The organism is Rossellomorea pakistanensis (assembly GCF_016908495.1).
Taxonomy (GTDB): Bacteria; Bacillota; Bacilli; order Bacillales; family Bacillaceae_B; genus Rossellomorea; species Rossellomorea pakistanensis.
In genome coordinates, this window is sequence record NZ_JAFBDZ010000006.1 from 115,343 (window position 1) to 173,013 (window position 57,671).

The 57,671-nt window shown below is 35.9% G+C and carries 51 protein-coding genes and 2 pseudogenes (2 of these 53 running past the window's edge); 35 read left to right on the forward strand and 18 right to left on the reverse strand.

Annotated elements, in window-relative coordinates; genetic code table 11:
* Positions 1-984, forward strand: partial view of a DEAD/DEAH box helicase family protein gene (locus tag JOC86_RS21885; RefSeq protein ID WP_205175136.1) — the 3' portion only. Its footprint begins 951 nt before the window's first position; 984 of the gene's 1,935 nt are visible here — the last part of the coding sequence; its start codon lies off the left edge, out of view; its stop codon occupies positions 982-984.
* A 938-nt stretch (positions 985-1,922) separates the two neighbouring features.
* Here JOC86_RS21885 and JOC86_RS21890 read toward each other — a convergent pair.
* The 3 genes from JOC86_RS21890 to JOC86_RS21900 all read right to left on the reverse strand — a co-directional run bounded on the left by JOC86_RS21890 (position 1,923) and on the right by JOC86_RS21900 (position 4,970).
* Entirely contained in the window at positions 1,923-3,356 is a 1,434-nt protein-coding gene (locus JOC86_RS21890; protein ID WP_205175138.1) for a HEPN domain-containing protein, read from the reverse strand.
* A 260-nt stretch (positions 3,357-3,616) separates the two neighbouring features.
* The gene (locus tag JOC86_RS21895; protein ID WP_205175146.1) at positions 3,617-4,492 is read right to left on the reverse strand and encodes a zf-HC2 domain-containing protein; all 876 of its coding nucleotides are present in this window, start codon (positions 4,490-4,492) and stop codon (positions 3,617-3,619) included.
* A complete protein-coding gene (locus JOC86_RS21900; protein ID WP_205175148.1) occupies positions 4,482-4,970 on the reverse strand; it encodes an RNA polymerase sigma factor in 489 nt (162 codons plus the stop codon). Before JOC86_RS21900 ends, JOC86_RS21895 begins: the two co-directional genes overlap by 11 nt.
* 645 nt (positions 4,971-5,615) lie before the next feature.
* On the opposite strand from JOC86_RS21900, the gene JOC86_RS21905 reads away from it, so the two are divergent.
* From JOC86_RS21905 to JOC86_RS21915, 3 genes are all read left to right on the forward strand, one after another.
* Positions 5,616-6,389, forward strand: coding sequence for a hypothetical protein (locus tag JOC86_RS21905; protein WP_205175149.1), 774 nt, complete (start codon positions 5,616-5,618; stop codon positions 6,387-6,389).
* Between the two features lie 62 nt (positions 6,390-6,451).
* Positions 6,452-7,156, forward strand: a complete 705-nt coding sequence (locus tag JOC86_RS21910; protein ID WP_205175151.1) for a ribonuclease H family protein — start codon at positions 6,452-6,454, stop codon at positions 7,154-7,156.
* On the forward strand, positions 7,153-7,602 hold the full coding sequence (locus tag JOC86_RS21915; RefSeq protein WP_205175153.1) for a DnaA N-terminal domain-containing protein: 450 nt from the start codon (positions 7,153-7,155) through the stop codon (positions 7,600-7,602). Before JOC86_RS21910 ends, JOC86_RS21915 begins: the two co-directional genes overlap by 4 nt.
* 120 nt (positions 7,603-7,722) lie before the next feature.
* Here JOC86_RS21915 and JOC86_RS21920 read toward each other — a convergent pair whose 3' ends face one another.
* On the reverse strand, positions 7,723-9,021 hold the full coding sequence (locus JOC86_RS21920) for a deoxyguanosinetriphosphate triphosphohydrolase family protein (protein WP_205175161.1): 1,299 nt from the start codon (positions 9,019-9,021) through the stop codon (positions 7,723-7,725).
* A gap of 458 nt (positions 9,022-9,479) precedes the next feature.
* Between JOC86_RS21920 and JOC86_RS21925 the strand changes: the two genes are divergently transcribed.
* Positions 9,480-9,743: a hypothetical protein gene (locus JOC86_RS21925; protein WP_205175163.1), complete on the forward strand. Its 264-nt coding sequence runs from the start codon at positions 9,480-9,482 to the stop codon at positions 9,741-9,743.
* Positions 9,744-9,807: 64 nt separating this feature from the next.
* On the opposite strand, the gene JOC86_RS21930 is transcribed toward JOC86_RS21925, so the two are convergent.
* Positions 9,808-10,404: a restriction endonuclease gene (locus tag JOC86_RS21930; protein ID WP_205175165.1), complete on the reverse strand. Its 597-nt coding sequence runs from the start codon at positions 10,402-10,404 to the stop codon at positions 9,808-9,810.
* Positions 10,405-10,543: 139 nt separating this feature from the next.
* Here JOC86_RS21930 and JOC86_RS24820 point away from each other — a divergent pair, with 139 nt between their 5' ends.
* The 13 genes and pseudogenes from JOC86_RS24820 to JOC86_RS21990 all read left to right on the forward strand — a co-directional run bounded on the left by JOC86_RS24820 (position 10,544) and on the right by JOC86_RS21990 (position 21,977).
* Positions 10,544-11,587, forward strand: coding sequence for an HNH endonuclease (locus tag JOC86_RS24820; RefSeq protein ID WP_239587771.1), 1,044 nt, complete (start codon positions 10,544-10,546; stop codon positions 11,585-11,587).
* Positions 11,588-11,599: 12 nt separating this feature from the next.
* Positions 11,600-12,004: a hypothetical protein gene (locus JOC86_RS21940; RefSeq protein WP_205175167.1), complete on the forward strand. Its 405-nt coding sequence runs from the start codon at positions 11,600-11,602 to the stop codon at positions 12,002-12,004.
* A 128-nt stretch (positions 12,005-12,132) separates the two neighbouring features.
* Entirely contained in the window at positions 12,133-12,900 is a 768-nt protein-coding gene (locus tag JOC86_RS21945; RefSeq protein WP_205175169.1) for a DUF6414 family protein, read from the forward strand.
* Positions 12,901-13,102: 202 nt separating this feature from the next.
* Positions 13,103-13,798, forward strand: coding sequence for a hypothetical protein (locus JOC86_RS21950; protein ID WP_205175171.1), 696 nt, complete (start codon positions 13,103-13,105; stop codon positions 13,796-13,798).
* Positions 13,799-13,986: 188 nt separating this feature from the next.
* Positions 13,987-14,568, forward strand: coding sequence for a hypothetical protein (locus tag JOC86_RS21955; RefSeq protein WP_205175173.1), 582 nt, complete (start codon positions 13,987-13,989; stop codon positions 14,566-14,568).
* Positions 14,569-14,643: 75 nt separating this feature from the next.
* Positions 14,644-15,579: a hypothetical protein gene (locus tag JOC86_RS21960; protein ID WP_205175175.1), complete on the forward strand. Its 936-nt coding sequence runs from the start codon at positions 14,644-14,646 to the stop codon at positions 15,577-15,579.
* 123 nt (positions 15,580-15,702) lie between these two features.
* Positions 15,703-15,795 (forward strand): annotated as a pseudogene (locus tag JOC86_RS25370) (hypothetical protein); the annotation flags it as partial.
* A gap of 177 nt (positions 15,796-15,972) precedes the next feature.
* Entirely contained in the window at positions 15,973-17,133 is a 1,161-nt protein-coding gene (locus tag JOC86_RS21965) for a tyrosine-type recombinase/integrase (protein WP_205175177.1), read from the forward strand.
* 44 nt (positions 17,134-17,177) lie between these two features.
* Positions 17,178-17,396: pseudogene (locus JOC86_RS21970) on the forward strand (tunnelling fold family protein); the annotation flags it as partial.
* 149 nt (positions 17,397-17,545) lie between these two features.
* Entirely contained in the window at positions 17,546-18,448 is a 903-nt protein-coding gene (locus tag JOC86_RS21975; RefSeq protein WP_205175179.1) for an EamA family transporter, read from the forward strand.
* Positions 18,449-18,730: 282 nt separating this feature from the next.
* Positions 18,731-19,579 (forward strand): YitT family protein, encoded by an 849-nt coding sequence (locus JOC86_RS21980; RefSeq protein WP_205175181.1) that lies wholly within the window; start codon positions 18,731-18,733, stop codon positions 19,577-19,579.
* Between the two features lie 295 nt (positions 19,580-19,874).
* Complete coding sequence (locus JOC86_RS21985; RefSeq protein ID WP_205175342.1) at positions 19,875-20,420, forward strand: NfeD family membrane protein; 546 nt, start codon at positions 19,875-19,877, stop codon at positions 20,418-20,420.
* Positions 20,421-21,977, forward strand: coding sequence for a flotillin family protein (locus JOC86_RS21990; RefSeq protein WP_205175183.1), 1,557 nt, complete (start codon positions 20,421-20,423; stop codon positions 21,975-21,977). It abuts the gene before it with no gap.
* 243 nt (positions 21,978-22,220) lie between these two features.
* On the opposite strand, the gene JOC86_RS21995 is transcribed toward JOC86_RS21990, so the two are convergent.
* Entirely contained in the window at positions 22,221-23,012 is a 792-nt protein-coding gene (locus JOC86_RS21995; protein ID WP_205175184.1) for a TIGR00266 family protein, read from the reverse strand.
* A 469-nt stretch (positions 23,013-23,481) separates the two neighbouring features.
* Here JOC86_RS21995 and JOC86_RS22000 point away from each other — a divergent pair, with 469 nt between their 5' ends.
* The 6 genes from JOC86_RS22000 (at position 23,482) to JOC86_RS22020 (ending at position 37,511) form a co-directional block, all read left to right on the forward strand.
* The gene (locus JOC86_RS22000; RefSeq protein ID WP_205175186.1) at positions 23,482-27,537 is read left to right on the forward strand and encodes a S8 family serine peptidase; all 4,056 of its coding nucleotides are present in this window, start codon (positions 23,482-23,484) and stop codon (positions 27,535-27,537) included.
* A gap of 320 nt (positions 27,538-27,857) precedes the next feature.
* The gene (locus tag JOC86_RS25095; protein WP_205175188.1) at positions 27,858-31,958 is read left to right on the forward strand and encodes a S8 family serine peptidase; all 4,101 of its coding nucleotides are present in this window, start codon (positions 27,858-27,860) and stop codon (positions 31,956-31,958) included.
* 238 nt (positions 31,959-32,196) lie between these two features.
* The gene (locus JOC86_RS22010; RefSeq protein ID WP_205175190.1) at positions 32,197-33,435 is read left to right on the forward strand and encodes a helix-turn-helix domain-containing protein; all 1,239 of its coding nucleotides are present in this window, start codon (positions 32,197-32,199) and stop codon (positions 33,433-33,435) included.
* 246 nt (positions 33,436-33,681) lie between these two features.
* Positions 33,682-33,801 carry an RAxF-45 family protein gene (locus tag JOC86_RS25230; protein WP_338021802.1) on the forward strand — a complete coding sequence of 40 codons (120 nt, stop codon included), beginning with the start codon at positions 33,682-33,684 and terminating at the stop codon, positions 33,799-33,801.
* 238 nt (positions 33,802-34,039) lie between these two features.
* Positions 34,040-35,914 carry a ribosomal protection-like ABC-F family protein gene (gene abc-f / locus JOC86_RS22015; RefSeq protein WP_205175192.1) on the forward strand — a complete coding sequence of 625 codons (1,875 nt, stop codon included), beginning with the start codon at positions 34,040-34,042 and terminating at the stop codon, positions 35,912-35,914.
* 517 nt (positions 35,915-36,431) lie between these two features.
* Positions 36,432-37,511, forward strand: coding sequence for a nitric oxide synthase oxygenase (locus tag JOC86_RS22020; RefSeq protein WP_205175194.1), 1,080 nt, complete (start codon positions 36,432-36,434; stop codon positions 37,509-37,511).
* Positions 37,512-37,577: 66 nt separating this feature from the next.
* Here JOC86_RS22020 and JOC86_RS22025 read toward each other — a convergent pair whose 3' ends face one another.
* The gene (locus JOC86_RS22025; RefSeq protein WP_205175196.1) at positions 37,578-37,796 is read right to left on the reverse strand and encodes a hypothetical protein; all 219 of its coding nucleotides are present in this window, start codon (positions 37,794-37,796) and stop codon (positions 37,578-37,580) included.
* Positions 37,797-38,058: 262 nt separating this feature from the next.
* Here JOC86_RS22025 and JOC86_RS22030 point away from each other — a divergent pair, with 262 nt between their 5' ends.
* From JOC86_RS22030 to JOC86_RS22045, 4 genes are all read left to right on the forward strand, one after another.
* The gene (locus tag JOC86_RS22030; protein ID WP_205175205.1) at positions 38,059-39,024 is read left to right on the forward strand and encodes a helix-turn-helix transcriptional regulator; all 966 of its coding nucleotides are present in this window, start codon (positions 38,059-38,061) and stop codon (positions 39,022-39,024) included.
* A 72-nt stretch (positions 39,025-39,096) separates the two neighbouring features.
* Entirely contained in the window at positions 39,097-39,555 is a 459-nt protein-coding gene (locus JOC86_RS22035) for an SRPBCC family protein (protein WP_205175213.1), read from the forward strand.
* Between the two features lie 34 nt (positions 39,556-39,589).
* A complete protein-coding gene (locus JOC86_RS22040; protein WP_205175215.1) occupies positions 39,590-39,811 on the forward strand; it encodes a hypothetical protein in 222 nt (73 codons plus the stop codon).
* Positions 39,812-39,868: 57 nt separating this feature from the next.
* Complete coding sequence (locus tag JOC86_RS22045; RefSeq protein ID WP_205175224.1) at positions 39,869-40,396, forward strand: cupin domain-containing protein; 528 nt, start codon at positions 39,869-39,871, stop codon at positions 40,394-40,396.
* Positions 40,397-41,388: 992 nt separating this feature from the next.
* Here JOC86_RS22045 and mreBH read toward each other — a convergent pair.
* From mreBH to JOC86_RS22075, 6 genes are all read right to left on the reverse strand, one after another.
* Positions 41,389-42,396 carry a rod-share determining protein MreBH gene (gene mreBH / locus JOC86_RS22050; RefSeq protein WP_205175226.1) on the reverse strand — a complete coding sequence of 336 codons (1,008 nt, stop codon included), beginning with the start codon at positions 42,394-42,396 and terminating at the stop codon, positions 41,389-41,391.
* A gap of 304 nt (positions 42,397-42,700) precedes the next feature.
* A complete protein-coding gene (locus JOC86_RS22055; protein WP_205175228.1) occupies positions 42,701-43,726 on the reverse strand; it encodes an ABC transporter permease in 1,026 nt (341 codons plus the stop codon).
* A gap of 46 nt (positions 43,727-43,772) precedes the next feature.
* Positions 43,773-44,597, reverse strand: a complete 825-nt coding sequence (locus tag JOC86_RS22060) for an ABC transporter permease subunit (RefSeq protein ID WP_205175230.1) — start codon at positions 44,595-44,597, stop codon at positions 43,773-43,775.
* Between the two features lie 180 nt (positions 44,598-44,777).
* The gene (locus JOC86_RS22065) at positions 44,778-45,281 is read right to left on the reverse strand and encodes an acyl-CoA thioesterase (protein ID WP_205175232.1); all 504 of its coding nucleotides are present in this window, start codon (positions 45,279-45,281) and stop codon (positions 44,778-44,780) included.
* A 157-nt stretch (positions 45,282-45,438) separates the two neighbouring features.
* Positions 45,439-45,567: a DUF2639 domain-containing protein gene (locus JOC86_RS22070; RefSeq protein ID WP_205175234.1), complete on the reverse strand. Its 129-nt coding sequence runs from the start codon at positions 45,565-45,567 to the stop codon at positions 45,439-45,441.
* Between the two features lie 237 nt (positions 45,568-45,804).
* Entirely contained in the window at positions 45,805-47,043 is a 1,239-nt protein-coding gene (locus JOC86_RS22075; protein ID WP_205175236.1) for an aminopeptidase, read from the reverse strand.
* Positions 47,044-47,242: 199 nt separating this feature from the next.
* Here JOC86_RS22075 and JOC86_RS22080 point away from each other — a divergent pair, with 199 nt between their 5' ends.
* The 3 genes from JOC86_RS22080 (at position 47,243) to JOC86_RS24845 (ending at position 48,622) form a co-directional block, all read left to right on the forward strand.
* Complete coding sequence (locus JOC86_RS22080; RefSeq protein ID WP_205175238.1) at positions 47,243-47,461, forward strand: hypothetical protein; 219 nt, start codon at positions 47,243-47,245, stop codon at positions 47,459-47,461.
* A gap of 192 nt (positions 47,462-47,653) precedes the next feature.
* Entirely contained in the window at positions 47,654-48,106 is a 453-nt protein-coding gene (locus JOC86_RS24840; RefSeq protein WP_239587772.1) for a nuclease-related domain-containing protein, read from the forward strand.
* Between the two features lie 213 nt (positions 48,107-48,319).
* Positions 48,320-48,622 (forward strand): hypothetical protein, encoded by a 303-nt coding sequence (locus tag JOC86_RS24845; RefSeq protein WP_239587773.1) that lies wholly within the window; start codon positions 48,320-48,322, stop codon positions 48,620-48,622.
* Positions 48,623-49,255: 633 nt separating this feature from the next.
* Here the strand turns inward: JOC86_RS24845 and JOC86_RS22090 are convergent.
* On the reverse strand, positions 49,256-49,702 hold the full coding sequence (locus tag JOC86_RS22090) for an Rrf2 family transcriptional regulator (RefSeq protein WP_205175246.1): 447 nt from the start codon (positions 49,700-49,702) through the stop codon (positions 49,256-49,258).
* Between the two features lie 237 nt (positions 49,703-49,939).
* On the opposite strand from JOC86_RS22090, the gene hmpA reads away from it, so the two are divergent.
* A complete protein-coding gene (gene hmpA, locus JOC86_RS22095) occupies positions 49,940-51,154 on the forward strand; it encodes an NO-inducible flavohemoprotein (RefSeq protein ID WP_205175248.1) in 1,215 nt (404 codons plus the stop codon).
* A gap of 119 nt (positions 51,155-51,273) precedes the next feature.
* Here hmpA and JOC86_RS22100 read toward each other — a convergent pair whose 3' ends face one another.
* The gene (locus JOC86_RS22100; RefSeq protein WP_205175250.1) at positions 51,274-51,429 is read right to left on the reverse strand and encodes a hypothetical protein; all 156 of its coding nucleotides are present in this window, start codon (positions 51,427-51,429) and stop codon (positions 51,274-51,276) included.
* 158 nt (positions 51,430-51,587) lie between these two features.
* On the opposite strand from JOC86_RS22100, the gene JOC86_RS22105 reads away from it, so the two are divergent.
* A complete protein-coding gene (locus tag JOC86_RS22105; RefSeq protein ID WP_205175252.1) occupies positions 51,588-51,962 on the forward strand; it encodes a DnaJ family domain-containing protein in 375 nt (124 codons plus the stop codon).
* A gap of 510 nt (positions 51,963-52,472) precedes the next feature.
* Here JOC86_RS22105 and JOC86_RS22110 read toward each other — a convergent pair.
* From JOC86_RS22110 to malX, 3 genes are all read right to left on the reverse strand, one after another.
* Positions 52,473-53,246: a MurR/RpiR family transcriptional regulator gene (locus tag JOC86_RS22110; protein WP_205175254.1), complete on the reverse strand. Its 774-nt coding sequence runs from the start codon at positions 53,244-53,246 to the stop codon at positions 52,473-52,475.
* Positions 53,247-53,307: 61 nt separating this feature from the next.
* A complete protein-coding gene (locus JOC86_RS22115; protein ID WP_205175256.1) occupies positions 53,308-54,501 on the reverse strand; it encodes a MalY/PatB family protein in 1,194 nt (397 codons plus the stop codon).
* Positions 54,502-54,517: 16 nt separating this feature from the next.
* On the reverse strand, positions 54,518-56,083 hold the full coding sequence (malX, locus tag JOC86_RS22120; RefSeq protein WP_205175257.1) for a maltose/glucose-specific PTS transporter subunit IIBC: 1,566 nt from the start codon (positions 56,081-56,083) through the stop codon (positions 54,518-54,520).
* A gap of 317 nt (positions 56,084-56,400) precedes the next feature.
* On the opposite strand from malX, the gene motA reads away from it, so the two are divergent.
* A complete protein-coding gene (gene motA / locus JOC86_RS22125; RefSeq protein ID WP_205175259.1) occupies positions 56,401-57,198 on the forward strand; it encodes a flagellar motor stator protein MotA in 798 nt (265 codons plus the stop codon).
* Positions 57,179-57,671 carry the 5' portion of a flagellar motor protein MotB gene (gene motB / locus JOC86_RS22130; protein ID WP_205175267.1) on the forward strand. The gene runs 269 nt beyond the window's last position, so the window shows 493 of its 762 coding nt (coding positions 1-493); its start codon is at positions 57,179-57,181; its stop codon lies beyond the right edge, outside the window. The genes motA and motB overlap by 20 nt, the downstream gene beginning before the upstream one ends.

The following is a 57,671-nucleotide window of genomic DNA, read 5'->3' on the forward strand; positions in this document are numbered from 1 at the left end:
ATTGATTACAGAAGTTTTGGAAACATGCTAATACTTGATGGGACTGCGGATATTAGTAAAAGTATTTATTTGGATTGCGGTTTTGATATAATTCCTGTTAGGAATTACCATAACTATAAGGGACGTTTGTACCTACACCAACGCAAAATAAACACTTCTAAGAAAAATAGAAGTAAGGACGATATTATTAATACAATAACAAAAGACTTGAAGGAAATAAGGAAAGAATTAAATTCTGAGGGTAAAGATATTCTTCCATTACCAGCAAAAGGTGAAATTTCTAAGTATGTAACAAAAGGCGCAATTACGAAAGAGCAAGAAACTGAATTTTTCAATGAGAGAAAATGCGAAGATGATTTAATGGCTCTGAATTTACTTAATACAACAGGTAAGAATGGGATTGCATATTTCAACTCAGTAGCACTTTTAAATTTACCTATTCGTCATCCAAATTTTTATCGACTTTTTGCTATTGCCATGTATGGTACAGACATTGACCTATCATTTAGGGAAAAGGGCGACAATTCCTCTGTATCTTGGTTTAAGGATGATGATGTTCAACAAATATATAAAGAGCTTGTACTATCTGACTTTAGTCAAATTATTCATAGATCAAATATTCGTCAAATAAAAGGAAGGGGTAAGGTAGATATTTATTTATATGCTAACTACAAAGGGTGGGTACTTGAGCTATTAGACTTATACAAGTTAACAACTGAAAACTTTGACTGTATTAATTTATATAAGGATAAAAAATTCAATAAGAATTGTTTGGATAGATTTAGTAAAGCGGTACAGTTTATGAAGGCTCAAGGAATCTCAGTAGCTAGTGGTGGGAATATTTCAAAAGACTTTAAAGATTGGTTCAATAGAAATTGGAGTAACGATGAGAAGAAAAAAATAATGGAGGAAGTAGCAGGTCATTATAACTTAATTATTGATGTAAACCCAGTTAATGGATATAAAAAGCTAATATTAAATTAAAGGTGATGCATTTAAAATATATATTAGAGAAAAAATCCGTCACTTATGCTTAAACTAAGTAAGTGTAATATATTTTAATTTACCTGTTTATGATTCGCGCTGAGCGTAGCGAAGTGCAAACATATTTATCTTAAAAAAGGGAGGAAAAAAATTAGCCATTTTAAAAGTTCAACCTTCGCTTTGCTTCGGTTGACTTTTTAAAATATTAATTTTGTTTCCTCCCATCTTAATAATTGTTGTGAAGTGTTCCAGCTTTGCAAAACGTAAGCGAAGTGAGATTTGCAAAGGAAGTCATAGCTTAGGTGAGTGAAGCCAAAGGCGGAACGAATCCTAAGGTTTGACTCAACAGCACCCGAAGGGTGCAAACCTAGAACTAAAATATATATCTTTGCTTGGTTGACTTTCTTAAACCATATCTTTTAGCCCCTTATCTTAATAAAGGCTTCAATGTCTAACGGGTTCTGTTTTGAAGTACAAACTTGTAAACATCAAATAAAATGGTAGAGTATTTCGTAGCAAAAAATTATTATAATTCGCAGAAAAACGGTCAGTGGCTGATGCCTCTGACCGTTCTATTTTATATGGTGTTTTATTCAATTAAAGCCCCCGATAGTTGAAAACTCAGTATTGAGATAAATATGCTTATCCCAAGAGAATTGAGCCAAAATATAAGGAACTCATACCGAGAAAGACAAAAGAAAACGTAGTTATTGGTTTTGGTAATTTCCCTTTGAAATTAATTAACAATAAGCCGATCAATATATGAACAGCTATAAATAGAAAAATACTCATCTTATTCTATCCCCCCTGTCAGTTACCTAGAAGGCTGAACTCAAGTTAAATCGTATAACACGTTTGGGAACCATAAAATAAATTTGGGTTGCTCACTATCAAAGGAACTGCAGCTGTTTACACAATGATGGGGAAATAAAATTGCTTTAAATAGTCATATTTTTGTCTTTTGTGTATTCAATTATTGAATTACGTGTAGAGAGCTGTTTAGATTTTTCCCACGTTAAGAGTATTACCACATCCTCATCAATTTCTAATTCCCTTAGTAGATAAAACTCCATAGTTAATTTCAATAACGAAATTAATTGATACAATTCTTCTCCTTTTATCGACTTCTTCAATAAGCGTTCATCAAAGTGAGTGTTGTAGTTTCGAGTATTTTTTATGTCCCTGATCAATTGAATTTTTTCTTTATCTTGAAAGTTGAATACGCTGTAATACTTACCAATATGATGAGGAGATGCTCCATTACTATCTGGGGTTAATAAATCTTCTAGACGTTCGTGTAAGCTAGGTTCATTAGAAAAAGCTAGCTTATCCCTAACCCACTTTTGATGTTCCTCAGGTACATTAGCCATTATACTTTCCATTTTCTTATCATGCTCTTCTTTTGGCAATATTTTATTATTTCTAGTTAACCTATGATAAGCTTCAAGCGCCTGAACTAAGTTAAGAAAATGACGCTCATGTGATGTTCTATGATAATTTACTGATAAATAAAGATCTATCACTGGTTTCAGCCTTTCGCTTTTCTCAAACCAGTTCTTCATGCAAACATTAAAATCATTTTTCAATTGATCTAGGCTTATGTATTGATCGTAAAATTCTAACTCTTCAATATCACCATCATTTTCAAACTCAATCGCTCTCCCATATATTTGGATTCTTGGTTCAAATTCTTGTGGCACAGAATAATAAGGCTTGGCAGAAATGTATTTAATATAAGTTCTTGTATTTGTGCACAGTGATATAAAATCTCTCACTTTATATATAAGCCTATGTGCATCTATTAGAGGAGTAGGATTGTTGAACTTAAAAATTATCTGAGTATTAGTTTCAATTTTCAACGAATTTGTGAATCTGTGGTTATAATCAGGCATAGTAAAATAACTAATATCTAATTCGAACTCATCATTCTTATGGGTTAGATCATCCACCCTGTTAGTAGTTATTACATATTCTGATGAGTCATCTAAATTGATATCGACTGTTTTTTGGTATGCCCACTTATTTAAATTCGTTACACTAAAATAAATTTCTTCGAATTTAATCTCTTGTTCTTCAGTGAAAATCTTACCTTCTAAGGCATAGTCACAACTTACGTGGTATGTATATTTAGATTGATAATCATGAACTATAGATGTTGATTTCCCACCTCGAATGCTACATTTATATAAAGTATAGGCTTTACCTTGATGTGTTTTCCCGTATACAACATCAGCATAGTACGGAAGTGAAATAAATTCATCACTATATAGCTCTAAATCAAAATTATTATTAACATGGAGGATTCCATTTAGATTCAAGTCTCTTCCGCCAATATGCCATTTTCCGAATTGTAAATCTATCTTATTAGTCAAAAATCTCTACCTCCCCTATTTGATTTCAATTAATACCAATTTTAATATGATCTTGAAACTGAGTCTGCAACTATCCTGACCCATTAACTCAATACCAATTATTTCAAATTGGAGCTGCATACTCAAGAAAAATATTCATAATAAAAGAGCTTACCTTGTTCTGGATAAGCCCCGATTGTTAAGTGCATTTGTTCAAAATGTTAGTTCAATTTCTATTTAAGACCTCACCGCCTTTAGTTAAAATGAAGTCTGTAAAAATATTATCCCATTACATCTTTAAGACGTTTATTTTGTTTCTTTAAGAGTAACCAAACTATAAAAAGAACACTAAAAATAGTAAACATTAATATAGGTGCCTGAAAAATACTCCAAGTGCTTGGTCCGTAATAGGTTAATTGGTGATGTCTCTCAATAGTCTCTTCATACGAACTTTTATATTCATATTGAATCACCCATTGTTTATTCGCCATCATTACGGTTCCTAAATCATAACCACTAGGAATAATTGTTTCATTCTTTCCCAAAATACCCTCGTTTCCAATGACGATCGCGGCTTTATTGTACTCAATAGGATAGATCGTTGTAGGTTTCTGTTTTACAGAAGTATTTTCCTGTAACCAATCTTTTATATTTGCTGCTGGAAAAACAGCTAACAAATTCAGCTTTTCATTATACTTTTTAAAAATAGTAAGAAGTTGTTTTTCTTCTTTTTCAGTCACTTCTGTTGAGTCTCCAAGAATATGAAATACATCATCCATAATGGCTTCTTTTTCTTGTTCTACTACTTCTAACTTAGTTACTTCTTCTTTATATTCACTAAACTTTTTATTTGAATGAATTAGAAAAATGAATCCAAACAGCAAGGAGAAAAGTGTAGCTATAAGTAAATAATTCGTCAGTTTCTTTTGACCGTTGAAGAATCTGGATACTTTTAGAAATGGTCTCTTTACTTCCACTTTATACACTTCATCTATCTCATCAGAAAAATCAACATTATTTTTCATACTTTCTAATACTTCTCTACATTTTTCACACGAATTTATATGTTCCTCAATAAAATGAATACTATCTTGGCTGCACAAATTATCGATATAAGATGGGAGTAAATCTCTTACTATATTGCATTTATTGTCCATTGTTATCCTGACCCCTTTCCCTTAATTTCATTTTAGCCCTATAAAAAGTAACTCTCGCCCAGTTTTCATTTCTCAGTTGAATTTCTCCTATCTCTTTGAAACTTAGACCACCTAAGATTCTCAAAAGTAACACCTCTTTATATGGTTCTTCAAGTAAGTGTATAATTCGGTATAGGGCAATTTTGTCTTCCGAATAAATAAATTCAGCTTCAGGAGAAGTATGGGATGAGTCATCTTGAAACATATGTCTTTGTTGTTTCTTATTACGTTCAAGATGCTTATAATAAGAGTGCTTCGCTATTTGACAAAGCCAAACTGACATTTTACATTCATCGTTATATCTATCAATGGATTTTACAGCTTGATAGAAGGTTTCTTGTGTTAGTTCTTCTGATAAATCTGCGTTGTGACAAAGACACATTAGATATTTGAATACTTCTTCAGCATAATTGCTATATATTTCATCTAGTTCTCCCAAGCCTTATCCTCCTTTCGTCTATATATCCGATTCAATTCAATTTCGTTACAAAAAAATACTATTTTTTTATTGGCAATAGAAAACCGCCGAACTAAATGCGGCTAAAAGTATTTAAATTCAACATAATTATATTAATAACCTGCTAATGAACTATCCTGCCGTTTAAGTTCATCCTTTCACAATCCTCACTAATTTTAGCATAAATATCCAATAATTTTTAGGAGCCTTATTAGTTTTTGTTGGATAAAATACCGTTTAATCAAGAAAAAAGGAGTGCCGAAATCAATGCGATTTGGCACTCATTTTGATGTGTTATTTAAAGTTTTGTACTCGAAAACAGAACCCGTTGTCCACTTTTTTTTACATAGCTGTATCTGTATTAGAAATTTTATCAAAGGAGACTTCAAAAAAAATTTTTTTCTATTTATTTAAGTATTGGTTTAGATGAAAAGTGAACGGGATGTGTTCTTGATTGTATATAAGTCAATAGTGGTGGGATTGAGACTATATTAACAATACTATTTATTCAAGTATTAGTTATCTGAATATTCAAATAAATTAGTTTACGTTAATTGATTTTTCGATTATCATGTATTGGACAGAATGTTCCACATTATCAATCTAGTTTAAGCTTGGAGGGCTTTAATGATAAAGAAAGGCTATTACAAACGTTGTACAGAGAGAAATTGTAGAAGACGTGGATTGTTACTCCATGTGAAAACTAACTTTTTCTCATCCAAAACTGGAAGATTTAATTCAAGGGCAACTTGTAAAGAATGTTTTATGTTGCGACATGGAAAAAAGATGGAGATGCAAAGAAAGAGGAGGGGGTATCTAAATAAAGTATTACCAAATACTCTTACTGATAATGAAGAAGTGTTAATAAGGCAACAATTCCAAGGAAAATGTGCTCTTTCATGGGTTGTTGATGATGTTGTATTAGATCACTTTGTTCCTTTGAGTTGGGAAGAATCGGTTATTGATTTCGGTTTAGGGGGAACAACATATGCTAACATGCTCCCATTAAACAATACTATAAACAAGTCTAAATCAGCCGAGAACCCTTTTGAATGGATAAAGAAAGCAAGAACCAAATTTAATATTGATCTAGAAGCATGGAATGCAGTTGTAAAGTACCTAGCTGATAAACATCAAATGAGTGTGGTTGATTTTGAGAGTAAAGTAAATGAGTGCTACTTTTACATATCTGCAAGAAGATCAGTTGAATGGCTCAACGAGGTATTGAGAGACAAGAAGAGGAAGCCATATGGGTGTATAAAAGGCTTATTGAGTAAAGGTATTAATATCGAAATAGCGGTAGATGAGTTTGGTAGTACAAAAGCAAAAGAGTACATTAAATCTTTAGAAGGTAAGAACGAGATAAAGAGAATGAAAGAAAATCTAAGGACTCAAATTTAAGCCCACTATTGTGTATAGCACATATCAATAAAAACAAAAAATCGTTTGCGTTAGGTGATGAAATGTTTACAGCTTATACGGATGCTTCAATTCAAGGGGACAGAACTTTCTTAGGATTTACAATTGAGTTCGAAGATAGTAGTACAGTTAGAAGAAGAATTGTTATGGATAGAAGGAAACCTCACACTGCTGAAGCCTTAGCAATATATGAACTAAGTTCCTTCCTTCTACATTATAAACTTTGTGATGGCGTGATTTTTATAGACTGTAAAGAAGCTAAGAACTGGATTAAGAGAAGAAAAGGAAAAGGTATTCCTAAAAGTTTGTACCGTTCACTCCGAGCAATAAATGTAGGTTTTCAAATTATCCCTAGAATTTATAATATCGCACATATAATCTGCAATAAAGGTTCTTATATCCCCTCAAATTCTGTATCGTCAATAAATAGAAACTATTATAAAAGGATTGAGAATTACCCCAATTACCGTGTTAGCCTATCTGTTTACTTAAATTATAGGGGGGGTACCAATAAAAGGAAAACTATTCATAAGTATCAAAAAAGTTTAAACGAAAAAATATGGTTAGGAGAACTTGTTAGAGAAAAAGGAGATGCAAGGGTATTTGCATATTATGATCTGAGAATCATGGTCAATAGAGAAGGAATAGTAAAGGTATGGGCAGTTAATTATGTTAATTTAAATAACCATCAAATAGTAATGGAGCAAAAGAATAGACTGGAACAGTTATTGAAAGGAGTAGAAAAATGAATTGGAAGCATGTGTTAGAGGAAATCAAATACAATCTTAAACCATCTACTTTTGAAATATGGTTTTCTGAAAGTAGAGGGGAAATTAAGAATGAAACACTTCATGTATATGTTGAACTAGAAAGCCAAAAATATTGGATTGAGGCAAGATATATAAACATAATATTAAAAGCTATGGTCACAGTAACAGGGAAAGCTTATCCAATTGAAATAGTTTCAGACGAACTTTACGAGGAAAGGCAACGAAGAAATTTTGAAGAAAAACGTAGTAAAATGGTATCCAATCGAATCCGCTATCTAGAAAAAGAGATGTTGATAGAGCTTAAGCAGGTGACTATGAATACAGTAAATTCAATCCAAGATGACGAAGACTTTAAGAGAAAACATGTAATAGATCAATTACTTCTTGTAGTAGGAAAAATAGAGCAGTATGAGAGTCTACTATAGAGTAGGCAGGATTACTGATTGAAGACTTAGCGAACTATATAAGCCACCATTGGAGGTGGCTTTTTTAAAAAATCTAGAGTATCCTTGAGAAAGTATTATTAGGTCTGTGAAAAGAATCTATCAGATTTTATAATTGCCAAAATACTTTTCATCATATACTCCTTTTGTTGCATCGATTCCATATAATTCTTGAAATACTTGAACCGCATATGAATCCATCATTCCAGAAATATAGTCAGAGATTATTCTTTCTTTTCCTTCTATGCTTTCCCTATATTCTACAGGCAAAAGTAGGTTATCTTTGTTGAACTCTTCGTCAGAAAAAGCGTCAAATAATCCTTTGATTATTTTTTCTCCTTGCTTTTCATATAATTGGACAGTATTCGATCTATTAATGCATTTGAAGGTGAAATCCTTTAGACAGTCTGCAAATTCATCTAATGTACTAAAACCTAGTTCTCGGTCATTTAATGTCCCAGTTTTAGTTTTGAATTTGTCATCGACTTCAACTATCCCTATGTCATTAACTAGAGTATTTACTAAATTAGATGTTAATTCTTTTCTTAATAACAAACCAAACTCTTCCGAGGAATGGTAATTAGAGGCTGATCGTGCATATGATTTAGCTTTTGTAACTAATTCCTCAAGAACATCATAACCTTGGATTTGACTTGCAATATCCTTAAATTCAAACATAAATTCATCTATGTTGAAAAGTCCTAAACTTAATGCATCCTCCAAGTCATGTGCTGCATAAGCAATTTCGTCTGCTATATCGACTATTTGTACATCTAAAGTTCTTGGGCTAACGTTAGATTTATCAATAAAATCTGCTAATTGTTCAAAATTGGATTTATAAATAAACTTTTTTGATATTTCATCGAAGGGCTTGTAATATTTCACAACGCCTAACAAGGTTCTAACTGTGAGGTTCAATCCCCTAGTATTTTGAAGTTTCTTTTCAAGATCATTCAGAACCCTCAATGTTTGAGCATTTCCTTCAAAACCTCCATTATTTTTCATTAATTCATTTAGTACCTTTTCACCATGATGTCCATAAGGGGGATTACCAATATCATGGGCAAGAGCGGCTGCTTCAACTACATAAATATCATCTACATAAACCTTGTTGTCTTCTGATTGGGTTCTTAATCTTTCAGCAATTGATCTAGCAATTTGAGCCACTTCTAAACTATGAGTTAACCTATTTCGATAAAACTTATCACTTTTAATTCCCAATAGTTGCATTTTTCCTTGTAACCTTCTAAAAGAAGTGGAATATAAGATTCTTGAATAATCTCTTTGGTGTGGGTTGCGATCTCGTACTGTTTCTTCAGGATGTATACGTTTCTCTATATCCTTTAGTGGATAGTAATGATCTTGTAAAAAGTCAATCAATAATTCTTTATTTCTGCTCATTTGGAACTCCACCTTTGTAATTATTTGGATATGTATAGTATAATATTATTAATTCAGAAAATATAGTATTTTCTAATACTTAATAATTAATTGGAGTGACAAACAATGAATTTTTCTATTAATGCTTACAAGTTTTTTTAGGTGTAAATGAGATTTATAGATTAAAAAAAGATGGTAGTTGGGAATCCATTGAGGATTTCAAGGCTTTTGACTTAGATGAAGACATGTTGTTCAAATCTTATAGATATGTGAGTAATTGGCTTCAACAGCAAGGTTAAATTATAATTGATGGTAATCTAATAAATACTTTAGAAAGTGACTCTGGGGCTACATATCTTAAAGATTTTCACTTTGAAATAATTTGTCATAGAATCTCAAAGCCAGCTAATCCACTACCATCTAAAGGCCAATTAGTTAATGTCCTTAATAGAGGTAATGATAATGTTCACAATTCTTTGGTGCTAGATTACGATGACTTTCCAAGACTGATTTCAATTGTAAACTCTGCACCTACAAATATTGTTGAATATCCAGTAAGGTTAGAAACTTTTAGTGCAAAGAATAAATACGTGGGACTTGATAGCGAACTTAATCATGTTGAGGGCACATACTCTATACTTATCGAAGCATGGCGAGATTATTTAGAAACAGGTAGATCATTTTATAGAGAATATTTTATTGGAGGACAAACTAAGGAAGAATTGATCGATGAAATCAACTAAGAATTACAGAAGTCAAATTAAAAAGGAATGGTAGAATATAATAAAGCCACCAATTGAGGTGGCTTTAAATATAGTCTGGAATAACATCCCGAATTTCTTGTTCTGCATTTTCAAGCCCTTCTAACCATAACTCTACCAATTTTACGCCCTCTACCAGCTCTATATTAAGCCCCTCAGCGTACTCTCTCGCACTTGGGGTAAAAGACCCAGTAGTGATTACGTAGCCCCCTACAGCTCCTCTTTTGACCATATTAGAGTGAACGAGTGCTATCGGGTCAAAGGGTAAATCTCCTTTGTAACATTTAACTTGTCCAAGAAAAAGACCGTCCTCTGTTGTATGTTCAAAGTCCACCCCAAAGTCACCAGAAGAAGGAGATACCCATGTGTTACCACCCATTGCTCTCTCAATTACCTCTGCGACAAAGTATTCAAACATGAGCGGATTCTGTTTAATGTAGGACGAAGAAAGTGTATTAACGTCTTCTGTATCAGATTTAAACCTCAAGTAAAGTCCCATTGCAAGCGTTCTCTTCATTTCTTCACTCTTATCAATGTGCTGAGCTAGTAGTTGTGTTTGATAATCTGTTTTCTTCTTATTGATGTGGAAATGAAAGAATGCTCCAGCAAGTAAGAGTGCTACTAGAATTTCTATATAGATCATATGTTAATCACCTCAAATTCATATATGTCCTATAGAGAGTTAGAATATACTTGATTGAATTTTCGAAAATCATTATATTTATAAATTCAATATAATAACCAATGTGGTATAATTTACCTATAGAAGAAGGGGGATTTGGATGGAGAGCTTTAATATTGAAAAATTCAATACTAGTGTAGCTAGGAAGGAGTATGTAAAGGGGAAGGAAACAGATTTCTATATCCTAACTGCTAAATTCAATATAAACAAATACAAGCTGATTTTACTTGAAAATCATTCTGTAATTTATGAAAGTTTTCAAGATAGTTTAACTGAAGCTAAACATATTGGTATAGAAAGGCTCTATATTATTAGCCCTTCAATTTTAGATGCAAGGAAAGTAACGATGGTACATTATAAAGAAGATAGACCTAGCGGAAAACCTTGGGTTAAAGATTCAGAGCCAATATTAAGTAAATATTTAAATCTCGATCTTGAGGAAAATGAATACGTGTTTCCACCTTTACAACCTAGAGATAGAAATCGAGAGTTTAATCAATACGATAAGGACATTCGATCTAAGGTGATCTTTGAATACTTGTTTAATGAGCGAACCCATCGGTGGTTAGATGAAAACATTATTAAACTTGATCCTGCATATAGTCGAGGATACCAATCAATGGGAATCCTCCATCACTTAGGTCTGAGAGATACGCATAAAGGGATTTTCATGGATATAAATATTGAAGAGGGTATTAAACTACTTTCCAGAGTTGAGCATGAAAATATTAAGACTATAGTAGAGTCATTGACGTACTCTAATGAACTAGCATATGTCCATATAGATGTGGATGATGTTGTCGAGAGTATAGAGTATCAAGAAGGTAAGGAATCTTTTAGAATGCATAAATTTAGAGAGCGTAATAGTAAGTTGATTTCAGAAGCAAAAAAGGCTTTTAAGATTAAGCATGGAAAACTATTTTGTGAAGCTTGTGGAATTAATTTTGAAAAGGTTTATGGGGAGCGGGGTAAAGACTTTATAGAAGCTCATCACACAAAGCCAGTGGCTGAAATGAAACTTGGTGAAAAAACTAGAATAGAAGACATAGCTATGCTTTGTTCAAATTGTCATCGGATGATACATAAAAGCCCTACTTTATCTGTAACAGAATTAAAAAGATATATTAAAGAAAGTAACTTTTAAGGGAAAAAACAATTGGAAGAAACAGTATTGATTAAAGAAGATATAAAACAAGAAATGATACTTAAAGAGTATCAAAATTTCATTAGAGAAAAGTTAAGTACGGTTTTTAGAGAAGTCAAAACTGAATGGAACGCAATGAAAGAAGAGAGGGCATTAAATGTATATTCGCCAAGAATTGATGTTTCAGTAGGTCCATTTGCAGTACATGGAAGATTAGAAGAAGAATATAATAGTATGATTAGAAATACTCAAATCTCTCAATTCATTCAGAAGTTATTTGATTATAGCGATGAAAACCTTCAAAGACATGAGGATCGTTTTATTGACGCTCGTAGGTTTGAAGACATCGTTAATAGCCCACCCATGTTTCCTGCTAACCATATTTTCTATTACTTCCAAAGCCGAAATAACAGTTAAATTCGAATCGATATATCTATATCATACTGGTATAATTAGGTAAGTTGATGCTTTAACAAAATATAGTTCTGAAACATAAAAAAACGAGTTCGTTTAAGGAAGAAATTGAAAAGAAGGAGGAATTTATTTTGTTCAAAAATTTAATTTATTTTGATTCAACTAAAGTTGCAGAATATGGAGCTGTATTAGAAGGGAAAAAACATGTAGCTATAAAAAATGTTAAAGTAAATTCAGGTAAATCTCTAAATGCAAAAGTACCAGTAGTTTCTGGAGGAATAAATAAAAGCAACGAAATGGAAGGGGAAATAGTAGATAATTTAATACTTGATTGTAATGAATTTGAAGAATTACTAGTAAGTAAAAGTAAAGATAATTATTTCGATTTCCTTGAGAATGAATGTGATGCTGAAACAATACCTAGAACATCAATTGTTCGTTTTGAGGGTGGTTTTAGTATTCCTTCAGAATTTGATATGATGGATTTAATTAACAAATTTAAGCCTATGTTAACTTCAAGTATGAATCTACAAAATGCACAAGAAGAAGAGATTTTCAATAAACTCTTTTCTAAGGAAAGTACTAAAATCCCAGCTTTCTTTGAATGTAGTAATTTTGAAGAAAGAGTAGGTTTTTCAAAATTAAACTCAAATAATCTTTGTTATGAATTAGAGCATTTAGAAGATTTTGAGGATGAAGAAGTTACTATCATAGCAAAAGTCTTATCTAGAAAAGATATAACTGATAAACCTATTGTTGTATTCGATATTATGAAGGATTTATTTTCCCTAAGTCGAGGTATTAGAAGACAAATGGGTGACAATGAGATTGATGGAATACCCAACATCAAAAGTGATGAAAATATTATAATATTAGAAGTCCTAACAATTTATCAATAATTTAAGCTTGTAATTGTAATATAAATATTGTGATCAAATCTTACTATGTCTTTATGTAACTTCGTTGAACCTTGCCATAAATTAGACAAAGTCCTATAATAGTAGAAATTTTTTGAAGGGATTAATTGGAAAAACATAGTGATTTATTTTAGATTTTATCGTTGTAATTAATGTATTAAAAAAATGTTTAGGGTAGGAATTTATGGAATCTATAGTAACCTTTTGGGAAGCAAATAGTAGTAATATTATCGTTTCATTTTTAATAGGTTTAGTTTTTTTTATACTTGGTCCAATTGGATTATGGTTTTCGGGAAAAAAAGTAAAGAAAGAAAGAGTTAAAAAAGCAATAGATACCTTATTGGACACTTTTGAAGGAATGCTAGTAAATGAAGTTAATATCTCTCCAAATAGATTAATTATGGTTTTTCGTTCAATTGAAAGAGATATTAAAATTGATTTAGAAGCTAATTATGAATTGGAGAGTTTATTAGAGGACCTCGTATTAAGGTTTGAAAGAAGTAAGCATCTAGACCCAAGTCAAAAAGATAAATACTATGAGAAAATCGAAAATATAAAAAATAAATTAAAAGAAGAACAGAGTAAACAGGAGAGAAGCACAAACATTCCAAGACCATATTCAAATGTATTTCAAGAGTTAAGGGAAGCAAATGCAACAAATGACCAAAAGAGTATTAATAAATTAATAGATGAACTTGAGAAAAAAATAATTGAAGGAAAATACTTGGAACTAAACTCACCCTTTTTAAATGCCTTTTTAAGGCCGTATATAATTTTATTTAGAAAACCTAAATTTTTCGTTGTATCTTTAATTATTTATATTTTGTTTATTTCCATCATCTTCATAATAATATCCATAAAAGAAAACATATCTTTCTAATAAAGAAGCCTTAAGAAAGGCTTCTTATTTTATATCAATGGATGTATACCTTTTGTTGAAAGTTAACTATGTTCTTAGATAATATTGGGTGAACCGTATCATAAGTAAGCACAATTCACTTATAATTGATTGTCTAAGAACAAATTTCGCTGTTCTAACAACATATAAATATATTAGGGGAGTCCTACTTGAGTGACCAAATTCATCCAACTGAGTTAGAAAAAGAATTTTTAGAACTAGCCTTTAATCGTTTCTATGACTTATTTGATGAAATAATGGTTGATTCTTTCTGGAATCAAGATGCCAGTATCCGTATATATATAATAAAAGAAATATTCTCTGTTTATTTTGAAATATTAAAGTATAGACCAATTCAGTGGATTATAGGAAATGAACGTAGACCAAACTTCACTAATGTAGGGAAGGACTTAATGAAATTTGTAAGAAATGTATTGTTTCATTTTCCGTTCTTTGAAAGTTGGGATGATATATGGATAAAAAGGTCTATTATAAATCTGTTTTCAACAAAGCCACAATCAATAGATAGGTTTCTCACAAGTTATGAAGGGAAGGTAGAGTTGAAATATAGGTTTTGGGAAGAAAAATATAAAAAGATGACATATATAACTATAGAGTTCCCAAAGGATTACGGTTTGGATAACAAAATATTTTTAAAGAATATAATATCTGAAAAGGATGGAGTGAAATTTTCGCTTATCTTTATGGACAGTATTCTGAAATCACAGCTTGACTTAAATAATAACGGGTAAGAGAAGTTCAAAATACATAAAACATCGATTTCATATACTTTTATTTTAATGCGAATAACAAAGTAGGTGTAAAAATTGAGTGGTAATTACAAAGTAGAACTAACCATTGTTGAGAATGGATTAGATTTTATAAAGCGTTCATTGATTGAATTAGAAAAAGATGATGATATGTACTTTAAATATGCAATACTACATTTGAGTGCGGGTTTAGAGCTAATACTAAAAGCACGCTTACAAAAGGAACATTGGTCACTTGTATTTGAGGATATTAACAAAGCCAATCTTGAAACTTTCAATAAAGGTGAATTTAAAAGCGTTGCATTTGAAAATTTAATATCTAGATTAGAAGGTATTTGTGATATAGAAATGGGTTTTAAAACTAAAAAGAAAATACAAAATCTTAAAAAGTACCGAAATCGAATAGAGCATTTTGATTTAAGTGTGAATAAAAAGGCATTAGAAGCAATTACGTTTAAAGTTTTGTCAGTTCTTATTCCATTCATTTATAAGGAAGAACTAATTAAGAGAGATCATGACACTTTAAAGTTTATAAACGAAAAGCTAACAACTATGGATGATTACATAACACAGAGGTATAAAGAAATTTCACCTATAATAAAAGAACTACCCTCTGAAGTAAGGCTTCTCGAATGTCCGAATTGTTTGCAAAATAGAACTTTAAGACTCGATGAGAAGTATTGTTATTTTTGTGAGACTACTTTTAAGAACTTATCTGTAGAGTTTATATCTAGATTTTTAAATTTTGACGAACATTTCAATATTAGTTATGGGAAGTTCAAGTTTTTAGATTTATGCCCTTGTTGTGAAAAAAGGTCATTGTTAGTTGCAGATGATGAATGTCTATGCATAACTTGTTGTAAAATCCTTAGACCTAAAGAATATGTTAAATGTATAGATTGTGGAATATCTCATTTATTTGGGAAAGAGGAAGGCGAATTTATAAATGAAGAATACGTTTGTTATGATTGTATCTTTAAAGATGAGATATAAACTAATGATAGGTTCGTTCATATCACCATTTTACATCTTTTAATAACCACTTTATACATAAAATGAAAGCATTGATATGAGAAGTAGTCTATCTACTTTAGAGAAGTTTAAAATATGATTAAAACACGTTCTGCTCTTCAAAACGCAGCATCTGTTGCAGTAATGTTCCTAACAACAGGAGCGGTTATAGAAGTCAAATTTCAAGAGAAGATATGATGGCACACATAATTAAAAATTAACCAAGCATTATTAAAGTGAAAATGAGGTTCGGTTATTTTTTATTTATGAACCTTGGTATTTTCAATCAAAATACAAAGGGTGAACAAGGAACTATGTTAAAATAGCCTTACGTATAATGTTAAGTCACATCACTCTAAGAAATGGGTGATGGTAGTGACTTCAATAAAGAAAGATTCAAATACGGGGAAATATTATTTTGTTTTAGATGCAGGAAAAGACCCGCTTACTGGAAAGAGAACTCAACTTCGCAGAAGAGGTTTTACAACCAAAAAGGAAGCTCAGATAGCATTAGCAAATCTTCAAGTGCAAGTTAGTGAAAGAAAGGAACTATGTTTGTCGAAGCTTCCATTTTACAAGTATCTAGAACAGTGGTTTACTGCGAAGAAGATTAAACTAAAAACAAGTACAATACAGAATTATGAGCAGCAAATCCGTTATAACATCACTCCGTATATTGGTGAGGTACGAATGAATGATTTCAATGAGTCAATTCTACAGAATTACATTCAAGTGCTTTGCAAGGAGAGAGAGCTTTCTCCTGCAACAATTAGAGCAGCTTACGGGATTGTGTCAGAGGTACTATATAAAGCATCTCAAAAGGGCATCTTAAACAAATCGATGTTGGATGACATTGCATTGCCAAGAATACCAAAAAAGCTACGTGTATGGACATCTGATGAAATTGCGACATTCTTAAATGCTCCACAAACAATTTTGAACTTGACGAGGCACTTTATCGGCTTCAACATTTCGCTACAAACAGGTATGAGAATGGGTGAAGTTCTAGGTTTACGTTGGAGTGATATTGACTTTGAGGGCAAGAAAATCTCTGTTCGTCAAACACTTAACAAGATTGGTGATGGCAACGAATACGGATTTGTTAATGAAGGTAAAACAGCTTCCGCTCTGAGAGTTATTTACATCTCTGAATCCCTTGTGAATTGCTTAAAGGCTCATATGGAATTAATAAAAAGGGAAAGAACGGTTTTGCAGGAAGTTTATCTTAATTATGATTTAGTTGTATGCACGAAAAACGGAAATTGGGTACATCCGAATAACTTTAGACGAGCATTTAAAATGACGGTTGAACAGTTAGACATTACCCCAATTAGGCTACATGATCTAAGGCATACACATGCGACATTCTTACTTGAGAATAAAGTGAACCCTAAGATTATACAAGAGCGGCTTGGTCATAAGAATGTAAATATTACTCTTAACACATATAGTCATGCTTTACCTTCTATGCAGATTGAAGCAGCTGGGAAGTTTGTCGAGATGTTCGGTAATAGTGACCAAATCAGTGACCAATAAATTTATAAAATCCTACAGCCCTTGATATGTCTATATATTCAAATAGTGATTTTCATGAGGATTGCATGAATATCATTATGAACGATCTCATTGAACTAATGGATCCTAGATATATTGAGGTGTGGGGGAAATTCACCCCGCGCGGCGGTATTTCCATTGATCCTTATTGTAATTATGGGAAGCCAGGAACCAAGTATGAAGAAATGGCGCATCATCGCCTGATGAATCATGATTTATATCCAGAAAAAGTGGATAATCGATAAGAAATGACCATTAAAGTGGAACTTGCTTGAACAACTATTGCCAAAAGAATGAAGCTGCTATTATACTGAAATTAAACATGAATGATGGGAAGAGTTGCATTTTGCAACCTTCCTATTTCTTTTGAATTTTATAGAGGGGGGGAGGTTCTATGAAGCCATTACATTATTCTCTTTTCGTATTGATTGGTGCCTGTAGTTATGGGGTCCATGCTTCTATAGTAAAATTAGGGTTTGGAGCAGGATTTAGTATTTACCATATCACGGTCAGCCAATATCTGCTTGGGTTTTTAATGCTTCTTTTACTGTATTTTTTTTCTCCTAAAGCGAAGATGAAGGTTCGTCAAACCCTCTCTTTGTTTAGTGTAGGCCTTCTCGTTTGTATAACGGGTATTTTTTATGGGCTAAGCCTTGAAAGAGTTTCAGCTGCGATTGCTGTTGTGATGCTGTTTCAATTTACTTGGATAGGTGTTTTAATTGAAGCCATTTATCTGAAAAAGCTTCCTTCTAGGAAAAAAATTCTTTCCGTCGCTGTGCTTTGGATTGGAACCGTTCTAGCAGGGGGCATCGGCTCATCGACTGGGTTTGATTGGAGGACGGACTGGGATGGAATCCTTTATGGTTTCATCGCAGCGATAACCTTTGCACTTTTCATCTTCTTTAGTGGAAAAGTCGCAATCGAAATTCCAACGATGCAGCGAAGTCTCATGATTGCTGTTGGAGGGCTTATTTTTCTCCTGTTTCTCTTTAAACCAACTTTTATTATAGATGGAACCGTCATCACTTCAGGACTTTGGAAGTACGGTCTGTTGCTAGGGCTATTTGGAACCATATTACCCATCCTGTTCTTTGCAATTGGTACTCCACATCTTGAATCGGGGATCTCAACCATCGTAGGAGCAGCGGAACTCCCAGCAGCTGTCATCGCAGCTATGATCATACTCCACGAGCTGGTCACGCCGTTACAAGGATTAGGAGTGCTCCTCATCCTAATCGGAATCGTCATCCCGCAATACAATGGCAGAAGAAGACGAAGGGTAAAGAGCGTATTATAAGGTGCCAGGCACGACCAGAAATTTGTCGAACAACACAAATTTCAACAAAATTCGACGCGTGCCTGGCACGACCCGGATTTTGTCGAACGGCGTAAAGAGGCAGTCGCAATTTACGGCTGTTTCTTTTTTTTGAGGATGGTGAAATCCCTTTCAATATTTGCAATTATTAAACCTTTATCGAATTTCCGTAATCCCCTTTACAAACAATTCTAGCGGCTATATAATCCCGTTGTCCCTCATTTTTGAGATTCATTAAATGATAGATAAAAGGAGGTTGCGGTGATGCGACAAAAATTATTATCGTTCTTACTGATGAACGTGGGTGCTTTCTTTGTAGCGGTTAATGTCCACTTTTTTCTTTCACCTAATAGCTTAGCGACGGGTGGAGTAAGTGGGTTGTCGATTGTCTTGAATCATGTTGTTCCAGGGCTATCGATTGGTACATTCATGATTCTAGTAAACATTGTGTTGTTTATAATTGGGTTCATATTTTTAGGATTTAGTTTCGGTGCCAAAACCATCTATGCAAGCTTTGCACTCTCCTTTATGGTATGGCTATTGGAAAGGTTCGCCCCGATTACAGAACCATTAAGTAATGATGTCTTAATCCAACTCATTATCGGTCAATGCATCGCTGCAACCGGCATGGCCATCGTCTTTAATCAAAAAGCTTCAACGGGTGGAACAGATATTATTGCGATGATCTTAAATAAATATTTTAATATTGAAATAGGTCGTGCTGTATTATTTTCTGATTTATCGATTGCGTTATCGTCGACCTTTTTATTTGGACCTCAGGTTGGAATGTATGCGTTCTTCGGAGTAATCCTGAATGGACTTGTCATAGATTATACGCTTCAGCAATTTAATACAAATAAAGAAGTAGTCATTATCAGTCAGCGCAGTGATGAGATTCGCACATTTATCGTTAACGAATTAGGAAAAGGTGCAACCCTTCATAAAGCGACAGGCGCCTTTACATCTGATCAAAAAGAAGTCATCACAACGATTTTAGGAAGAAAAGATTTCTCCAAACTAAAGAATTATATAACTGAGATAGACAACAAAGCGTTTATCACAGTCCACAATATGAACGAAATATTAGGTCAGAATTTTAAACGTCTGGCTTAAATAATGAACTGTCTCCTTTTGGGGGCAGTTTTTTTGTGCGTTCAATTTATGTGCCAGGTACAAAAAGCCAGAATTGTACCTATTCTCGGAACCGCTTTTAGCTCCATACCAATCAAATCTCCCCAGAAACATGGTTTTTTTGCAAATAAATTGAAACATTTTGCCTATTTGTTCCGTAGATAAGATAACGCTACATCACGAGCGAGCAGGCAGGAGAGGGGGAAGGCTTTATAGAGTGATGGGGGCGATTCTTCTTCTTTCGAAAGAGATTACAAAGGAAAGGATTGGGATGCCTATGGAATTATTCGGAGTACCAATTGAAACGATTTATTTATATCTTTTGATCGGGTCTGGGTGTGCGACGCTGCTTTATATGTTCTTCGGAGACGCCCTTGAAGGGGTCGCTGAGGCTACCGGATTTCTTAATCCAACATTAGTACTTGCCTTTATTACTTTTTTCTCTGCAAGCGGTTACCTCTTTGAGCAGGTGACAAGCTTAAGTAGTATTCTTATTATCATATTTTCTATCATCATCGCCCTTATTTTGGACGTATTGTTAAATGTATTTGTGCTTGTCCCTCTTTCATCAGCGGAAGAATCACTTGTATATACAGAGGATTCCTTGCGTGGAAGGGTAGGAAAAGTCATTATCACGATTCCGGAAAACGGCTTTGGTGAAGTGGTGATTGAAAGCTATAGCGGGATGATTTCCAAGTCAGCCGTTAGCTTTGACAACACTGTCATTAAAGAAGGGACGAAAATAGTGATTATTGATGTGATTAAGGGTGTATTACATGTTTTGGCACATGAAAATGAATTAGAAAATGAAGGGGGAAATTAAATGGAAATGATTTGGATCGTAGGAGGAATTATTTTATTCTTACTAATCGCCTTAATAGGTGTATTTATTTCAAAATATCGTACAGCAGGCCCTGATGAAGCCCTTATTGTTACAGGAAGCTATCTAGGGAACAAAAATGTTCATGTAGATGAGTCAGGAAATAAAATCAAAATTATTCGCGGAGGCGGAGCATTCATTCTACCTGTGTTCCAGCAGGCAGAGCCTTTAAGTTTACTTTCTAGCAAACTAGAAGTAACAACTCCTGAGGTATATACCGAGCAGGGGGTCCCAGTAATGGCAGATGGGACGGCGATTATTAAAATCGGCGGATCAATTGGAGAGATTGCAACTGCTGCTGAACAATTTCTAGGAAAATCAAAGGAAGACCGTGAAAATGAAGCGAAAGAAGTACTAGAAGGTCATCTTCGTTCCATTTTGGGATCAATGACAGTAGAAGAAATTTATAAAAATCGTGATAAATTCTCTCAGGAAGTACAACGTGTGGCAACACAGGATCTAGCTAAAATGGGTCTTGTCATCGTGTCCTTCACGATAAAGGATGTTCGTGATAAAAATGGATATTTAGATTCCCTTGGTAAACCAAGGATTGCCCAAGTGAAGCGTGATGCGGATATCGCTACAGCTGAAGCGGAAAAAGAAACACGGATTAAGCGTGCTGAAGCGTCTAAGGATGCGAAAAAAGCAGAGTTGGAGAGAGCGACAGAAATCGCAGAAGCGGAAAAAGAAAATCAAATGAAAATGGCGGACTATAGAAGAGAACAAGATGTGGCAAAAGCACGCGCAGACCAGGCATACGATCTCGAGACAGCCCGTTCAAAACAAGAAGTAACAGAGCAGGAAATGCAAATTCGCATTATCGAGCGCCAAAAGCAGATTGAGCTCGAGGAAAAAGAAATCCTTCGTAGAGAAAGGCAGTATGACTCCGAGGTTAAAAAGAAAGCCGATGCGGATCGTTACTCAGTTGAGCAAGCAGCTGCCGCGAATAAATCGAAAGAAATGGCAGAGGCTGAAGCTAATAAATATCGTATTGAGACATTGGCCAAAGCTGAAGCAGAAAAAGTACGTGTCGACGGAGAAGCGAAAGCCGATGCCCAAAGAGCTCAAGGGGAATCAGAAGCTGAAATTATTCGCTTGAAAGGTCTTGCGGAAGCAGAAGCGAAAAGAAAAATTGCAGAAGCCTTCGAATATTATGGAGAAGCAGCGATTATGGATATGGTCATTAAAATGCTGCCACAATATGCGAAAGAGATTGCTAGTCCGTTATCCAATATCGAAAAAATTACGGTTGTTGATACAGGCAGTGACAGCAGCAATGGTGGGGCCAATAAAGTCACAGGCTACGCTACCAACCTAATGTCGACCATGCAGGAATCACTAAAAGCCTCATCTGGTATTGATGTGAAAGAGTTATTAGAAAATCTATCGGGAAAAGGTAACATCAGACATAGCATTGATCGTCTCGGTTATGAGTTGAAAAATGACAAGTCATCACAAACATCAGACAAGAAGACGAAGGAAAAAGTAGAACAGTCATAGGAAAAGCGGTGGTAGCCTTTCAAGGTTACCATCGCGTTTTTTATTTAAAATATAACATGTGCATAAATTTGGAATCTCGTGCTATTACTCTAAATTTTCGTGCGCAAAATTTGATTCTCATGCATTTACTAGTCATTTTCGTGAATAAAATCAAAAAGTTATGCATTACTACATTCAAGGTAAAGAAAATGTTCCTTCTCCATATACAAGGAGTAAGCTTTTAGAAGAGTCATCGCATTTTTATTAATCATCTCCACCTAAAAGGTCAAACACTCCGCCTAAGACACTGCCTTCTCCTTTAGTACCGCCATTACGCGGCATGGCAGAGAAGACGCGGCTGGCTAAACGACTAAATGGAAGGGATTGAACTAACACCGTACCAGGGCCTTCTAAGGTTGCAAAGAATAATCCTTCCCCACCGAATAGGGCCGTCTTTACGCCTTTCACCATTTCGATGTTGTAGTTAATGCTAGGAGTAAAAGCTACTAAACAGCCTGTATCAACACGTATTTTTTCACCTGGTTGCAGCTCTTTTTTGGCAATGGTGCCACCTGCATGGACAAATGCCATTCCATCTCCTTCTAGCTTTTGCATGATAAAGCCTTCCCCCCCGAAGAAACCAACACCAATCTTTCGTTGGAATTCAATCCCGATTTGAACGCCTTTCGCTGCTGCTAAAAACGCATCCTTTTGACAAATCATTTTTCCGCCTAATTCATCTAAGTCAAGTGGAATAACTTTCCCAGGGTAAGGGGAGGCAAAACTGACTTTTCTTTTTCCTTGGCCTGTATTTGTAAAGGTCGTCATAAATAAGCTTTCACCTGTGACTAAGCGCTTTCCGGCACCAAAAAGCTTGCCCATAAGACCGCCGGTACTTGACGAACCATCTCCAAAAATCGTTTCCATATGAATCTGGTCATCCATCATCATCATGCTGCTTGCTTCTGCTACAGCCGTTTCCTGTGGATCGAGTTCAATTTCGACATACTGCATATCGTCTCCAAAAATTTCATAATCAATTTCGTGATTATTCATTCGGATCATCTCCTTCAAAGAATAAGTAAAAGCATTCCAACATCCTTATTGTACTCCGTAAATGTTCACTGAAGCTAGTATATAAAAAATTGCTTATTATCTAAGGTTAGAAGACATCTTTATTCCATGACCTCTTCATTTTGAAGAAAGAATACTGTTTTTCATAGCGTCTTATTCTACTAAGAATAAGAGAGTGCTAGATAATGAGGGCATTTGGGAGAAAATATAAATCAATGGTGATCGATCAAAAGTCATTGTGATTTGAATAATCCCATATACACCGGATAAAAACAACAATATCGAGTCTATTTAACTAGGTGGTTTAGATTAATCTATGAAAGTTTTATCCCAATTTACATTTCTTTTGACTAGTGTGACAATTTTAAATAGTAAGTAAATTACAGTGGAAGAAGGTGACTAGTTCTAAGTCTATCTATTTATATAAAACATTAGGAAAAGGAGTGTAGAGATGATATCCAAGAAGTTAACGGTAGTTGGTCTATCAATAGGATTGGCCCTAAGTAGTATTTCGTTTTCTCCCTACAATGTGTTAGGAGAAACGTCGAGTACAAGTAATTTATCTAGTATGGATGTTTTAGAAAACCTAACGGATATTCAAAGAGAAGCTTTAAAAAAATTAGAGTTAAATGAGAAAACTGGCTTACAGTTGTCCCCAGATGTCAGCTTAGAAAATGATGACGAAATATCAGTTATAGTTGAATTTCATAATAAGCCAATAAAGGTGTCTCAAATTCAAGCAAGCTTAAAAGGAGAGAAACTGTCAAAAAGTAAAGCAAAAAATATGATTGCTAAAGACCATAAAGAATTTAAAGAGGACCTTAGTAAAATCTTTAAGGATAACAAGAAGAATGATAAGCCTTATACCATTAAGTATTCTTACACAGAGGCCTTTAATGGTGTAGCAATGACATTGCCAGCTAATAAAGTAGAAATGCTTTTAAACTCGTCAGCAGTCAAGACTGTTTGGGGAAATAAAGCAGTTAGTATTGAACCACCAATTTCTGAAGAGGATTCAAAGCAAAGTTTCTCTACTAAAATGGCAGATAGTAATCCATATTTAGGGATTGACCGTCTACATCATGAGGGGGTAACGGGGGAAGGGATCAAAATAGGCGTTATTGATACAGGGATAGATTATAATCATCCTGATTTAGCTGATGCTTATGTGGGAGGATATGATTTAGTAGATAACGACAATGATCCGATGGAAACTACTTATGAAGATTGGGAAAAAACTAGAAAACCAGAATTCTTAAGTGGACAAGCTTATTATACGCAGCATGGAACGCATGTTGCTGGTATTATTGCTGGTCAAGGTAAGAATAATAGTGACTATTCCACTACAGGTGTAGCTCCAGGTGCAGATATTTACGGGTATCGAGTGTTAGGTCCATATGGTGGAGGTACGACAGAGAATGTTCTGAAAGGAATTGATCAAGCTGTTATAGACGGTATGGATATCATCAACCTTTCTTTAGGTGCTTCGATTAATGATCCCTATTTCCCTACGAGTGTTGCCGTTAACAATGCAGTCCTTAGTGGCGTGACCACAGTTGTTGCTGCAGGAAACACTGGCGATGAAGCCTATACGCTTGGATCACCCGCTTCATCCGCTTTAGCATTGACTGTAGGTGCAAGTGATGTTCCTTTGGATCTTGTTACATATGAAGGACAGTTGGCATCTCATTCTGTTAATCTCCAAATAATAGGGAAACACTATAGTGATAAATTAGAAGAGTTTGAGGGGAAGAAGCTTCCAATCGTAGAAGTTGGGCTAGGTAAGTCTTCCGATTATACAGGGAAAAATGTAGAAGGTAAGATTGCCCTCGTTAGTCGTGGAGAAATTTCGATTAATGATAAAATCAAATATGCAAAATTGAATGGTGCTGAGGCAATCTTTATTTATAACAATGAAGAAGGACACATTCCCTATTATCTAGGAGAAAATAAAGACTTTATTCCAACTTTTAGTTTGTCTAAAAACGACGGAGAAGCGTTATTAGAAGACCTATCAACGACAGACGAATTCTTTTTTGGAAAAATCGGGAGTATCACCACAGAAGGAGATCGTTTAGCTGACTTTAGTTCAAGAGGACCTTCTAGAACGAATTATGATATTAAACCTGAAGTAACAGCTCCTGGTGTCGGAGTTCAGTCAACTGTTCCGTCTTACATGGTTAATCCTGAAGATATGGATAACTATGAATATGCCTACCAACGGTTATCTGGAACGTCAATGGCTGCACCTCAAGTAGCTGGTATGACGGCTTTACTATTAGAATCAGATCCTGATCTTCAGCCGGAAGACGTGAAAACAATGCTTATGAACACGGCAGATCCATTAAATGGGGATTATAGTGTCTTTGAAGTAGGAGCAGGTCGAGTTGATCCATATGAAGCCATTCATTCCCCGATGAAATTCCAAGTTGTAGATGAAACGATGACGATTGATAGTGGAGAGAAGGTACTAATTGATGAAAAAACTGGAGGCATGAGCTTCGGCACACAATATAACGATGGGAAGCATTCTCGAGATCTGCGCACAATTGAAGTGAGTAACCATGGAAGTGAGAAGAAAATCTTTAAAGGAAGTGTTGAATTTACAAACCATTCGTTAGATGCAAAGAAAAACGGCGTTCAAGTAGTCTTTAAGGATAAGCTCTCAGTAAAAGCAGGCAAGTCACAGAAAACAAATGCCTTTGTTATCGTTCCCAAAACAGCAGAGCATGGTTTATATGAAGGATATATGACCTATGAAAATATTGAGAATCCAAACGAAACCTATCAAGTCCCTTTCTCTATCCGTGTTGTTGAAGAAGGGTTCGACTTTTTGCAATTTGATAAACAAGTATTAACAACCAATTCAGGTTATTATTTTGGTACATTTCCAGTGGCAACGTTTGGATTTCAGTTAAATACAAACGTAGAAAAGGTAGATGTTGTGTTAGCCGATGGAAAGACAGGTGAAGATATCGGCTATGTAGGGAATTTTGAAGGAAGTGAATTACAGATTGGGATTCCATATGGCTTGTACGGCTATGGAGGAGAATATTATTCATTTACAGGGGACGAGGATTATCCAATCCACTTGAAACAAAAAATCGCAGAGCACGGACACTATAAGATGAAATTTATTGCCACTAATGAAAAGGGTAGAACTTTTACAGAAGTAGAAGATATTTTTGTTGATAATAATAAACCAGAATTAAAAACGAGTATTGATGAGAAGCTTGTCTATGAATATGAAGAAGGACAAGAGGTTTATCCAATAAATGGTTCTTTAGTTGACAAGGATGTTAAAGATATTCAAGCGGCAGGTATTGACATTAGTCAAGCCGATAATTACATTTATGAATATTTGTACACGAACGTTCCGGATTATCGAATATTCCCGAATTCTGATGGTTCGTTTGAAATGGATATCCCTCTTGTCAAACAGACAATCAATTCCGTACGTTTAGATGCACTAGACGTAGCAACGAACAAAACAATAAGAAAGGCTTATAATCTTGTCCCTGAGGGTACTTCTCATATGACAGGAACATATGACAAGAAGTCCGCGAAGCCAGGAGATAGTGTCACATTTACAATGACGGCAAATAATGTAAAGCAATTAAAAGAAGCGAACTTCACTTTATATTATGGCAATTCAATGGAAATTACTGATATAAAGAAAAATACTGCATTAGCTAGTTATGGGGATAATGTTGAACTGAAAACAGATTTATCCATTGGGTCTTATTCCAATGCAAAAGTGAATATCATCTTCAATGGAGAGCAAGAACTGACTGGGGACCTTCCTCTGTTTGATATTACATTAAAAGTGACCGATAACATTTTGACAGAGTATGCCGGATTCCACTCTACTAGTAATCGATACATTGATGTAAATGGAAATACTGTACCTGCTCAAGGGTTTATTGAAGGGCTGAAATTGTTCAATCAAAAGGGGAGCATCAGTGGCGCCTTTGTTGGTCAAGGGTTCTTAAAGCCTGATACTTCCGTTGATTTTTCTAGAGATTATTCTAAAGTAGGTGCTACGGTTAAGCTGATTAGTCCAGATGGAACAGAATACACGTCTGATATTAGTGAGAGGGCTGGCTTCCGCTTTACTAACTTACCAATCAATGAAGATCCATATACACTCGTCGTTGATATCCCTGGTCACTTCAAATATTTCGAGAAAATCTTTATCAATAATGATGCAGATGGTCAGCTATCAAGTGTCGTTAAGTCAACGACAGCATTTACCTATGCAGGGGATGTTAATCAAGATGATGTCATTGATGTCTTAGATGCCATCTCTATGCAGGAACGTTGGAAGTCAGATGACCGTTCGGCCGATATTAATCACGATGGTACCGTCGATGAGAAGGATTTCAGTTATATTGAAGAGAATTATTTAATGCGAAACCATACATTAGACGAACTGAAAGATGCTGTTGAAATTTATAAAGGTAAGACACTTGATAAAATAAAAGAGGAATTAGGTCTTACAAACTAATAATCGATAATATCCGTACCCATGCCAAGATTTTCACGGGTACGGTTCTTTTATTACTATCAAGTATCATTGCAAAACCTAGTTTTTCGAACGGCAATTTTCCCAAATTGGACAGGATTATAGTCTTGTGACTTTTATCCTGCATGATAATTTAGAATTAGGTATTTGCAGAAAAGAGTGATTTTTCTTCGTTATTCAAACTTAAAAACTCTTAAAACCCCTTAATATTCCATATAAATTTAAGTGAATTCCCCCCAATGACAGACTATCTATTCGACAATATAATTAATAATAGAAAGATAAGAGAAGGGGATGGACAAATGAAAAACAGAAAGTATCCAAAAATTGCATTAAGTCTTGGTCTACTTTTAGGTGCTGTTGCACCGATGGGCTATCAAACTAATGGACATGCAGAAACGAAATCAAACGCAATGAATATTTTAGCTAGTCTGTCAAAAGAACAGCGTGAAGCATTGCAAAAACTAGAAGCGAATCGAACGTTGAGGGGACTCCAATTATCAAGAGACATTGATTTAACGAGTAAAGAAGAAGTGACCGTCATTGTCGAATTCGATCAGCTTCCAGCAAAGACGGAACAAATTCAAAAATCACTTAAGGGTGAGAAGATTTCCCTCGAAAAAGCAAAGAAAAAGGTAGAGGAATCTCATGAAAAATTTAAAAAGGATTTACAAGCCAAAATAGGGGAAAAGAAGAAATCTAGTAAAGAAGATTATAAAATCAAATATACGTATAAAAATGCTTTAAACGGAGTGGCATTAACACTACCTGCCAATGAAATTGAGAATCTACTAGAATCAGAAGTTGTTAAAGCTGTTTATAGCGAACTAGAAGTACAGCTTACTCCTCCACCGAAAACAAAAACAAAAGAAGAAGAAGGATCAACCACTAAAGTCGACAGTATTCCTTTTTTAAACATTGATAAATTACATAAAGAAGGGTTTACAGGAGAAGGAGTTAAGGTTGGAGTCATTGATACAGGAGTCGATTACAACCATCCTGATTTAAAAGAGGCCTATAAAGGTGGATATGATTTCGTTGACAATGATGACGATCCAATGGAAACGACTTATGAGGAGTGGAAAAAGTCTGGATATCCAGAAACGAATCAAGGCAGTACCTATTACACAGAACATGGTACGCATGTATCAGGAACCATTGTAGGTCAAGCGGAAAATGATTCTGATTACAAAGTGATCGGAGTAGCACCTGATGCGGAATTGCATGCATATCGAGTATTAGGAAAATACGGAAGCGGATCAAATAGCGCAGTGATTGCAGGAGTTGATCGTGCCGTTGCCGATGGGATGGATGTTATTAATCTATCTTTAGGAGCATCGACTAACAACCCGCTTGATGCCTCCAGCTTAGCGGTAGATAACGCTGTATTAAGCGGAGTTACAGCCGTTGTTGCGGCTGGAAACACTGGAGAACTTGGAAATAGTACATTGGGATCACCTGGTGCCGCTGCACTTGCTTTAACAGTTGGTGCCAGTTCTGCTTCCTCTTATGTTACAACCTATGAAAGCAAGTTCTCAATTGAGGGACAAGAACTAAGTGGAAACTTGCAATTAATGACGCAAAAATGGACGGATGATTTTAGTAACCTGAAGGGTGAAACGTTTGAAATCGTTGAAGTGGGAGAAGGAGGATTAGCTGATTATAAGGACAAAGATGTAAATGGAAAGATTGCTTTTGTTGTTCGTGGGTCCCACGCTCTCATTGATAAAATGAAATATGCGAAGCAAAACGGTGCAGCTGGGGTCATCATTTATAATAATAATGCAGAAGAAGGTCATATTCCTCACTACTTGGGAGAAAGCAATGACAATATCCCAACTTTTTCATTATCGAACAAAGATGGTTTAGCGGTTAAAGAACTTTTTCACACAGGAACTCCTACTATCACTCTTGGAGAGGTAGGGAAAGCGGAAATTAGTGGGGATGAGCTTGCTTATTTTAGTTCAAAAGGACCTTCAGGAACATTGTATGATATTAAGCCAGAAGTGACAGCACCTGGTGTCAATATTCTTTCAACAGTTCCATCCTATATACAAAATAAAGAAGACCAGTCAGACTATTCTTATGCCTACCAACGATTATCAGGAACGTCGATGGCTTCGCCGCAAGTGGCTGGAATTGCCGCATTGCTACTTCAAGCACATCCGGACTATACACCGAGTGAGATTAAATCAGTCTTAATGAATACGGCTGATCCGTTAAAAAATCAATATAGCGTATATGAAGTAGGAGCTGGTCGAGTTGATCCGATGCAAGCGATCCATTCTGACACGGTCATTTCCGTTCTTGATGAGACACCATATATTGAAAATGGCGAGGAAACCATTATTCCAGAACGAACCGGTGGCCTAAGCTATGGCTTCATACCGATGGATAATGAAAATATTATTAAAACGACAAATCTTTCAATCTCAAATACAAGTAAAGAAAACAAAAAATATAATGTTTCGGTAGAGTATAATGTTGGAGCATCAGCATCAGGATCTTTAGATGCAAAGAAAAATGGTGTAAAACTAAATGTTCCTAAGTCTATTAAAGTGAAAAAGAACAAAGAAGAACGTTTCAATGCATTCCTTACTATTCCAAAAACAGCCAAGAAAGGTACGTATGAAGGGTATATTTACTTTGAAAATAAAAAGGATCCAAAAGATAGCTATCGTATTCCATTCGGAGCGAAAGTTGTAGAAGAAGGAATAGGCTACTTTAAAGTCTATACACCAAGTATTTCGACAAATCGTGTGACAAATCCTTACAGCAGAAAAGCGACAGATCTCGATTTCAAATTAAATTCTCCAATGGAAAGACTTGATTGGGTATTGGTGAATCCGGAGACAAAAGAAGAGTTAGGGTGGATTTTAGGGGTTGACGCAACTGGAGCAGCCATCGATTACGATTATTATCTTGATGATGGTTTCGCAGGCTATTATTATCCATTTACAGGACATGAAAAGAAACCAATCAGTTATACAAAGGTCAGAGCTGAAGACGGAATCTATGAAGTGAAAATGATCGGAACAGCAAAAGACGGGAAGCAATATGAGAAGTCATCAATGATCAGCCTTGAAAATGGCGCTCCAACAGTGATGTATGACGATACGAACGCTATCCCAGCAGGTGATCTTCCGATTGTGGAGCTGCCTGAAGGTCAGAATACAGTTACTGTCTCAGGAACCATGATCGATAACGAAATGAAAGCGGCACAATCCGCAGGCATCCCGCTAACGCAAGCAGATAGCCATTTGTGGTACGGACCAAGCGGACCAAATTATCGATTGGATGTCGATGAGAATGGAAAGTTCTCGAAAGAAATAAATATTTTTGGAAACTTTACACAGATTCAATACTTAGGAGCAGATTATGCAGGTAACACCGCAGTTCCAAAGGTCGTTTATTATGCTAGAGAAGGAGCCCAATATGTGTTTGCCCAACCGGATAAAGAATCGTACAAAATGGGAGATAAAATCACTTATACCTTCTACGCCAACAACCTGGAAAAAGCGCATGACTTTTCAATGAACTTCTATTATAGCGACAAATATCTGGATGAACCGGTGAACTTCAAACTCGCCGACGGCCTTCCGGAAGGATCAGAATTGGTTGACACAACCACAAAGCCGGGAACAACAAAATCAGTGATTGATATTTCAATCCCTGGTGAAGGTGTATCTGGAGATGTTGCACTATTTGAAATGACAGTCGATACGAATGCAGATGAATTCAGGCCCGTATATGCACCAATATTCAGCAACAGTACCATGCAGGTTAATGGAAGCTCTCGTTTGACAACCAAAATAGGTGCTCATCCAATCTATCCGATGTTCTCAAAAGTGGATGCAGGATTTTTAGGTGCTGAAGGGTTACTAACTGATGCAGGAAAGTTTGATTACAGCAGAGATTATACAGAAGTAGGAGCAGCAATCAGTGTGGAAGATGCGAAAGGAAATTCTTATCCTGGAAGACTCGAGTCCAATGGACGAGTGTATTTTGATAAATTACCGTTAACAGAGACGAAGTATACGGTAGTCATCGATATACCTGGACATTATACGACCTTTACACCGCTTGAAGTCGGACGTAATGAAGGCGGCATCGATATAGGGGAATCTATTGGCTATAGGACAGCAGTATCGAAACCAGGAGATATCAACAAAGATAATGCAATTGATATCCATGATGCCATCTTAGTAGAAAAGCATTGGGGTACGGACTATAGAAACACAGACATTAACTTTGATGGCACGACCGATAAAAAAGACTTTAAACTGCTTGAAAAGTATTACCTGAGTGAAAATGATTTTGTTCTTGATACACCAGATCCTCAATCAGAAGCAAACGGGAAGACCATCGACACGATTAAAAAGGATCTAGGAATCACGCCTTAAAGCTTTTCTTTTCATCACCTACAAGATTTAACATAAATATAACAAAGAAAGGTAGACCAAAAGGGGCTACCTTTCTTTGTTGTAGTATCTTTCAAACATACACGCTGATAATCGTTCTTTTTGCTATCAAACAGATAAAAGTATTCAAAAAACTCTTTTTCTCCATATGAATAAAAGATATGATAATAAAAAGCACAAAGCTGAATTCTAATAGTTGATACAGCTAGGAGTGAATACGATGAGTCTAGGAACACTCGTTAAATTTTATAGGGAAAAAAATGAACTGACACAAGAAGAACTCGGAAAAGGAATTTGCTCTGTTTCACATGTAAGCAAAATTGAGCGTGGTATTACTCAATACTCTTCTGAAATTATGGATTTATTGAGCAGAAGATTAGGAATCAATCTTGAAAGTGAGCTGCAATCACTGCAGAAATATGAGCGGTTACTCGACGAATGGCATGACAGTATGGTAATGCAGCAAGAAAGTGAAGTGGAACGCTTAAAGGAAGCCATTGAGAAAAATTCTCTATTTTTGATCCAACCGATACAAAATAAATATTTTTTATTACAGGCCAGATACTATCTTCTAAAAGGAGACTTAAAGCAAGCGGAAAGAAGATTAAGTGAAATGAATCATCAACGTAAAGAATTAGGCTCCTATGAGCTTCATTTACTTCACCATCTTTTAGGAATGACAGAGATTATTAAAGGACGATTCAAAAAAGCACTAGAATACCTTCTTCAAATCAACGAAAAAGAGTATTTAAATAATGAATTTTATTACCAAATTGCGATTGCGTATCTAAATCTTCAATTTAAAGTGAAGGCCTACCATTATAGTGAATTAGCTCTTGATTATTTTAGAAAAACGAATAACTTTAAAAGAGTTATTGATGCAGAAACGGTCAAATTAATAAGTGAAGGAAGAAATGAGTTTTGGGATTTTGAGGATCTTGTAGGCAGGTACAATAAACTTATCGTACAATGCGATATGATAAATGAGACACCCAAAAAGGCGGTTTTATTAAGTAACTTAGCTTATGAGTATTCCTTTGCCGGAGATTATAATAGGGCTACAGTGTACTATAAAAAGACATTAGAGCTAATGGAACCTGAAACCAAGACACATAAATATTTAAATAATTTAATTGGATTTGTTTTTTGCAGTCTTCAACTTGAAAAGAATGGTGAAGATGCGAAGCTAGCTGATTTAATAGAGCTGGGTAGGAAAAACGCAGAAAAAATACAAGATCAAAGCAGTTTACTATTCTTCCAAATGCTCAGTTTGTTACAAAAAAATAAAAAAGAGTTATATTTTGAGTTTATTGAAGAGAAAATTATCCCTTTACTAGAAGAAAGCGGAAAATATCAACAATTACTTACTTATGAAAAATCGATGTTTCAGCATTACTTAGACCAAGGGAATAAAGAGAAAGCATTAAAATATGCAAGTAGGTTTGTTAACAAAAGCTAAAAGTAAAAGTGTCTTGTTAATCCCTAAGTTAAAAAACAAAAATATCAGCAGTTGCATGATTTTTGAAAACAAGTCCCAGCTTCATTTAGCTGGAAGGGAAATCAAAAAGAAGAATTGGAATTCTCTACTATACTTGGTAAGCGTAATCATTATTCATCTAAATATTTTCAGTTTCCCTTGCATAAAATTTCAGAATAATTATATAATAAATATATTAATCAGTATTTTATGGAGGTGGGAATTGAGATGAATCGTTCTGTAGGATTGCATGGTCAGTTTTTAGAATATATTTACATTTGCCGTGCAATTTTTCATGGTTTTGCTTTCAACGGGATACGTATGCCCTTTTTTAGCAAATTCATATAGAACAGAACGGTAAGAGGTCTCAGGTTCCTAGCTTTCATAATAGATCATTAGGAAGAGAGCATCCGTATGCTCTCTTTTTGTGTATGTAGCTTTTGAATGTAGGTTGACCTATTAGGATCTAGGATCACTTTGATTATTCAAGGTATGGTTCTAGCTTCCTTTGGTCAACCTTTTTTTGAAAAAGAATAGTGAGACCCTCTTACCTCCATATATTTCGAAAACGAAAGGAAAGAGGACAATGATTCTTTGTAGTGTTCAACATATTAGCAAAATGTACGGCGGGCATAAAATTTTTGACGATTTATCTTTTGAGATTCATGAAGGAGACCGCCTTGGATTTGTCGGTCGGAATGGAAGCGGGAAAACAACTGTTTTCAAATTGTTGGCCGGTGTCGATACACCAGATGAGGGCCAAATTCACACTAAAAAAGGAGCGAAAGTAGGATACCTTGCACAGATCCCTCAGTTTAAAGAAGGAACAACAGGGTTGGATGTTCTTCAATCCGCCTATGCTGAGCTGAACCAAAAAGCTAAACGCCTAAAAGAATTAGAGATAGAAATGGCTAATGGGGATACAACCATTTTAGAGAAGCAGCTGCAGGAGTATGGAAAGCTGCAAGATGTATTCACTCAATCGGGTGGGTATGAAATCGAGGCAAATATTGCAAGGGTGGCTAATGGACTTAACATTCAAGAGCTGTTGGAAAAATCATTTCAGCAACTTAGCGGTGGAGAGCAAACAAAAATTTGTTTGGGATTTATCCTCCTGAAAGAACCTGATTTTCTTTTACTTGATGAACCGACAAACCACCTTGATATTGGAGCAGTTGAATGGTTGGAGGAATTTTTGAAAGAATACCGCGGAACCGTCATGATTATTTCCCATGATCGCTATTTCCTCGATAATGTCGTCACAAAAATCATGGACTTAGAGGATGGAGAAGCGGAACTATATCATACAAATTATTCAATGTTTGTAAAGCAAAAAGAGGAAAAACTTCTTCAAGAATTCCAAGCTTATCAAGAGCAGCAAAAGAAGATTAAAAAAATGAAAGAAGCCATTAAACGGCTAAAAGAGTGGGCAAATCAAGCGAACCCTCCGAATGAAGGGCTTCATAAACGTGCACGAAATATGGAGAGAGCGCTTGACCGTATGGTGAAAATTAAACGTCCTATCCTCGAACGCAAGAAAATGGGACTTGAATTTGAAGAAAGTAACAGAAGTGGAAACATGGTTTGTGTTCTTGAGAATGTCCATCATTCATTTAATGGAAATTCATTGTTTAATGAGGTTAATATGCTTGTCCGCTACAAAGAAAGGGTGGCGATTGTCGGGGATAACGGTACTGGAAAATCCACGATTATCAAGCTGCTACTGAATCAGTTAGAGCCAAGTACAGGTGTTGTCAAAATAGGAAGCAGTGTGAAAATTGGCTATTTGTCTCAGCATTTTTCAGCTTCTAATCCAGAAATGAGGCTAATTGATGCCTTTCGAGAAGAGGTACGGGTGGCAGAAGGAGAAGCAAGGCATATTCTCGCTGGCTTCTTATTCTACGGTGCCAGCGTGTTCCGTAAAGTAGGTCAACTGAGTGGTGGGGAAAAAATGAGGTTAAGATTAGCTCAACTGATGCACCAGGATATTAATCTTCTTCTTTTAGACGAACCCACAAATCACTTAGATATTGATTCAAGGGAAGTGCTGGAGGATGCATTAGATGGGTTTAATGGTACGATTGTTGCTGTCTCACATGATCGCTATTTCCTAAATAAGCTGTTTGAGAAAACCTATTGGATCCATAATCGCTCCCTTCACTTTTTTGAAGGAAATTATTCATGGGCAAAAGAAAAGATGATGAAATTGACCCCATCTCAGGAAGTAGCTAAAGTTAAAAGAGAAGGTAACAAAGAAAAAAATACTTCCCCAAAGGCTATCATTGAAACTTTGGAAGAAATAGAGACGGAACTAGAACAAATCGAGGCAGAAATTTATTCTATTGATGAAAAACTATCAGTTGAATCTGATCTTGATGAGCTTCAAAAATGGTATGAGCTTAAGCAAAGGAAAGAACTAGAGAGGGACGAGAGATATAGAATATTGGAGGATTATATTTAATAGGCTTTAGTTAAAGGATGATGATTTTGTAAACAAAAATTAAAATAACATAGTAAAAAGGATATCAAATCACATTGACTTTGATATCCTTTTTAAGTTGATTTTAAGACAATTGTAATCTCCATTGAAGCATACATTTGTGGAAGACTAATAAAAATCGCTATCATCTCTAATCAATAAATTAGTTTGCTAGGGAAAAGCAGAGTATTTTTTTATTCCCGAACGATCAAAAACAACATTAAATGGTCTTCTAATAAGCATTTTACCTTAGCAGATGATTTATCCATGTTAGTATTTTCTCATTCATTCCTTTTGAATTATGCTCTTAGAAATTCATTCTATCAACGTTCCTTATAAATATTTTGAACTACTTTTTGCAAAATTACGAGTAAAACATACACAATTTAACTAATAAGTGATTCCTTCATTACATATTCAAAAATGCCAAGTCCAAGAGCACAAAACGGTGTTATACTGACAAATAGTATTGGAACAGGATTTAGAGAGGAAGTATACGATGAGTACTCTTTTGGATGAAGCAAAGCGATTTATTGAAATATGTTATCACGAGCTTTCAAAGCCGCAAAATTTGATTGATGAGAGGTTCGTTCAAATAGAACAAGAGATATTGGCAAAGGGCTATTATGAGCATACACTTGAAGAATTAGAGCATGGTGCGAAAATGGCGTGGAGAAATAGTAACCGCTGTATCGGCAGGCTTTTTTGGAATACTCTTCATGTTGTGGATGAACGGGCTGCTAGGACGGAGGATGAGATTTTTGATGCGCTTGAACGACATCTATCCTATGCTACCAATGGCGGAAAAATTCGTCCGACGATTACAATTTTTAAACAAGATTACCCTAATCAAGAGAATATTAGAATTTGGAATCATCAGCTGCTAAGATATGCTGGCTATTCTGAAGAGAATGGTATAAAAGGAGATTCTGCTTCGCTTGCTTTTACTAAAAAATGCATTGAGTTAGGCTGGAAGACTCCTAAAACAGAGTTTGATTTACTTCCTTGGGTGATACAGATTGGGGACAATGCACCTCAATGGAGAGAAATAAAACGTAATCTTGTTATCGAGGTAGAGTTGAGGCATCCTGATTTTAGTTGGTTTAAAGATTTACAATTAAAATGGTATGGTGTTCCGGTTATATCAGATATGCGATTAGAAATTGGTGGGATTTCTTATAAAGCGGCACCATTCAACGGTTGGTATATGGGAACCGAAATTGGAGCTAGGAACTTAGCGGATGAGGATCGTTATCATATGCTTCCGAAAATCGCTAGCTGTATGGGACTGGATTCATCAAAAGCATCAACTCTCTGGAAGGATAAAGCCCTTATTGAGCTGAATTTAGCAGTTCTTCACTCCTTTAAAGAACAAGGGGTAGGCATTGTCGATCACCACACTGCTGCACAGCAGTTTAAAGTTTTTGAGCAAAATGAAAAGCAATGTGGAAGAGAATTAACAGGTGACTGGACTTGGCTTATACCGCCAGTATCCCCGGCAACAACACCTATTTTTCATAAAGAATATGATAATAAGTGGGTATCACCCAACTATTATTATCAGAATCCTCCTTATTAATGTTGGTATATTGATAAAAAGGGAATTGGGGTTGAGCCAATTTTCTTTTTTTCTATTCAACAACCCTTAATGTTTATTTGTTACAAGAAAGACTTGAAACCAATAGCGAAACTCATTAAAAATCGGCTGGCGGTCATCAAATGAAAAATGATCAAAAAAATTCTCCACCTGCTCGGCTTCCACATCTTCAAATAATCCGCTCACAAAAAGCGGTGTTTTGAAGCGTTTATACAAATCAGCGTATCCATAAAAGTCAAAAAGATCTTCTATTTGTTCTTCGTTCAAATGAACCACCACCCTTGGTTGAAGTTTGTGTAGATGGGCAAGAGTTCATTCTCTTATTTTTATAAAAAATGGATAAGAGTACAAGCACAATTCGGTAAATGCCATATTGTAGTAGTGTGAAGTAACTCCTTTCATCTTTAATGGACAGGCAGATTCATCAAGTGAATCTGCCTATTTTTTTGTATATAGAGGCTTGCCTATTGTAACCCATTCATACACAATAAAAATGAGAGGATTATTTTGGGAAAGGAATATAAAAAATATGACTAAAGCTGTCAATATGCTTTCTATTCTGTGGCTGCTCAAGACTGGTAATAAAATAACGGCAAAGCAGCTTGCTGAAAAATTGGAGATTAATATCCGTACAGTTTACCGGTATATTGATACTTTATGTGCAAGTGGGGTTCCTATAATAGCGGATGCCGGTCATAACGGCGGGTACAGTTTGCTTCATGAGTTTGTTGAAGCCCCTTTATTTTTTGATCACGATGAACAAAAGGCACTGATCCATGCAGCAAGATTTGCAAAGGAGGCTGGATACCCTTTCAGTGAGGTTTTGGAAGGGGCTGTATCTAAGTTGAAAATGTATACAAATCCTGAGCAGTTGGAACGGATCAATAAGCATCTGTCAGGATTTGATGTGATTCAGGCACCCGTTAATCATTCTTTGGAGTCCACCCTTAAGGAAATAGAAGTGTCCGTGGCTGAAGGCCATTCACTCTTAATGGAGTATACAAAAGGGAATGAGAGTGTAAGCCAATCACGGAAGATAGATCCTTATGGACTTGTTTATTGGAAAGGGAAATGGTATGTGGTTGCCTATTGCCAGCTGCGGCTTGAAATCCGAAGTTTTCGTGTCGATCGTATTGTGAAATTATCGCGAACGGAGCTTACTTTTAAAAGACCTTTGAACTTCTCTGCACGTACATTCTTCCTAAGTGGATTACTGCCAAATTCTAACGAACAAGAAAAACTTATACCTGTGTGCGTACAAGGTAAGATGCATGCCCTTGATGAACTTTGTCAGCATTGGCTATTTGGACATGCCCTAATAGATCGAACGAAGAACCAAGCCAGTTTTAAGCTGGATGAGCATTCTATTCGCACCTTCGTCCCGTACTTTCTTCTTCCATATGGAAAATCCATTACCATCCTTGAACCGTCCTTTTTAAAAGAAAAATTGGTAGATGTCGCTTCTGGTTTAGTAGAACATTATAAAAACTTTTAACTCCACTGACCGTATATGTCAGTGGAGTTTGTTTATGATGAATTTGTTACTAATTTTTAGGAGGGATTGTTCATGAAGGAATTGAAGTATGAATTTTATATTGCGGGAACACCTGAAAGAGTATGGGATACATTGACCTCTCCGGAAGGAACGAAACAGGTTTTTCATGGGAGTGTCATCAAATCTACATTTCAAGTGGGAGACGCTTTGGAATACGTGGGACCAGGAGCAGATGGTGATGAAACCATCCATGTTTATGGGACCGTATTAGAGTATGAACCGAAGCGGGTCCTTCGTTTCACCCACTATGTTGGAAAATCGTATACGAGTGGGGAGCAAGGAAAAGAGTCGAGAATTTCCTATCTGCTTGAACCTATTGATGCATGTACAAAGCTCACCCTTATTCATGACCAATGGAAGGAAGGAGATCCTCATTATGAAAATAGCGGCAAGGCTTGGTGGATGATATTAAGTAATATAAAAACAGTAGTAGAAACAGGGAAAAAGCTTGATTTTGGTGATATGGGATAGAGGTTGCAACATATCTATTTATTAATGGAGATGGATGTTTTATATCTTAAAGCATGGAGAAGGGATGGTCGGAATTTGTCGAATGGTCGATATACCAGTGGTTTTGATCGATAAAATAGATCAAACGACCGATAAATTCAAAGGTTCGGCTGATAAAATTAAGCAAGCGATCGATAAAACAGGAAGAGCGACTAGTATTCCCAGAACTAGGACTAGCAGAAGGCCGAAGAACACATATTGTTCCTTTCTAAAATAGAAAATTCTACTTGAAGCTTTTAGGAGTCAAAGAAAATTCAAAGGTAGGGAGAATGAGATGGTGAAGAACCAAACTAATACTCTGAAGCATCCTGATGGAAGGACGGTCACTTTTCTTGAAACGGGAGTGGACGAAAAAGGAGACTATCTATTAGTGGAACACAGAATATGGAAGCAAGGCGCGATGAATGGTCCCCATTGGCACCCAGTCCTTACGGAGTCCTTCACGATAAATAAGGGGAAAATGAAATTCCTAGTGGATGGTAAAGAGAGTATTGTATCAAAGGGAGAAACGATTTCAATTCATCCGCAAGAGATCCATCAGTTTTGGAATATTAGTGAGAATGGACTAGTCGCCATTCATGAAATTCGCCCCCCTGGTCAGCATAGAAAGATGTTTGAGCTCATTCACAAACTAGAATCTGAAGGGAAATTGAATAAAAAAGGAATCCCTTCCAATCCATTTTGGTTAGGAATGGTATGGGCGAGTATGGATGGATATATTAAAGGTCCTCCAAAATTCGTTCAAGTAGTATTGTTTGGGGGATTGGCAAGTTTAGGGAAATGGTTTGGGTTAAGGGTTTGATGTATTTTTGATTGTTTGAGTGAGTGCTTATACCTAAAAACGTGGTGTCAGTCCCTCCCATCAAAGAGCGACTTTTGAATAAGGCGTGTAGGTCATGTTGCTTTATTGAGTATTTTTTGGGAGTGACGGACCCCTATGCTTTTAAAGGGAAATTGCTGAACCTCGTGATCGATTTGAGTAATTTTGAAGAGTGAGAGTTTCATAGGCTTTTTATATGAGGGTGTTTCTACGTTTTGGCGTTCCTGCTTCGGTTGGAGTGAGTGCTTATACCTAAAAGCGTGGTGTCAGTCCCTCCCATTAAAGAGTGACTTATAAATGAGTTGTGTAGGTCATGTTGCTTTATTGAGTATTTTTTGGGAGTGACGGACCCCTATGCTTTTAAAGAGATGGTGCTGAACCCCGTGATCGATTTGATTGGTTTTGAAGTGTGAGAGTTTCATGGGCTTTTTATGAGGGAGTTTCTACGTTTTGGCATTCCTGCTTTGGTTGAGTGAGTGCTTATACCTAAAAACGTGGTGTCAGTCCCTCCCATGAAAGAGCGACTTTTGAATGAGGCGTGTAGGTCATGTTGCTTAATTGAGTAATATTTGGGAGTGACGGACCCCTATGCTTTTAAAGAGAAGGTGCTGAACCCCGTGATCGATTGAGGGGTTTTGAAGGGCGAGAGATTCATGGGTTTCTTATAAAGAGGAGTTTCTACGTTTAAGCACTCCTGCTTTGGTTTAGTAAGTGCTCATAAAGAAGCCCCCAAGGAAATTTCCTTGGGGGCTCTGCTTGGCGGAGGACACACCATGTAGATAAGAAGGGTTTCCAGGAAGTGGAGGTCTTTGCCTTTATCCTAGAGTTCTAGACTCCTCCGCTTTTCAATGTCCAGCTCCGGCGCCTAGGCCCTCGAGACATAAGCCAAGCCCCATAGAAAGGGAAAAGGCACCCTTTCTATGGGGCTCGTCTTATGCTTGTCGGGCCTGTTCAAGGCACCTGCGCTTTTCTATTTATTTCGCAATTTTTTGAAGCTTGTGGATAACTGATAAAGAACGTCCTGTTCCAATTGCAACAGACTCTAATGGGTTTGGTGCAAGGTGGACAGGGACGACGATTTCTTCGCTTAGCCAATCTTGAATTCCATTTAGAAGTGCTCCACCGCCTGTAATAATGACTCCGCGGTCAACGATATCGCCGCTTAGTTCTGGCGGACAGTTTTCTAAAGTGGCTCTGATGGTTTCTAAAATATGAAGTAATGACTCTTTAAGAGCCGCTTGGATTTCCTTAGATTCTAGGGTGATCGTTTTTGGTAAACCTGTTACAAGGTCACGGCCTCTAATATCCATTGACAGCTCTTCATGATCGATAAGGGCATAGCCGATTTCAATCTTGATTTGCTCTGCTGTACGTTCTCCGATTAAGAGGTTGTACTTTTTACGGACATGCTGAATGATGTCATCATCCATTTGATCTCCACCGATTCTAATCGTGTTACAAGAGACAACACCGCCGTAAGAGATGATTGCTACTTCCGTTGTTCCACCACCAATATCAACAATTACGTTTGCTACGGGTTCATCAACAGGAAGGTCTGCTCCAATTGCAGCTGCAACGGGCTCTTCAATTAATGTAACGGATTTGGCGCCGCTCCCTTTAACTGCATCCGTAATCGCACGTCTTTCTACGGATGTGGCTCCTGATGGTGTACATACCACTACGTTTGGTTTACGGATGGAGAAACCTAGTTGTTTTCCTGCTTTTTTCATAATTTGTTTTAACATTTCAGTTGTTACATCAAAGTCAGCAATAACTCCATCTTTTAATGGTCTAACTGCGACAATTTTCCCTGGAGTTTTCCCGATCATGCTTTTAGCTTCAGTTCCAACGGCCAACACCGATTTTGTTTCAGTATCAATGGCTACTACAGAAGGTTCGTTTAAGATAATTCCTTTATTTTTACTGTAAACAAGGACATTTGCTGTTCCTAAGTCAATTCCGATTTCAGAGTTTGAAAACATTTGTATTCCTCCAAATGTAAATTAGTTCACAAATACAATCTTCTATAAAGTATAGGAGATTTTAGGGGGTAGTGGGAGAGGAGAATTTTCCCATCGACATTATATTACAAACATCGATAAAGTTTGTAACAAATAGGAATGTGGCCTCATCGTTGATTTAATCATATTTTAGATGGGAAATCTTCTGATATCATGCTTGTTTTCTAATATGTCTGTTAAGGAAATTTAAACTTTCTGTAAAAATTCAATAAGCTTAAATGTAAACAAAAAGTCTCCAATTGGAAAGTTTTTGGGATATATGCATTTAGAATAAAGTCCTATTGTGACGTCTTCCGAAATCTGACTTGCATCTTGTATGAATTTTTTCCTTAGCTTTAACAGGTGAATATTTCTGTTTGAATTTTTTTAGGTAATAAGACTGACCAGAGGTTGCTTGTACATACCCTTCCATCATAAGTGCTACTGAAAGCATTGTGGCAGCGAAGAATAGAATCGGGGTCAATGGGACCCATGGAGCTTCTTGAAGGTAACGAAAAGTGTCACCGATTAAGCCCGACCATTCATAAGTGATGGGTTTAGGGGGATCCGGAAATTTATTGTAGGTTATATCGGTGCCTCCTAGAAAAAGCTTTAATAACCCAAGATGAATAAAGATAATGAGAGTATGCATCACTTGTTGACCGAACAAAAGCATTAGCTTCTCACGAATGGCAGGAAAAATATGTTTGTTGATGATTCTAAATCGACTGGCCCCAATTGTTTTGGCACTTGTAATATAATCTTGTTTATATATAAGAGCAATTTCATTTCCCAATAAGGAAGAAACGATCGGCACAATTAATAGGGAGAGCACCAAAATTTCAATGATAAATCTTTCTACGATTGTCGTTGAGAAGCCTTGTATTGGCTCCCACAATACGGGATGAAGAAGAAAATAAGCTAAAATGGACAATGGAATATAGTGAAAAGAATCAATGATTCCGTTTATATACTTTTTCTGTTTAATTAAATAGGTTCCTAGCAGAAAGCCTATTGGAAGAGCTAGAAACACTCTAAGAAAAGCGATAACGAATGCAGTCAGTATTGTATATTTTGCGCCAATGATGATTTTACCGAGCATGTCTAAGCCGAGAGGGTCTGTTCCAAGTGGATATGCCCATTTAGGTGAAATAGGAGCAGATTCGATAGGAACAGCATTTTCTGAAATAAAATATAATTTTCTTACATCATTTCCCCATACCATCGAATAGCCAAAGCTTAGGACTAAAAGCAGGATAATAAAAGAGAATCCAGTCAGAAAGATGGGGTTTTTCCATACGGTCTGCTTCATTAGAGCTCCTCCCCTCGATTAGCTTTTTTTGATAAAACGAATTCCCCTAGAGTGTAAAATAGAAAGAGAGGAATAAAGATTGAGAGAATGGCGAGCGTGAATAGTTTAGGCTGAAAGTAGACAACAGGAATCGTGTAATTCCAGGGATATTAAATAGTAATTCAATGACAAATAAGTTTGAAAGCATAAACCAAACCGTTTTTTTAGATTGAAAAAAGACCCTAATTATCGCATTTCGCAGGACATGAACCGTTAGAATGAATAGCTTTCCTAAGCCAATCGATTTTGCTAACAACACATAATCCTTACGAGATTCACTCTCAAATAAAAGGATGGAAACTCTGTATAACTGCACAGTTGGAAGAATCGCTAAAATGAGGATCGGGAGTATATATGCTTTTTCTTCGTAGGTAGAAGCAATCTCAAATATTAAAATGCCAGATTTCTTATAGTAAAAAACAAGAGCAAGCTGTACAGACAAAATAATCAGTATATCTGGTAGAGATTCAAAGACATAAAAGAAGAACTTAATTCGATTTCGAATTTTCTCTGAGAAAAGCATAGAAACAATGGTGAACAGGATAGCTAGGGTGATAGCAAATAAAAGGGAGGAAAGTAATACAGTTAAAGAATAGACAATCGGATCCCAAAGATAGGGAAATAAATCTCGTTCTTTATGGCCTCCAATGATGACGTAAGTAAGCTCACTTGGATGAAAAATGGCATAAACAATATCCTGAACCGTATTCCAATACTCCCCTATGTATAGTTCATTCTCATTTAATCCTGCTAATAACACGGGAAATCCGCCTACTAGGATAATGCCTATTAAGGAAATGAAGAAATTTACAATCATCTGAAGACCCCTCAACATAAATCCCCCTATAAAATCTATCTATTTTATACAATTTTAACATATTATCCCAATGAGGGGGCTTATTATTAATGAAAGTTATGAAATTAAAAGGAAGCTATCTTGGGTAGAAAGGGATAGTTAGTGTGATAACAAATAAAAACAAGGCTGATCTAAAGAGATCAGCCTTGTCTTAAGTTAGTTCTCTGCAAAAAAATCAGCCAGTTCCTGACTATGTTGCTTCCTTGCTTTCCTATGGCCCGCACGATTTTGGGCTGTTTCATTGAGCCACTTTTCCCCTTCTGTTTGCGGGATGATCTGTGGAACGGATGTTGGCCTTCCGTTTTCATCAACAGCTACAAAGGTAAGGAAAGAGATTGCGGCTACGACCACTTCACCTGTTAATAATTTCTCAGAAGTCACCTTCACACAGACTTCTATCGAGCTTCTTCCTGTGTAAGTGACCATCGCTTCAAGTGTAACGGCATCGCCTTCTCTAATAGGCTGGAGAAAATCCACCGAATCCGTTGATGCTGTAACCACTATATTTCGCGCATGCTTAGTTGCTGCAATCGATGCTACATCATCGATATAAGCCATTAATTTTCCACCGAAAAGGGTCCCATGATGGTTCGTATCAGGTGGGAGGACATGCGCTGTTTTGATTGTTCTTGTATCCTTCATAAATTTTTCTTTAACCATAGAAAAACCGCCTTTCCATAATCGCTACCTTATAGTTTACACAAAAAGTTATAAAGGGAAACCTATGGGAAAATTCAAAAAAATTATGTACAGTTGCGAATAAAAAATAAAGGAGCGACCGAATCAGTCGCTCCTTTTTGAAAAACTAGCAAACTCATTATTTCACTTTTTCTAAAAGATTTGCTAGAACATGTTTTTTATAAGATTCTACTTTGCGTTCCTCATAACGGCGAACACCATTCTTTTTCAACTCTTCCACGTACCAGCCTTTGCTTCCTACATGCATATAGAACACCCTTTCTCTCGATAATTTTGTTGGAATAAACCGGCTAATTCGGGATTTGAAACGAATCGAAACAACCCCTACGGTGAGTCATTTTAACATCTATAAGGAAGTGACGAAAGGGAAGGTGGAGAATTTCTTGGGAAAACTTTTGAATAGCTGGATTTGTGTTTTCCAACTGGTATAGATGAGCAAAAAAATAAGGGTTAACCCTTACGGATCAACCCTCAAGCTTTTTTATTAAAATGCCCAATTGCCTTGACGGAAAATAGGCTCAGAAGAACCATCTTCTTTAATCCCGTCAATATCCATTTCAGCTGAGCCGATCATGAAATCAACATGGGTAATGCTGTTGTTTAATCCATTTTTCTCAAGCTCTTCTTGAGACATATTTTTCCCGCCTTCGATACAGAAAGCATAAGCATTTCCAATTGCTAGATGGTTGGAAGCATTCTCATCAAATAAGGTATTGTAGAAGAGAACATTTGATTGTGAAATAGGGGATTGATGTGGAACAAGAGCAATCTCACCTAAGTAATGAGAACCTTCATCCGTCTCTACTAAACGTTTTAAAATATCTTCGCCCTCTTCAGCTTTTACATCAACAATACGTCCATTCTCGAATGTAACCGTAAAGTTGTCGATAATATTTCCACCATAGCTTAATGGTTTTGTGCTCGCAACATGTCCATTAACACCAGTCTTCTTAGGAACCGTGAATACTTCTTCCGTTGGCATATTCGCCATGAAGTTTTCGCCATTTGAATTCACGCTTCCGGCGCCAACCCACGTATATCCTTTTGGTAGCTCGATGGTTAAATCAGTTCCAGGTGCAGTATAATGCAATTTTTGATAATTCTTTTCGTTAAGATACTCTACTTTTTCGTGAAGGTTTTCATTATGCTTATTCCAAGCTTCCACTGGATCTTCTTGATCGACTCGAACGGCTTTAAAAATTGCCTCCCATAACTTTTCAACTTGCTCTTCTGAGGAAGAAGCATCTGGGAACACTTTTGCTGCCCATTTCTCAGAAGGAGCCGCAATAACCGTCCAGCTCATCTTATCAGACTGAACATATTGGCGATACTTCGTCAAAGCTTGTCCAGCTGCTTTTTGGAAATTTGAAATACGCTCTGGATCCACACCTTTTAAAAGGTCAGGACTGGAAGAAACGATGGACATAAACGCCGCTCCATTCTCAGCAAGCTCTTCCATTTCTTTAGCTTTCCAATGAGGGAACTCATGAAATGCTTCATCTGGAGCAAGTTCATACTTAAGACGATTAACGGTATCATCATTCCAGTTCACATTCACATGTTTAGCTCCAGCTTCGTATGCTTTTTTAACTACCAAACGTACAAATTCAGCTGCATCTAAAGAACCATTTACAACAAGTGTTTGTCCCTTTTGAACATTTACTCCGACTCTAACAGCTAAATCAGCATACTTCTCTAAATTTTGTTTGAAATTTGTTAACATATGTATTCTCCTTTTTTTCAGAATGTTCATTTCATTTTCATTTTAACAGTGTAGATCTCTTTTGCAAATGTTTTCATTCCTATTATGCCTGGATATTGAATATACTTCATCAATAGCTTTTTTTAGAAGAATATATGTTCTCGCAGCCAATTTTTTATATAGCCCTTAAAGTATAGTTTGATAACAGGAGGTGGTAACGATGGACAACAAGCTTGGAGTAGTATCCTTCGTTCGTAATAATCAAAATTGCATGGTGATGCTCGCATCAAATAGGTCAGAAGACTTACTTGGTGAGAGTGCTGAACTGAAAGCACGATCTTTTGCTAAACAAAATGGCTTTTCCAGATTAATCGATGCCACGGATGTTATGGCGTCAATCGGTAACGGGAAATGTTGTAGGAGTTATTATTTTATATAAGGGGAGGGAGGGGCGTCGAAATTTAAATTGTTTTGTCGAAAAATCGATAGACGCCCCAAAGTTGAAAATTAAATGACGGAAGTTGAAAATTAAACCTTGGAAGTTGAAAATAGAAAATTATCTCGCAAACCTAAAAGGAATTTATCTCCAAATTAGAGAGTTAGTAATTAAAATACTGATTGGAGTGATGAAATGATTGTAAAACCTCGTGATATCCCCCTCTCAATTATGAAATTAAAAGCATTGAAAAGCAGGTTGCCCCATAATCATCCTAAAATCTCTAAAATAAATGAAGCTTTGGTTATAAGCTTAGCTGGATTAAAGGGTGAGAATTCAATTGATTTTCCGCTTAGCTTTCTCACAGATAATAAATACCTCATTTTCCACGATCTAAGGCTAGAGTATAATCAATATTACTTTCAAATCGATACATTATTAGTATCAAAAAGCCACATTCTTATAATTGAAGTGAAAAATATAGCAGGGACAATCTATTTTGACCAGGAATTTAATCAAATGATTCGTGTAAAGGATGGGATTGAAGAAGCCTTCGCGGACCCTCTAATTCAAGTTCAGCGCCATGAAACCCAATTGAAGTCTTGGTTGAAAAAGAAAAACTTCCTAATCTCCCCATTCACTCACTAGTTATGATAAGTAACCCCAAAACTCTAATTAGAACTTCTAACGCAAACAGAATTGTCCCCCAAAAGGTCATTCACCGTGATGTTCTACCCACAAAAATATCTCAAATAGAAAAAATCTATGGACGAGAACTTATTTCAGATAAAGAGTTACACAAAATAAAACGACAATTAAAAAAGCATCACACGGAAAATGATCAACCTATCCTTAAACAATTTGAAAATTTCAAGGGAAATGATTTGGAATGGAGTCATTTGTCCTCAATGTAATTACCTTCCAATGGAAAGGAAATATGGTCATTGGTGCTGTCATAACTGCTCATATAAAAGTAAAAACACTCATGTAAGTGCTTTTAAAGATTATGCACTACTCATTGGTCCCACAATTACTAATCGTGAAGCAAGAGAGTTTTTGCAAATTTCTTCTGACGCTCTTGCCACTAGGCTGCTTCAATCAATGAATTTTTCATTTAAAGGGAGTAACAGATTCAGAGTGTATACATTGTCTTTTGAAGAATAAGAGAATAAACAAGAATGCCAACCAAAGCAAGTAGTTTTGAAAATGTCGGAGAAACATTTGAAAATGCAAAGTAAAACAAATGTAAAATAGCTTTCTATTTCTTTAGTTAAACATAAATGAAAACCACAAATAGCGATTTTAACAAGATCACATAGAATTCAGTAATGAGTTGGGTTATTAATTGAGGTATAAAAAAGATAAGATTTCTAAAAAGGTAAATTATGTTAAAATAAGTTTAGATATAATGAATATGCTGGTTCTATTAGATACTTAAAGAGAAAATGATTTTTAAGAATCGGTTGGAATTCGAAAAAAAGGGGGAAGGGAAATGGATGTAGGTATTATTTTTGCATTTTCTATTGGAGTAGGTGCTCTAGGTATAGCACTAATTTTAATATCTAAAATAGCACAATTGGAAAAAAGAATAAGAGACCTAGAAAATAAATAAATCATATATATTCAAGTAGTGGGACTTTAATTGAATCATTCCATAGTAAAAGTAAAACGCCCAGAGTTTATTCTCTGAGCGTTTTCTTATGCTAATTACTGTGTGAATAAAAGCGTTGGTTGAACTGTTATTTGGAGTTTTTTTTATCAAAAATGGAACTACTTATCCAAATAGGCAGGCGTCTTTTATTCACTCTCCCCCATCTGAAACAACATTCTTAATTGCAGCGGATCCTTAACCAAATCCTCTAATGTATACTTATCTAAAACGCTCATATAGGCATGAAGCGCTTCAGCTAGTATTTTTTTTAAGCCACAAGCAGGGGTGATGACGCAATTATTATTCTTAGCGTCAAAACATTCAACGAGGTGAATGTTTTCTTCTGTTTTTCTTACTAATTGACCGATATTGATTTCATCCATTGATTTTGCAAGCCGAATCCCACCATTTCTGCCACGAATGGTTTCGATATAACCCATTTTTCCAAGTTCATAGGTGACTTTCATTAGATGGTTTTTTGAGATTTTATAGGAATCAGCGATATCTTTTATATTAGAAAGCTTCCCTTCATTAAAGGTCGCCAAATAGATTAACACTCTTAGGGAGTAATCGGTATAAAGGGTTAATTTCATCGTTTCCACCTTTTATTTGGTACTGTCCTAATTTCTATTGAAGTTGTGGTTCATAGCGCCTTGTTTAGGACAGTCTCATTCATTTTGATATTGCCATTATACTAATCAATTGGAGTACTGTCTAAAATGTGTCTAATTTTCAAAAGATGTATTTAATATATTGCTTTAAACCAATTGTAGAGTTATCTTAAAGATGTATTTAAAATATATCTTTAACAATGATAAGGAGATGCTACTATGCTTTCACCAAAGACCATTGAAATTGTTAAATCAACAGCACCTGTATTAGAGGTCAAAGGAACTGAAATTACTCGTTATTTTTATGAAAAAATGTTTGAAAGACATCCTGAATTATTAAATATTTTTAACCATGCCAATCAAAAGAAAGGTCGTCAGCAGACAGCACTTGCCAACACCGTTTATGCTGCGGCAAAGCATATCGATCAACTAGAATTGCTTCTTCCAGCCGTTAAACAAATTGCACATAAGCACCGCAGCTTAGGGATTAAGCCTGAACATTATCCAATTGTTGGGGAGCATTTGCTATTAGCCATTAAAGAAGTACTTGGTGACGCTGCAACAGATGAAATCATCAATGCTTGGGGAGAAGCGTACGGCGTTATTGCAAAAGTATTTATCGAAATCGAAGAAGGGATGTATGCAGAAGCAGAGGCTGAGGAAAATGGCTGGAGAGGCTTTAAAGAATTCAAGGTCATTAAAAAAGTGAAAGAAAGCTCAAAAATCACTTCATTCTATTTCCAACCAACAGATGGGGGTGGGGTTCCAACCTATTTACCAGGTCAATATATCTCCATAAGACTTTCTATCCCAGGAGAAGAGAATTTGCACAATCGTCAATACAGTCTATCAACAGCTCCAGGAAAAGACTACTTCCGGATTTCGGTTAAAAAAGAGGATGATAACCAGCCAGAAGGTAAGGTTTCAACTTATTTACATGATCATGTTGAGCTAGGCGATGTTATCGAAATTAGCGCCCCTGCAGGTGACTTTACATTGGATATTGCAGAACCTTCTAATGTCACATTAATTAGTGGTGGTGTCGGTATTACTCCATTGTTCGCCATGCTTGAAGGGATTGCAGAAGCGAACCCAAGTCGGAAAGTGACTTTTATTCACGGATCAAAAAACGAAGAAGTATTAGCATTTCATGAGCAAGTTGAGAAATGTATCGAAAAGCTAGAAAATGGTGAATCCTATCTCTATCTAGATAAAGAAACTACAGCTCCTTGCTATCATAAAGGATATATGGCAGCAGAAAACTTGGCACCAATTGTAGATAAAGACAGTCAATTTTATATTTGTGGACCTGCTCCATTTATGACAAATGTAATAAAATCTCTAATGAAAATAGGTATTAAAGAAGAACAAATTCATTACGAATTCTTCGGACCTGCGATGAAATTAGAAGTAGCGGAAGCGGTGGAAGTTTAAGTTTGAATAGTGATTAGTAAGTTCTTAATATCGTTTCGAATGCCCTGTTGAATTAATCACGTGCCAGTTCCCTCACTACAGCAATGCTTTACTGCAGCGCGGGACTGGCACGATCAAGGTTATTCTTCTTCGACTCTATTCTTAAAGGCCTCTTGAACAACTATATATTCTTCGTCTGCAATTTTCTTTTCTGAATGCTGATAGTCTTCACCCTTTTGTGCGAATGCTCCAGGGTGTCCTTTCTTTTTGTGTTCAAATGATTTCCCTCTAGCCATTTTCTTCACTCCTTTATCGTTTCTATTGATAGGTTTACCTTTTTTCCATTTATTATGAGTTATGAAAACAGGCACTCCTCATTTTTCATAAAATTGAAATATTTCGCCCGGAACTTTATTCCACATTGGGATATACTGAAAATAAGGGAGGGGATTCAATGGATTTATTTACAATACTTGCTGAGCAACGCATTAAAAAAGCAAATGAAAACGGTGATTTTAAAGATTTACCCGGTTATGGCAAGCCCCTAAAGCTCGATGATGATTCAAGCATCCCAGAAGAATTACGAATGGCTCACCGTATAATGAAAAATGCAGGGTTTTTATCAGAAGATAATAAAATGAAACAAGAAATTACACGAATAGAGGATTTACTAAAGAATTGTAAAGACGAACTTGAAAAAGAAGAGCTTAGTAAAAAATTAAATGAAAACATGCTGAAATATAATTCACTACTTTCGAAAAAAAGAATCAAGACAAATAGTGCAATCTTTAAAAATTATGAAACGAAGATTGAGAAAAAATTATTGTAGAGTGAGAACCCCTAGGAGGTGTTTTAATCTTTCTAGGGGTTTTGTATTTAATAGGTCCATCTTTTCTACTTAACTTATAGTTCTATTAATGGGTGGTAGATTTCCTCAAAAATTGTTCTTAAATATCTACCTTGATGGACAAAACCTTTTTTACTATGTAGTAATTTTTTTGGATTAAAGCTCAACATACATCCAATGTCATTAATTATTAAAAGAGAAGTGTGGGAAGAATTTTTTGAACTAGATATTAGATAAAAAGGTTCAGCTATTTTACTTGAAGTTAGGAAAAGCGTCAGAGAAGAAGGCTACCTTTGAAAAAAGATGCGTAAAGTTACTTAGAGCCATTTCCGAGTCATATAAAATTGTCCGAACTTACCTTAATCCTAAGTATTATAATCGATAATGCCTTTTTAAAGATCTCTCCCTTGCGAAATATTTAGTACAAGATAATAAAAATAATGGATGTAATTATGTTAATTTTTAAGTAATAATAGGTAAAAACCACAATTGTCAATAATCCTTCACTTTCTTCAAATAGGCTAAAATGATAAAATCCAACACAAGGCTTAATGGAAAACGAGAGCACATATCTAGTTCACCAAAATAGGCGGTTGTAATATGGGTATGAAGAGAGAGGTGCACCTTCTCTTGAAGTTGGTTATGGTGTCGCCCTGTTATAGCAACCGTCTTAACATTTCGGTCCTTTAAAATATCAGCGAATTGTAACATGTTTTTCGTTTCTCCACTGTTAGAAACAAGAATGGCCAAGTCATTAGACCCCATAATGCTTGCCACACTTTTTAGTTCATCCCAATCTTCGCGCGCATTACATATTTTCCCGGCTAACATAAGTTTTTTCGCAGCATCCACACATGGGGGAAGGGAATTGCCCATACCAAACAATTCAACATGTGTACTTTGGTGAATTTCGTTTGCCACTTTCTCTATCTTGTTTTCATCGATATAGCTTAATGTTAGCTCCAAATCTTTAATAAACCGTTTTTTATGGGCTGGAAAAAAGGATGATGGTTTCGTAATACTATTTTCTTCTTCCTGTTCTTTATTTTTTCCTAAGGCATATTTAAAGTCTTGGAACCCTTGGAACCCAATTTGCTGACATGTACGGCTAATGGTCGCCGTCGATACAAACAAGTCTTTTGAAAGCTCATCAAGCTTTACTTGTAAAACACGTTCAGGATTTTGCACAAAAAAGTCTAGAACTTGTTTTTCCAATGTACTTAAATCATCACGATGTTGTAAAAGACGTTTAAAAAATGTCTGCATAAGTTTGACCCCATCTTTTTTTCATATTTCTATTGATTATATATGAAAAAGCACACCGCATCTATTTGGGTGTGCTTTCAAGGTATTGAATGGTCTTCTTTAATCTACGCAATCCTTCCAATACTTTGCTCCTTGAACAGCCTACATTCATACGCAAAAATCCTTGTCCCGAATGACCATAAGTCACTCCAGGCATAATGGCCACTTTTCCATGATGAACGAGAGCATCTTGTATTTCTTCACTTGTATATGGAAGATTTGAAACATCAATCCAGGCTAAATAAGTAGCTTGAGGAATTTGAAAGGAGAGCATTGGCAAATGTTCTTCTAGATAGTCTTGGATTAATAGGAAATTTCCCTGAATATACCTTACAAGCTCGTCTACCCAATCACTACACTGCTCATAGGCTTCCATTGTAGCCAATGTTCCTAATGTACTTGCCGATGATAATCCATCCCGGTTTTTTAATGTTATCAAAAATTGATTACGTACTTTTTCATTTGGAATAAGCATATATGATCCAATTAATCCTGGAATATTAAATGTTTTACTAGCAGAGGTACAAACATACACCTCTGCTATATTGTCTGCAACGTCTATAATCGGTACATGAGAATGAGGTGCTAATACAATATCCATATGGATTTCATCCGAAATAATTTTCACATTATATTTATTTGCTAATAAGACTATTCTGATTAGCTCTTCCCGCGTCCATACACGTCCCGTAGGATTATGAGGGCTGCATAAAAGAAGAATTTTCGCTTTTGAATGAGCTAGCTTTAGTTCTAAATCTTCAAAATTGATGCTATAGGCACCATTTTCTTCTATTAACTCATTCGTAGATAAAACTCGCTTATTGTCATTGATCAATTTAAAAAATGCATCATAAGCTGGGGTTTGAATAACGATCTGATCCCCTTCTTCTGTCAGGATCTCAATGAGTTTAGATATTGAATAAATGACGGATGGACTGTAAACAATCCAATCATCCTTTATTCCACTAAAAAAACGATTTTTAAACCAATGACGAATGGACGTTTTGTAACGGGAATGATTCCACCTTGTATAACCGAATACTCCATGTTGCAGGCGTTTATTCAGGGTTAAAAGTAGCTCAGGTGGACAAGAAAAATCTGTATCAGAGATAGAAAATGGTAGTAGGTTTCTTTCTCCAAATCGATCCTCAATATAATCCCACTGTGTACAGTATGTTCCGAATCGGTTAATTTGTTGATCAAAGTTGTATTTCATTATAAAACCTCAATATCTACATTATTTTTTCTATTTGTGATTTTAAGACACCAACTTGGGGTCCGATAACTACCTGGACATTATGGTCATCTAATTTTACAACACCTAAGGCTCCGCACTCTTCTTTCAATGCTTTCTCATTGACTTTTTTCATATTATCAACCACAAGCCGAAGACGGGTAATACAGTTATCCAGTGATTGGATGTTCTCTTTTCCCCCTATAGCATTTAAAACTTTTTGGGCATTGTAGTCCGAGCCTTTCCTTATAGTTTCTTCCTGCTCTTTATTTACATTTTTGTCTTCACGACCAGGTGTTTTTAAATTAAACTTTAAAATCGCAAAACGGAATACAAAATAGTAGATAAGGAACCAAATCGCTCCAACTACAAGAACTAAGTACCATTTTGTATCTAACCCTTGTAATACACCAAAAATAATAAAATCCAATATGCCGCCATCAGTGTTTCCAATCGTTACCCCAAGCAATGCCATGATCATAAACCCTAACCCTGTAAGGACGACATGGACTAAATATAGTGCTGGTGCAATAAATAAAAATAAAAATTCAATAGGCTCTGTGATTCCAGTGACAAAGGTTGCAATGACACCAGAAATAAGTAATCCTTTTATTCTTTTTCTGTTTTCTTGTCGTGCCGTATGATAGATGGCCAACGCTACGGCCGGTAATCCAAACATAAATGTTGGCATTTTACCTTGGGATAAGAAAGCCGTTGCAGAAGGACTCACGACAAAGCCTGATTGAAGTTGGGCATAAAAGATATTTAAGGCTCCAGAAATTGTGTTCCCGTTGATTAATTCAGTGCCTCCTGCATCAGTAAAACGAATCATGGCTACAAGAATATGATGAAGTCCAAAAGGAAGCAATAATCGCTCGCCTGCCCCAAATAAAAATGGTCCAAACACTCCAGACTTCTGAATCATTAATCCTATACCTGAGATGGCCATTGCAAATATTGGCCAAACCATAGGTATGATCAAACCGACAATTGAAAGTGTAAATGCTGTTAGTATAGGGATAAATCGTGCTCCCCCAAAAAATGCAAACGCATCAGGTAGTTTAATGTCATAGTAACGTTTATGAAGGAAATAAACGATCACCCCAGCTATGATTCCACCAAGAACACCCATTTCAAGTGTTTGAATCCCCATAACCATCCCTTGACCAGCCGTTCTCATTTGATCTTCCTCAACAATTTGGCTTGTTTGAGTTAAATAAAAATTAATCGATAAATGCATAATCACATATCCAACAAAACCAGAAAATGCAGCCACTCCTTTTTCATACCTGACCAGACCCATAGGAATAGCCATTGCGAACAAAACTGGTAAATAGGTGAAGGCAAATCCACCAATCGTACTCATAAAACTAAATATTACTTGAAGTATTTCGTTTCCTAAAAAAGGGATATTTTCAATGGTTGAAGGACTTGTAAACGCACTGCCTATTCCAAGCATTAACCCCATAAATGCCAGTAATGCAACAGGGAGCATAAACGTTTTACCTAACCCTTGAAAAAATTCCCACATACCTGACTTTATTGATTTCTCTTTCGTCTCCATTTTCCATTTCCCCTTTGTTTTTCACACTAGATATATAAGTAAAGTTACTTTTATTTTCATCAACACGCAATCGCTTTCATGTTTATTGTATGGGCGTACAGTTTTTGTAAATAGAATACAAATCATTTTTTAACTTCATTGATTGCATTTCATGGTAGCAGGGTAAGTTATTAAACGATAAAGTAACTCAGAGTTATAAGGCGTATATTTCCCTCCAAAGACTAACCCCGATACCAAATTAATTTTCAACATCACCTTAAAAGATGGTTCTATTTTCCGATATTAAAAGTAGAAAATAATTTGTATAGGGTGAAATTATGGATAAGACATCGTTTATCGGAATTATATTGGGGATCATTGCGGTTGGAGTGGGAATGGTTTTAAAGGGGGTAAGCGTAGAAGCGCTATGGAATATTCCTGCAATATTAATCATTATTCTTGGAACCGTTGCAACGGTTGTGATCGCGTTCCCAACAAATGAGATAAAAAAAGTACCGAAATTATTTGGTATTCTTTTTAAAGAAAAGAAAAGTCATGATGCTAAAGATATTATTTTAACGTTCTCTGAATGGGCAGATTTAGCTAGGAAAGAAGGATTGTTAGCACTTGAAGCTAAAACAAATGAAGTGGAAGATCCTTTTTTGAAAAATGGACTTGGGCTAGCAGTTGACGGGCAAAGTGCTGATTATATTCGTGATGTTTTAAACGAAGAAATTGAAGCCATGGAAGAACGTCATCAAACAGGAGCGGCGATCTTTACACAAGCAGGGACATACGCCCCGACATTAGGTGTTTTAGGGGCTGTAGTAGGTTTAATCGCAGCTCTCAGTCATATGGACAATACAGAAGCGTTAGGAGAGGCCATTTCTGCTGCATTCGTTGCCACCCTTCTTGGAATTTTTACAGGATATGTGCTATGGCATCCATTTGCCAATAAGTTAAAAAGAAAATCGAAGCAAGAAGTGAAAGTGAAATTTATGATGATAGAAGGAATCCTTTCTATTATTGAAGGGGAAGCTCCAAGAATTATTGAACAAAAGCTAGCATCCTATTTACCGGCAAGTGAGCGAAAGAGTATTTTAGATGAAGGTGTGAATGCGGATGAGGCGGCGTAAGAAAAAGCGTGATGATGAGCACATCGATGAATCCTGGTTAATCCCGTATGCCGATATTCTTACCTTACTGCTAGCATTATTTATCGTACTTTACGCATCGAGCTCTGTAGATGCCCAGAAATTTCAAGAACTATCTAAAGTATTTAATGAAATCTTCACAGATGGATCCGGTATCATGCAAAACGATGCACCAATTCTTGAAAAGCAGGTGCCTGTAGAAGAGAAAGAGGACAGTGAGAAAATCAAAGAAGATACAAAAGAAGCTGCGGCTAAAAGGGATCAAGAGGAACTAAAGGAAATCCAATCAAAAATCAATCAGTATATTAAGAGAAACAATCTAGAGGATCAGTTCGCAACGAAGCTAACATCAGAGGGGCTTTTACTGACGATTCGCGATAATGTTTTATTTGCCTCAGGATCTGCTACAGTTGGGGAAAGCGATATTGCTGTAGCAATGGAGCTCTCTCAATTAC

Excerpts from the sequence above, each read along its gene's own strand:
- JOC86_RS21985 (WP_205175342.1), top strand. The coding sequence starts at position 19,875 with ATGGAATTATTCGGAGTACCAATTGAAACGATTTATTTATATCTTTTG.
- motA (WP_205175259.1), top strand. The coding sequence starts at position 56,401 with ATGGATAAGACATCGTTTATCGGAATTATATTGGGGATCATTGCGGTT.
- JOC86_RS22100 (WP_205175250.1), bottom strand. The coding sequence starts at position 51,429 with ATGGCTAGAGGGAAATCATTTGAACACAAAAAGAAAGGACACCCTGGA.
- JOC86_RS22070 (WP_205175234.1), bottom strand. The coding sequence starts at position 45,567 with ATGCATGTAGGAAGCAAAGGCTGGTACGTGGAAGAGTTGAAAAAGAAT.
- JOC86_RS21915 (WP_205175153.1), top strand. The coding sequence starts at position 7,153 with ATGAATTGGAAGCATGTGTTAGAGGAAATCAAATACAATCTTAAACCA.
- JOC86_RS21990 (WP_205175183.1), top strand. The coding sequence starts at position 20,421 with ATGGAAATGATTTGGATCGTAGGAGGAATTATTTTATTCTTACTAATC.
- malX (WP_205175257.1), bottom strand. The coding sequence starts at position 56,083 with ATGGAGACGAAAGAGAAATCAATAAAGTCAGGTATGTGGGAATTTTTT.
- JOC86_RS21980 (WP_205175181.1), top strand. The coding sequence starts at position 18,731 with ATGCGACAAAAATTATTATCGTTCTTACTGATGAACGTGGGTGCTTTC.
- JOC86_RS22065 (WP_205175232.1), bottom strand. The coding sequence starts at position 45,281 with ATGGTTAAAGAAAAATTTATGAAGGATACAAGAACAATCAAAACAGCG.
- hmpA (WP_205175248.1), top strand. The coding sequence starts at position 49,940 with ATGCTTTCACCAAAGACCATTGAAATTGTTAAATCAACAGCACCTGTA.
- JOC86_RS22115 (WP_205175256.1), bottom strand. The coding sequence starts at position 54,501 with ATGAAATACAACTTTGATCAACAAATTAACCGATTCGGAACATACTGT.
- JOC86_RS21905 (WP_205175149.1), top strand. The coding sequence starts at position 5,616 with ATGATAAAGAAAGGCTATTACAAACGTTGTACAGAGAGAAATTGTAGA.
- abc-f (WP_205175192.1), top strand. The coding sequence starts at position 34,040 with ATGATTCTTTGTAGTGTTCAACATATTAGCAAAATGTACGGCGGGCAT.
- JOC86_RS21920 (WP_205175161.1), bottom strand. The coding sequence starts at position 9,021 with ATGAGCAGAAATAAAGAATTATTGATTGACTTTTTACAAGATCATTAC.
- JOC86_RS22105 (WP_205175252.1), top strand. The coding sequence starts at position 51,588 with ATGGATTTATTTACAATACTTGCTGAGCAACGCATTAAAAAAGCAAAT.
- JOC86_RS24820 (WP_239587771.1), top strand. The coding sequence starts at position 10,544 with ATGGAGAGCTTTAATATTGAAAAATTCAATACTAGTGTAGCTAGGAAG.
- JOC86_RS22000 (WP_205175186.1), top strand. The coding sequence starts at position 23,482 with ATGATATCCAAGAAGTTAACGGTAGTTGGTCTATCAATAGGATTGGCC.
- JOC86_RS22010 (WP_205175190.1), top strand. The coding sequence starts at position 32,197 with ATGAGTCTAGGAACACTCGTTAAATTTTATAGGGAAAAAAATGAACTG.
- JOC86_RS24840 (WP_239587772.1), top strand. The coding sequence starts at position 47,654 with ATGATTGTAAAACCTCGTGATATCCCCCTCTCAATTATGAAATTAAAA.
- mreBH (WP_205175226.1), bottom strand. The coding sequence starts at position 42,396 with ATGTTTTCAAACTCTGAAATCGGAATTGACTTAGGAACAGCAAATGTC.
- JOC86_RS21910 (WP_205175151.1), top strand. The coding sequence starts at position 6,452 with ATGTTTACAGCTTATACGGATGCTTCAATTCAAGGGGACAGAACTTTC.
- JOC86_RS22110 (WP_205175254.1), bottom strand. The coding sequence starts at position 53,246 with ATGCAGACATTTTTTAAACGTCTTTTACAACATCGTGATGATTTAAGT.
- JOC86_RS22080 (WP_205175238.1), top strand. The coding sequence starts at position 47,243 with ATGGACAACAAGCTTGGAGTAGTATCCTTCGTTCGTAATAATCAAAAT.
- JOC86_RS25095 (WP_205175188.1), top strand. The coding sequence starts at position 27,858 with ATGAAAAACAGAAAGTATCCAAAAATTGCATTAAGTCTTGGTCTACTT.
- JOC86_RS22045 (WP_205175224.1), top strand. The coding sequence starts at position 39,869 with ATGGTGAAGAACCAAACTAATACTCTGAAGCATCCTGATGGAAGGACG.
- JOC86_RS22075 (WP_205175236.1), bottom strand. The coding sequence starts at position 47,043 with ATGTTAACAAATTTCAAACAAAATTTAGAGAAGTATGCTGATTTAGCT.
- JOC86_RS21930 (WP_205175165.1), bottom strand. The coding sequence starts at position 10,404 with ATGATCTATATAGAAATTCTAGTAGCACTCTTACTTGCTGGAGCATTC.
- JOC86_RS25230 (WP_338021802.1), top strand. The coding sequence starts at position 33,682 with ATGAATCGTTCTGTAGGATTGCATGGTCAGTTTTTAGAATATATTTAC.
- JOC86_RS21995 (WP_205175184.1), bottom strand. The coding sequence starts at position 23,012 with ATGAATAATCACGAAATTGATTATGAAATTTTTGGAGACGATATGCAG.
- JOC86_RS21975 (WP_205175179.1), top strand. The coding sequence starts at position 17,546 with ATGAAGCCATTACATTATTCTCTTTTCGTATTGATTGGTGCCTGTAGT.
- JOC86_RS21895 (WP_205175146.1), bottom strand. The coding sequence starts at position 4,492 with ATGGACAATAAATGCAATATAGTAAGAGATTTACTCCCATCTTATATC.
- JOC86_RS22020 (WP_205175194.1), top strand. The coding sequence starts at position 36,432 with ATGAGTACTCTTTTGGATGAAGCAAAGCGATTTATTGAAATATGTTAT.
- JOC86_RS22055 (WP_205175228.1), bottom strand. The coding sequence starts at position 43,726 with ATGAAGCAGACCGTATGGAAAAACCCCATCTTTCTGACTGGATTCTCT.
- JOC86_RS21950 (WP_205175171.1), top strand. The coding sequence starts at position 13,103 with ATGGAATCTATAGTAACCTTTTGGGAAGCAAATAGTAGTAATATTATC.
- JOC86_RS22035 (WP_205175213.1), top strand. The coding sequence starts at position 39,097 with ATGAAGGAATTGAAGTATGAATTTTATATTGCGGGAACACCTGAAAGA.
- JOC86_RS22090 (WP_205175246.1), bottom strand. The coding sequence starts at position 49,702 with ATGAAATTAACCCTTTATACCGATTACTCCCTAAGAGTGTTAATCTAT.
- JOC86_RS22040 (WP_205175215.1), top strand. The coding sequence starts at position 39,590 with ATGTTTTATATCTTAAAGCATGGAGAAGGGATGGTCGGAATTTGTCGA.
- JOC86_RS22030 (WP_205175205.1), top strand. The coding sequence starts at position 38,059 with ATGACTAAAGCTGTCAATATGCTTTCTATTCTGTGGCTGCTCAAGACT.